54 protein-coding genes, 1 pseudogene and 1 riboswitch (1 of these 56 only partly in view) are annotated in these 57,671 nt (G+C 36.5%); of the genes and pseudogenes, 12 read left to right on the forward strand and 43 right to left on the reverse strand.

From position 1 onward, the window contains the following. Positions 1-118 precede the first annotated feature (118 nt). The 31 genes from BSO02S_RS13095 to BSO02S_RS13230 form a co-directional block, all read right to left on the reverse strand. The gene (locus BSO02S_RS13095) at positions 119-2,794 is read right to left on the reverse strand and encodes a right-handed parallel beta-helix repeat-containing protein (RefSeq protein ID WP_066067714.1); all 2,676 of its coding nucleotides are present in this window, start codon (positions 2,792-2,794) and stop codon (positions 119-121) included. 586 nt (positions 2,795-3,380) lie between these two features. Continuing rightward, a complete protein-coding gene (locus BSO02S_RS28480) occupies positions 3,381-3,506 on the reverse strand; it encodes a phage holin family protein (RefSeq protein ID WP_169802751.1) in 126 nt (41 codons plus the stop codon). Between the two features lie 540 nt (positions 3,507-4,046). Further along, positions 4,047-5,018, reverse strand: a complete 972-nt coding sequence (locus BSO02S_RS13100; RefSeq protein ID WP_066067716.1) for a glucosamine inositolphosphorylceramide transferase family protein — start codon at positions 5,016-5,018, stop codon at positions 4,047-4,049. 65 nt (positions 5,019-5,083) lie between these two features. Then, complete coding sequence (locus tag BSO02S_RS13105) at positions 5,084-6,625, reverse strand: lipopolysaccharide biosynthesis protein (RefSeq protein WP_066067717.1); 1,542 nt, start codon at positions 6,623-6,625, stop codon at positions 5,084-5,086. After that, on the reverse strand, positions 6,622-7,659 hold the full coding sequence (locus BSO02S_RS13110; protein ID WP_066067720.1) for a glycosyltransferase: 1,038 nt from the start codon (positions 7,657-7,659) through the stop codon (positions 6,622-6,624). The genes BSO02S_RS13105 and BSO02S_RS13110 overlap by 4 nt, the downstream gene beginning before the upstream one ends. A gap of 112 nt (positions 7,660-7,771) precedes the next feature. Continuing rightward, the gene (locus tag BSO02S_RS13115; RefSeq protein WP_066067721.1) at positions 7,772-8,956 is read right to left on the reverse strand and encodes a glycosyltransferase; all 1,185 of its coding nucleotides are present in this window, start codon (positions 8,954-8,956) and stop codon (positions 7,772-7,774) included. A gap of 30 nt (positions 8,957-8,986) precedes the next feature. Continuing rightward, the gene (locus BSO02S_RS13120) at positions 8,987-10,177 is read right to left on the reverse strand and encodes a glycosyltransferase (RefSeq protein WP_066067722.1); all 1,191 of its coding nucleotides are present in this window, start codon (positions 10,175-10,177) and stop codon (positions 8,987-8,989) included. A 40-nt stretch (positions 10,178-10,217) separates the two neighbouring features. Then, positions 10,218-10,634, reverse strand: coding sequence for an FAD synthase family protein (locus tag BSO02S_RS13125; protein ID WP_066067725.1), 417 nt, complete (start codon positions 10,632-10,634; stop codon positions 10,218-10,220). A gap of 17 nt (positions 10,635-10,651) precedes the next feature. Next, positions 10,652-11,788, reverse strand: coding sequence for a CDP-glycerol glycerophosphotransferase family protein (locus BSO02S_RS13130; RefSeq protein ID WP_066067728.1), 1,137 nt, complete (start codon positions 11,786-11,788; stop codon positions 10,652-10,654). A gap of 77 nt (positions 11,789-11,865) precedes the next feature. Further along, positions 11,866-12,909: a glycosyltransferase family 2 protein gene (locus tag BSO02S_RS13135; RefSeq protein WP_066067731.1), complete on the reverse strand. Its 1,044-nt coding sequence runs from the start codon at positions 12,907-12,909 to the stop codon at positions 11,866-11,868. Positions 12,910-13,011: 102 nt separating this feature from the next. Continuing rightward, positions 13,012-13,356: a helix-turn-helix domain-containing protein gene (locus BSO02S_RS13140; RefSeq protein ID WP_066067982.1), complete on the reverse strand. Its 345-nt coding sequence runs from the start codon at positions 13,354-13,356 to the stop codon at positions 13,012-13,014. A 37-nt stretch (positions 13,357-13,393) separates the two neighbouring features. Next, positions 13,394-14,524 (reverse strand): DegT/DnrJ/EryC1/StrS family aminotransferase, encoded by a 1,131-nt coding sequence (locus BSO02S_RS13145; protein WP_142303775.1) that lies wholly within the window; start codon positions 14,522-14,524, stop codon positions 13,394-13,396. A gap of 28 nt (positions 14,525-14,552) precedes the next feature. Further along, positions 14,553-15,218 (reverse strand): acetyltransferase, encoded by a 666-nt coding sequence (locus tag BSO02S_RS13150; RefSeq protein WP_066067736.1) that lies wholly within the window; start codon positions 15,216-15,218, stop codon positions 14,553-14,555. Beyond that, complete coding sequence (locus BSO02S_RS13155; protein WP_066067740.1) at positions 15,215-15,829, reverse strand: sugar transferase; 615 nt, start codon at positions 15,827-15,829, stop codon at positions 15,215-15,217. The genes BSO02S_RS13150 and BSO02S_RS13155 overlap by 4 nt, the downstream gene beginning before the upstream one ends. 5 nt (positions 15,830-15,834) lie before the next feature. Beyond that, entirely contained in the window at positions 15,835-15,990 is a 156-nt protein-coding gene (locus tag BSO02S_RS28715; protein ID WP_483406935.1) for a YwzD family small protein, read from the reverse strand. A 33-nt stretch (positions 15,991-16,023) separates the two neighbouring features. Beyond that, positions 16,024-17,226 (reverse strand): glycosyltransferase, encoded by a 1,203-nt coding sequence (locus BSO02S_RS13160; RefSeq protein WP_066067745.1) that lies wholly within the window; start codon positions 17,224-17,226, stop codon positions 16,024-16,026. Positions 17,227-17,251: 25 nt separating this feature from the next. After that, on the reverse strand, positions 17,252-18,373 hold the full coding sequence (locus tag BSO02S_RS13165) for a glycosyltransferase family 1 protein (protein ID WP_066067749.1): 1,122 nt from the start codon (positions 18,371-18,373) through the stop codon (positions 17,252-17,254). Between the two features lie 18 nt (positions 18,374-18,391). Then, entirely contained in the window at positions 18,392-19,465 is a 1,074-nt protein-coding gene (locus tag BSO02S_RS13170; protein ID WP_066067752.1) for an EpsG family protein, read from the reverse strand. A 46-nt stretch (positions 19,466-19,511) separates the two neighbouring features. Next, positions 19,512-20,396 (reverse strand): glycosyltransferase family 2 protein, encoded by an 885-nt coding sequence (locus BSO02S_RS13175; protein WP_066067755.1) that lies wholly within the window; start codon positions 20,394-20,396, stop codon positions 19,512-19,514. A gap of 6 nt (positions 20,397-20,402) precedes the next feature. Further along, complete coding sequence (locus tag BSO02S_RS13180) at positions 20,403-21,512, reverse strand: glycosyltransferase family 1 protein (RefSeq protein ID WP_066067758.1); 1,110 nt, start codon at positions 21,510-21,512, stop codon at positions 20,403-20,405. Beyond that, positions 21,497-22,648 carry a glycosyltransferase family 4 protein gene (locus BSO02S_RS13185; protein WP_066067761.1) on the reverse strand — a complete coding sequence of 384 codons (1,152 nt, stop codon included), beginning with the start codon at positions 22,646-22,648 and terminating at the stop codon, positions 21,497-21,499. The genes BSO02S_RS13180 and BSO02S_RS13185 overlap by 16 nt, the downstream gene beginning before the upstream one ends. Before the next feature lie 89 nt (positions 22,649-22,737). Then, a complete protein-coding gene (locus BSO02S_RS13190) occupies positions 22,738-24,564 on the reverse strand; it encodes a polysaccharide biosynthesis protein (RefSeq protein ID WP_066067764.1) in 1,827 nt (608 codons plus the stop codon). 314 nt (positions 24,565-24,878) lie between these two features. After that, on the reverse strand, positions 24,879-25,544 hold the full coding sequence (locus BSO02S_RS13195; RefSeq protein ID WP_280523540.1) for a CpsD/CapB family tyrosine-protein kinase: 666 nt from the start codon (positions 25,542-25,544) through the stop codon (positions 24,879-24,881). Beyond that, positions 25,522-26,259 carry a YveK family protein gene (locus BSO02S_RS13200; protein WP_066067770.1) on the reverse strand — a complete coding sequence of 246 codons (738 nt, stop codon included), beginning with the start codon at positions 26,257-26,259 and terminating at the stop codon, positions 25,522-25,524. The genes BSO02S_RS13195 and BSO02S_RS13200 overlap by 23 nt, the downstream gene beginning before the upstream one ends. 229 nt (positions 26,260-26,488) lie before the next feature. Further along, positions 26,489-28,288, reverse strand: coding sequence for an ABC transporter ATP-binding protein (locus tag BSO02S_RS13205; RefSeq protein WP_066067773.1), 1,800 nt, complete (start codon positions 28,286-28,288; stop codon positions 26,489-26,491). 4 nt (positions 28,289-28,292) lie between these two features. After that, complete coding sequence (locus BSO02S_RS13210) at positions 28,293-29,483, reverse strand: nucleotidyltransferase domain-containing protein (RefSeq protein ID WP_066067776.1); 1,191 nt, start codon at positions 29,481-29,483, stop codon at positions 28,293-28,295. 12 nt (positions 29,484-29,495) lie between these two features. Then, positions 29,496-29,957 (reverse strand): lasso peptide biosynthesis B2 protein, encoded by a 462-nt coding sequence (locus BSO02S_RS13215; protein ID WP_066067780.1) that lies wholly within the window; start codon positions 29,955-29,957, stop codon positions 29,496-29,498. A 3-nt stretch (positions 29,958-29,960) separates the two neighbouring features. Continuing rightward, the gene (locus tag BSO02S_RS13220) at positions 29,961-30,263 is read right to left on the reverse strand and encodes a lasso peptide biosynthesis PqqD family chaperone (RefSeq protein ID WP_066067784.1); all 303 of its coding nucleotides are present in this window, start codon (positions 30,261-30,263) and stop codon (positions 29,961-29,963) included. Then, complete coding sequence (locus BSO02S_RS13225; protein ID WP_066067787.1) at positions 30,260-31,195, reverse strand: phosphoenolpyruvate carboxykinase (ATP); 936 nt, start codon at positions 31,193-31,195, stop codon at positions 30,260-30,262. Before BSO02S_RS13225 ends, BSO02S_RS13220 begins: the two co-directional genes overlap by 4 nt. 97 nt (positions 31,196-31,292) lie before the next feature. Beyond that, positions 31,293-31,418 carry a paeninodin family lasso peptide gene (locus BSO02S_RS27110; RefSeq protein ID WP_142303694.1) on the reverse strand — a complete coding sequence of 42 codons (126 nt, stop codon included), beginning with the start codon at positions 31,416-31,418 and terminating at the stop codon, positions 31,293-31,295. Between the two features lie 14 nt (positions 31,419-31,432). Beyond that, positions 31,433-33,373: an asparagine synthase-related protein gene (locus BSO02S_RS13230; RefSeq protein ID WP_066067790.1), complete on the reverse strand. Its 1,941-nt coding sequence runs from the start codon at positions 33,371-33,373 to the stop codon at positions 31,433-31,435. A 490-nt stretch (positions 33,374-33,863) separates the two neighbouring features. Continuing rightward, positions 33,864-33,979: riboswitch (SAM riboswitch) on the forward strand. 146 nt (positions 33,980-34,125) lie between these two features. Here BSO02S_RS13230 and BSO02S_RS13235 point away from each other — a divergent pair. The 8 genes from BSO02S_RS13235 to brfA all read left to right on the forward strand — a co-directional run bounded on the left by BSO02S_RS13235 (position 34,126) and on the right by brfA (position 44,065). After that, positions 34,126-35,238: a methionine biosynthesis PLP-dependent protein gene (locus tag BSO02S_RS13235; protein ID WP_066067793.1), complete on the forward strand. Its 1,113-nt coding sequence runs from the start codon at positions 34,126-34,128 to the stop codon at positions 35,236-35,238. Next, on the forward strand, positions 35,238-36,431 hold the full coding sequence (gene metC / locus BSO02S_RS13240; protein ID WP_066067796.1) for a cystathionine beta-lyase: 1,194 nt from the start codon (positions 35,238-35,240) through the stop codon (positions 36,429-36,431). Before BSO02S_RS13235 ends, metC begins: the two co-directional genes overlap by 1 nt. Further along, on the forward strand, positions 36,428-38,275 hold the full coding sequence (locus tag BSO02S_RS13245) for a bifunctional homocysteine S-methyltransferase/methylenetetrahydrofolate reductase (RefSeq protein ID WP_066067799.1): 1,848 nt from the start codon (positions 36,428-36,430) through the stop codon (positions 38,273-38,275). The genes metC and BSO02S_RS13245 overlap by 4 nt, the downstream gene beginning before the upstream one ends. Then, positions 38,268-41,717 carry a methionine synthase gene (gene metH, locus BSO02S_RS13250; protein WP_066067802.1) on the forward strand — a complete coding sequence of 1,150 codons (3,450 nt, stop codon included), beginning with the start codon at positions 38,268-38,270 and terminating at the stop codon, positions 41,715-41,717. Before BSO02S_RS13245 ends, metH begins: the two co-directional genes overlap by 8 nt. A 55-nt stretch (positions 41,718-41,772) precedes the next feature. After that, entirely contained in the window at positions 41,773-42,000 is a 228-nt protein-coding gene (locus BSO02S_RS13255) for a hypothetical protein (RefSeq protein ID WP_066067805.1), read from the forward strand. A 131-nt stretch (positions 42,001-42,131) separates the two neighbouring features. Beyond that, positions 42,132-42,545, forward strand: a complete 414-nt coding sequence (locus BSO02S_RS13260; protein WP_066067808.1) for a MarR family winged helix-turn-helix transcriptional regulator — start codon at positions 42,132-42,134, stop codon at positions 42,543-42,545. Between the two features lie 15 nt (positions 42,546-42,560). Then, entirely contained in the window at positions 42,561-43,778 is a 1,218-nt protein-coding gene (locus BSO02S_RS13265; RefSeq protein WP_066067811.1) for an MFS transporter, read from the forward strand. Positions 43,779-43,846: 68 nt separating this feature from the next. Beyond that, complete coding sequence (gene brfA, locus BSO02S_RS13270) at positions 43,847-44,065, forward strand: ribosome rescue factor BrfA (protein WP_066067815.1); 219 nt, start codon at positions 43,847-43,849, stop codon at positions 44,063-44,065. Here brfA and BSO02S_RS13275 read toward each other — a convergent pair. From BSO02S_RS13275 to BSO02S_RS13300, 6 genes are all read right to left on the reverse strand, one after another. Further along, positions 44,062-44,523: a hypothetical protein gene (locus BSO02S_RS13275; protein ID WP_066067821.1), complete on the reverse strand. Its 462-nt coding sequence runs from the start codon at positions 44,521-44,523 to the stop codon at positions 44,062-44,064. The two genes, brfA and BSO02S_RS13275, sit on opposite strands and share 4 nt — an antisense overlap. A gap of 16 nt (positions 44,524-44,539) precedes the next feature. Beyond that, a complete protein-coding gene (locus tag BSO02S_RS13280; RefSeq protein WP_066067824.1) occupies positions 44,540-45,520 on the reverse strand; it encodes an ABC transporter ATP-binding protein in 981 nt (326 codons plus the stop codon). Next, positions 45,513-46,517: an ABC transporter ATP-binding protein gene (locus BSO02S_RS13285; protein ID WP_066067825.1), complete on the reverse strand. Its 1,005-nt coding sequence runs from the start codon at positions 46,515-46,517 to the stop codon at positions 45,513-45,515. Before BSO02S_RS13285 ends, BSO02S_RS13280 begins: the two co-directional genes overlap by 8 nt. A 15-nt stretch (positions 46,518-46,532) precedes the next feature. Continuing rightward, positions 46,533-47,387 (reverse strand): ABC transporter permease, encoded by an 855-nt coding sequence (locus BSO02S_RS13290; protein ID WP_066067828.1) that lies wholly within the window; start codon positions 47,385-47,387, stop codon positions 46,533-46,535. Between the two features lie 3 nt (positions 47,388-47,390). After that, positions 47,391-48,347, reverse strand: coding sequence for an ABC transporter permease (locus BSO02S_RS13295; RefSeq protein WP_066067830.1), 957 nt, complete (start codon positions 48,345-48,347; stop codon positions 47,391-47,393). A 121-nt stretch (positions 48,348-48,468) separates the two neighbouring features. Then, positions 48,469-50,055 carry an ABC transporter substrate-binding protein gene (locus BSO02S_RS13300; RefSeq protein ID WP_218010605.1) on the reverse strand — a complete coding sequence of 529 codons (1,587 nt, stop codon included), beginning with the start codon at positions 50,053-50,055 and terminating at the stop codon, positions 48,469-48,471. 277 nt (positions 50,056-50,332) lie between these two features. Between BSO02S_RS13300 and BSO02S_RS13305 the strand changes: the two genes are divergently transcribed. The 3 genes from BSO02S_RS13305 to BSO02S_RS13315 all read left to right on the forward strand — a co-directional run bounded on the left by BSO02S_RS13305 (position 50,333) and on the right by BSO02S_RS13315 (position 53,045). Next, positions 50,333-50,896, forward strand: a complete 564-nt coding sequence (locus tag BSO02S_RS13305) for an FAD-dependent oxidoreductase (RefSeq protein ID WP_066067833.1) — start codon at positions 50,333-50,335, stop codon at positions 50,894-50,896. Positions 50,897-50,925: 29 nt separating this feature from the next. Continuing rightward, a complete protein-coding gene (locus BSO02S_RS13310) occupies positions 50,926-51,309 on the forward strand; it encodes a VOC family protein (RefSeq protein ID WP_066067836.1) in 384 nt (127 codons plus the stop codon). Between the two features lie 224 nt (positions 51,310-51,533). Continuing rightward, the gene (locus BSO02S_RS13315; RefSeq protein ID WP_066067839.1) at positions 51,534-53,045 is read left to right on the forward strand and encodes an MDR family MFS transporter; all 1,512 of its coding nucleotides are present in this window, start codon (positions 51,534-51,536) and stop codon (positions 53,043-53,045) included. Positions 53,046-53,084: 39 nt separating this feature from the next. Here BSO02S_RS13315 and BSO02S_RS26375 read toward each other — a convergent pair. Then, positions 53,085-53,222, reverse strand: a pseudogene (locus tag BSO02S_RS26375) (pirin-like C-terminal cupin domain-containing protein); the annotation flags it as partial. Positions 53,223-53,451: 229 nt separating this feature from the next. Between BSO02S_RS26375 and BSO02S_RS13320 the strand changes: the two are divergent. Next, the gene (locus BSO02S_RS13320) at positions 53,452-54,426 is read left to right on the forward strand and encodes a nuclease-related domain-containing protein (RefSeq protein WP_066067842.1); all 975 of its coding nucleotides are present in this window, start codon (positions 53,452-53,454) and stop codon (positions 54,424-54,426) included. Between the two features lie 329 nt (positions 54,427-54,755). Here the strand turns inward: BSO02S_RS13320 and BSO02S_RS13325 are convergent, their stop codons facing one another. The 5 genes from BSO02S_RS13325 to BSO02S_RS13340 all read right to left on the reverse strand — a co-directional run. Beyond that, the gene (locus BSO02S_RS13325) at positions 54,756-55,154 is read right to left on the reverse strand and encodes a cytosolic protein (protein ID WP_066067845.1); all 399 of its coding nucleotides are present in this window, start codon (positions 55,152-55,154) and stop codon (positions 54,756-54,758) included. Between the two features lie 76 nt (positions 55,155-55,230). Beyond that, positions 55,231-55,416, reverse strand: coding sequence for a hypothetical protein (locus BSO02S_RS13330; protein WP_066067848.1), 186 nt, complete (start codon positions 55,414-55,416; stop codon positions 55,231-55,233). Between the two features lie 114 nt (positions 55,417-55,530). Then, positions 55,531-55,677 carry a hypothetical protein gene (locus BSO02S_RS27115; RefSeq protein ID WP_157081465.1) on the reverse strand — a complete coding sequence of 49 codons (147 nt, stop codon included), beginning with the start codon at positions 55,675-55,677 and terminating at the stop codon, positions 55,531-55,533. A gap of 10 nt (positions 55,678-55,687) precedes the next feature. Further along, a complete protein-coding gene (locus tag BSO02S_RS13335; RefSeq protein ID WP_066067851.1) occupies positions 55,688-56,908 on the reverse strand; it encodes a helix-turn-helix domain-containing protein in 1,221 nt (406 codons plus the stop codon). A 185-nt stretch (positions 56,909-57,093) separates the two neighbouring features. After that, positions 57,094-57,671, reverse strand: partial view of a magnesium transporter CorA family protein gene (locus tag BSO02S_RS13340; RefSeq protein WP_066067854.1) — the 3' portion only. Its footprint extends 361 nt past the window's final position; the window shows 578 of its 939 coding nt (coding positions 362-939); its start codon lies off the right edge, out of view; the stop codon is at positions 57,094-57,096.

A 57,671-nucleotide genomic window follows, 5' to 3' on the forward strand; every position in this document is an offset into this window, starting at 1 on the left:
CTTTTATTATATGAATATGGTCTGCGATTCAATCTCATTTCCTTCTATGACAAAATAAAAAGCACCCTTTTAATTAGGATGCTTAAAAGAAGACCAATTGGGGATTTTTACCCAATTGTTACATAATTGGCCCGTACTGTTTAAATATTGCACCCGCTGGACCTAGTAATTTCCATATTACAATTAATCTTTTTGTCCAAACTACAGCCCCGTCCATAACATTGTCCTTCCCACCCCAAACAGGTTCCGTTGTACCAGAAGTTCCAGGAGTAGTACATTCATAGTAATATGACCCATCTGATGATGTTGGTAGGATAATATCACCGACAGCATAACTCTTAGATGTCCAACCAGTCATACCTTTCGTATCGCTAACTATCGCATAAATTGGGGTTGTCGGGAATGTTGGCGCTGTTTTAGTAGATTTGCCGCCAAGTCGGTTTGTACAATAATAGACATAGCCATTTACTGTTATTCTAGTATTCCAGCTATAATTGGTTGAAGCGCTCCAACTACTGTAGATATCCAAAAACCCTTCTTTAGCACATACCCAACCCATATATCCTGAAGTCAACATGTTAGTATTCCTAATTTGTTTTCCTAATTTGTAGAAACCCTTAGAAGGAACTACAGCCGACCAATCATACGGATCTATTACGTCATTAATAGTGTTGTTAGAGAAGTTTTGCATTTGAGTTTGTTCAACTACATACGTTATGTTTTCCTCTAATGTATTATTTTTTGCTATTATTCGGAATGCATCAGAGGTTATATTCGGTGCGTTAACTGCTTTCATAGCTAAATTCGATTGGAATCTATTGCCATCAAGCAAGAGTGTTCCCCCGGTTACGTTGCTCCAGAATCCATCTATAACGCCTAAAGAAGTAGATGTCGCATCAGGATATTCGAAATAATTATTTATTAACTCAATTCTTCCTTTTGTTAATGCTGAGAAATAAAAGGCACTGCTTGTCCCGCCTTTAAAGGTACAATTGATATACCTTGCTAATTCATTATTAGAACCAGAGAATCTAAAAAGATCATACGAATCCCATGTAAATGTACACCCAATAAATTCTACAGTTTTATAAGTTACTAAGTTACCAGTATTATTAAATCTACATCCAATATAGGTACCGTTTGGTATTTTAATTCCACCATTGTTGTTTGGTTTTTTAGTATTAAGAAACAATACATTACTGTAAGTCCATCCTTCAGTAGCATTAACATCCCCATCGAATATTAAGCTAGATGATGATAAATACCCTTCAAAAGTACAGTTTGTCATTGTTTGCGGGAATGTTCCCGCATTAAAACCAGCACCTGAAATAGAGGTATTATAATCTGAATCAACGGTAAATCTACAGTTAGAAACGGATACACAATAGGCTTTTGGTCGAGAAACATTTAATGAGGCATTCGTAAAAATATTATTATCTACGATTGCTGGTTCGGCTGTACCATTACCTATCCCTATATTTGATCTGTGTATCTGATTATTACTTATTATACATTCACCATTTATTTGGGCACTTGTATCTTTAAAGTAGTTTCCTTCTATAAAGAGCTTTTTAACACCAGGGTACCCAGTAATTCCAATACCTCTTTCTATTTTATTATTCCTCACATGAAAGTTTTTGCCCTTTACAAAAATTAGCTGCAATATACTATCATGTAAGAAGTTATCCTCAATCCATAGGTTTTGGTTTAATGCATAGTTATCCTCCACATCTAATGCAGCTTGCGGTGCTGTACCACTTATATGATGGATATCATTATTTCTAACCCACACAAATTTCGCACCTTGTAGTGCGATACCTAATCTTCGCGTATGGTGTATGTGGCACTTCTCTATAAATGTAAATTTAGGTATTGTCATACACCTTAATGTCAGTCCGTTTCCTGAAGGTGAAGGAACATTTGGTTGATGTAATACTATTTTTGCACTGGTTGCACCAGCAGGTAACGGGATTTCATCAAAGAAGTCAATATTTGTTAGGGAGGAATTAAAAGTGCCATTAGTATTATAGAAAATAATATCAAATGGCAGTGTACCATCAATCTCGGAGCCTACAGATTGGTAACTAACATCTCCGTAGATACCAAAAGTCTTCCATTTAACTATTTGGGTATTAGTAAGGTCTAGAAATATATTAGAACGAATTTTGGATGAATCTGCTTTTAGACTACCATCAGTAGTACTAATAGACCCTGGTTCAAATGTGATGGAATAAGATTTTGTTGGTGCTGTAGTAGCATATACCATCCCTTGATTAGAAAATAAGGATACGCCATCACCTGTTAGGTCTAAAAATTCTATATTATCAATTGTGATAAAAAGTGTATTAGTACCCTCGCCTTTAGTTGGGTCTGTTGTATTTGGAAAAAAAACACCCATACCCCATTCATGCGTGGATGCCTCACCTGGTGTAGCATAATTATGATTGTATCTGTCACCTTGTATTATTCCATTTGTAACCCTAGAGAAGACCTGATTCTGTTTGTAACAAATAACAGAATAATGGGCTAGTCCATTATTTCGAATTCTTAAGGTGGAGCCATTTAAATTTAGGGTCATAAAACTCTTTGGCTGTATTGGATTGGTTTCGTCAATTAAATACGTTCCTTTAGGGAACATGAATTCAGTATATCCTTGTTGAGATGCCCATGTTAACGCATTATTTATACCGTTGGAATTAGCCATAGACAATGTTTTATTATTAAAATCATTAACCGTATTAGATACGCCCCATACATCTAATTCCAAGACATATGCATTTGTACTTAAACTCACATTATCGCCTCATTTTTTTTATTCACTCCTTTATACATATTCAACAACAGGTGTAGGAACATAGTCTGAATACCTATCAGCTATGAACTTTTTTATATCCTTTCAAATGATAATCAACTTTCATAAGCCATCTTCCTCTTCGGAAGACAGCAACCCCACCTGTTCCACTCCATGGATATTCCCCCCATCCCCCGGAAAGAAGACAAGTAAGTTATGAAGTGGTTGGCAAAATAAACACAGTCCATAACCAAGTGGAGTTTTTGAAACATAAAAAACGCCATTCTGTGAAAGGGAAGACGCTTCTTTGAAATATTAACGTGGTCCATTTAGGCATGGTTCAACTCAAGCATCGTCTACAGATACGAAATAAGGGAATGTCTAGCTCATAAAGGGGAGATGATTTTTTCGTATTTTCAACGTGATTTTTATATTCTGCATCCGGACCGGAAGATCCATATTGAACACGTAAGAAAAGCAGATCTACACTTTTTGAAAAAGTTGGCCAATCGTATTTTTTTGGATGATTGGAATATTAAAAACTCTATTATACACCATTTATTTTTCCTCACCCTACCCCTTTAAAATTTCAACTAGTATGTCCAGTATTTTCTAAAATTGAAAGGAGCACATTTCCAAGGTAGGAAAACAGGATAGCATCACCAATTAAATTGCCTTGTACGACAGTTTTATCCACAAGATTTCCGGCAGCCACTAAGCAAAAAATCTCAAGTTATGTCTTCGCCAGTTCCATGCGGATCCCCTATGAAAATAAATGATTTCTCCACCATTCATAATCCATAATATTTGAGCTCCAGCAATTAAGAAGAAACAGCTTGTTTAACTGATATTTATTTATCTTTTCTTGCCTTATACTTTGCTAATAAGAACTTTTATAATGGTCTCTCTAAATAAAAAGAAATAAATGTTGCTAAAATAAGCGAAATACAAATTGGAATTAGAATGAATACGCCATTCACAAATCCTTTATTCCCCAAAAATATTAACATGATTATTCCACTAGCTCAGAATAAATAATCGCCACACGTTTGTTGGTGTCTTCTCTTAAAAAATTTTCAAAAGCTTGTTTGACTCTATTTTTGCCAAACATTCGTTTTTGGAAATCATCATTCTGAGTAATGGAGATACTCATTAAAGTTAATATAATATCAAATACTTTCATTTTAGGGGGGGATTATTTAAATTTTCCTCTGATAAAATTCTAACATAAATAAATAGTGCTTTAAAATTAATACTAAGGCCTTGTCCTCGACTTTAATCTTATATTTTTCTTTTTCAAAATATACTTTGAAATAATTGAATCTAATTTCCATCTAAAATAATTACGTTTCTCTATTTTATGACCATCTACAGCTATTAACCATTTATTATCTGTTATTTTTAACTGGTCAATGGTATGCATTCCGTCTTTTCTCCAATCAATCTTCCTTTTCGAACCACTTAAAATCAAATTGATCTTTTCTTCTTCATATTCTAATTCAGAAAGTTTGGTAATTTTAAATACTATTACAGCACTTCCGTAAATTGGGGTCCCATCTTGAGTGTACCTAAAAATGTTTCCCCCCTCTACAATAACTCTACCTCCAGGTCTAGTAATACTATAGTTATCTGAAATAAGAGGACTCTTAGGGTGCTCTGTCCAATTTCCCTCAAGTTTATCGGAAAAAAATAAATGTAATTTACCACTTTTGCTTGTAAACATCCACCATTTATTATTATAATGAAATATGCTTGAGTCTACATATTTTCCCTTAATTAATTCGCATGTCTTTTCCCATTTATAAGGAAAACCTTTTGATTTATATAATAAAACACCGTTAGCTTCGCATGATTCTGGAATCATATAAAATTGATTATTATACTTAAATACATAGGGGTAAGATAAATGGTATTTCTCTTGAAGAACGATTCTTTCATATTTCCATTCTTCTCCATTTCCGCTTGATGCTAATCCTATTACCCCTTTATTTGTTGATTTATCAAGAACCTCGAAAAACATATAGTACCTAGAGTCATGAGCAATAATGAATGGATCCGCAATAAATTCCGCAGGAACATCTGTGACATCTGACGCCTGAAGGGTAGGCTCCGACAAGCTGCTCTCATTTAAAGGTTGGGATATCATTTTAGTTGAGTTTATTACCTTAATCGACCAAATTCCTAAAGTTATTTCCCTAGTAATAAAACCCTTAAAGAATATTCCCATTGAAAAGCCTCCCTATGTTGATTTCACTTTTTTTGCATTTTCCCATTTTTTTATCTTTTTTAATATTAGCCTGCTGATTTTAATTTCATTCTTAATCTGAATATTACATTATTTGCAGTACTTAGAATATATCGAAATTCTTCACTTCTATAAAATAAAATAAAATAAACTATATTTGGGATTAATAAACAGATAATCCCTTTTTCGATTAAAGATAAAAGACCATTACCTTCTACAAGAAAATTACAAATATATTTGGTTATTACACACGTTATTATTGTTAAAGTTGTAAACATAATATATTTAAAATAATAAGACCAAACAGGAATATTAAAAATATGCTTATATACCAACCGAGGAGCATTCCAAAATACAGTTGTAAGAGTACTTACAGTCGTCCCTATAAAAATCCCAGCTAGACCTAAATAATTTACTAAAATTAATGATAATACTAGATTTATAGTAGCTTCGACTAATGGTATGTACTTATCCTGAACAAATATTCCTCCCTTTGCTTTAAATATTAATATTGCTGACCTCAGCCCTGTTATATAAAAATTAACCAATAGCACTAAAAATGTTAAGGAATCCAATATATATCCTTTTCCAAGCCACCAATTTATAAATGGTTCTAAAAGATTATATAAAAATATTACGCATAGTGAAAAAATCCAAAAATTCATTAAATATGTTATTTTAAAAACCTCATACATCTTTCTCTTACTTTCTATGGCTATTAAATTACCCACACTTGCCCCAATACCGCTTAATAATGGGGATACAAGAAACCCTAATTGTCCTATTATCATAGAGTAGTTTGAGTAGATTCCAACAGTTGTAATACCTATAAATGATGAAATTAATATATTATCAGTGCCAAATACAATGTATGTGCCTATATTGTGGAAAAATAATGCCTTTACGTTTTTTATTATGTTTTCTTTTTCTCCCTTCTCAGTATTAAAGGTTTCTTTTGTTTTAATATAAGAATATCGTTTTTCTACAATTCTTCCATAAACAACATTTTGTATTATATATAGAGTTAGTTCTATTATTAAATAAAGTAGAAAATTCCCAGTATTAATTAAAACAATAATTTTGGCAATTGTTGTTATTACCTGGAACCCGAAATTCACCTTTATTAATACATATCCTTTTTGATCTGCATTAATTAATGCTACTTTATGTGCATTCAAATAATAAGTCATATTTTTAGCAACAAAAATGAAGTAAACTATAGTAATATAAGAAATTGAACCACTATCCTTCAGTAATTTCACTAAGAAAGGGTATAGAATAATACTTAATACAAAAACAATTATCGCAATTACTGCGTATGCTTTTTTATATAATTTTATAAGTGCAATTATTTTAGGCCTATTATTTTCTGCTAATGGTTTGTAAAGATGATATACAATACTTGTTCCTATTCCACTTTCAACTAATCCCAGTATGGATAAAACACTTTCCAGTAATCCGTTTACTCCTAGGAAGTGGACTCCTAGGCTATCAAGAAACACTTTCCTTGAAATAAAACCTAATAAGACAATAATTAATTGGGAAAATACACTTATTGAAATATTTTTAATTGAATTTATTGATCTCATTTTCCCCTACCTTTTTTTAAATCGTTTAATTTTATTCGAAGGTTAATAATGAATAGTAATAAACTTGCTTTTCTATAAATACAAATAATTTTTAATAACTTGCCATAATTCGTTGTGAATTTATAATTAATCATATCTTCATTAAATTCATTATCATTCAATATTTCTGAAATAATTTTACTTTTATGTTTATTTGGTATATTTCTGCTTATTACATTTTGTATATGTAATAGCGTTACTCCTATATAGTAATTCCTTACTTTATCAATATAATCTTGTAACCCATATTTTTTACATAGGCCAATCTTAAAATTTTTATTATCTAGTACGTATTCCTTATATAAATTCTCTCTTAGTATCCTTGTTAAAGAGTCCCTTTTACGAATGAAATAGTTATAAAATGGTTTTTCAATGCACACTAATTTTTTTATCATTGTTAGTAATAGAATATTAAATCTTTCATCTTCACTATGATATTTATTTTCGTCGAACTTAATATTAAGCGAATCTAGTACTGATTTTTTATAAACCTTGTTTACACTAGATATTAAACTATAAGTTTTATCAACTAAAATCAACGGCAATAATTGTTTGTGTATCGTTTCTTTATTTATTGAACAATTACCGTTATTCCATACAGAAGATATAGACGTAGTATTATCAATTAGATTTATCGAATTATATGGACATACAACAATGTCTGCTTCATATTTTATTGCAGCTTTTAATAAAACATCATACATATTTGGTTCAATGGTATCATCTGGGTCTACAAATGCTATATACTCGCCTTTAGAAATTTCAATACCAATATTGCGAGCTGAGGAAACTCCGCCGTTGGTCTTATGTATTACATTGATCCGGTTATCCTTTTTGGCGTAGAAGTCACATATTTTTCCACAGTTATCAGGTGACCCATCATTTACAAGAATAAGTTCGAAATTCGTAAATGTTTGCTCTAAAATAGAATCTATACAATTTGGTAAAAATTCTTCGACATTATAGATTGGGACAATAACACTTAATTTCGGCATATTTTTCTCCTTTCATTATTAATTAACAATTGCAAAGTCATAAGTTTTTTAAAGTCTAAAAAGCCTTTCGTCAAAAATTAAATTTTTGAATTTTATTAATTGTTTAATTTAATTAAATACTATAAAATTTTAATACTTCTGAAGTTGAGTCAAAGTTTTCTTTTGCTAAATTATTGGTTAATTTTTTTCGCAAATCATAACTGTTTATCAATTTTAATACTGCATCATAAATTTCTTCTTCGTTAACTCCCACAATAAGACCAGTTTCCCCATTTTTTATCTGTTCCTTGGCTCCAGTAAAATCTGTGGTAACAATAGGTTTAGTTAAACATCTAGCTTCTGCTAGTGATATACAATACCCTTCATGTCTAGATGGTTGAACATAAATATCACACTGCTTTATGAAAGGGTACGGATTTGGGTCAGCACCTAAAAAAATAAACTTTTCTTGTAGATTATTCTCTTCTACTAACTTTTGATACTTTTCTCTTAAACTCCCATCTCCTAGACAATACCAATTTACCTTGAAACCATCATTTATTAATCTTGCTAACACTCGTATTACCAAGTCCTGGCCCTTTTCTATAGTTAACCTTCCAACAGTTAATATCCTTATCCCATCAAATTCATCCTTAAAACCATTACCTTTATTTAATTGGCTATATATTAATTTGGATGAAACAATATTGGAAAATAAATCTGTTTTATCCTTTATCGAAGGTACTAAACTTATCAATTTCTTTTTGGCCTCTTCAGAGACCACAAAAACTTTATCGAATTTATTATAAATTTTAGAAGCAAAATGTGAATTAAATCCTATTTTTGTTACATCAAAATGTATCCATTGAATTTTCCTTTTCGCTTTTACCCTATTCAAAACAAAATAGCTTATGAAGTCCATTGGTCCATCATAAGCTACAGCAATATCATATTCTTCATCTACTCCATGATAGGAATTTAAAAGATATTTAAAAAAGCTACTTCTATCATTTATTAATTTAGAAATTATATGTAAGAACATTATGTTAAAAGCTTTCACAACTTTACCTTTTTTCAGGGAAGCTAATGCAGTTAAATGGGGGGGATCATTAAGAACTTCTTTTATCTTTTTATAATCATTAAAATACTTGATATTAACCTCCTTTGGAATAAAATTTAAAAATCCTCCATATTCCTCTAGCATTAAAATTGTTACATCAAATTTATCCTTTGGTATCTCTGACAACATGTTAAGTAATGCCTTTTCAGTTCCACCCACATTCATATTTATCAGCATAAATAGTAGTTTTATCTTCATTAATTTACCCACCCTATATTTATTTCATAGTTAACCTATTAACTGATAAAATTTTTCTATTTCTTCAATATTCCCTTTCTTTTCTGTTTGCAAATAATCAACAATTTCTTCTTTTAGTTGTTGATCATTGATCAATTTTACAATACCATTACAAACCTCTTCTGCATTCATATTAACTACAAGTCCATTTTTCCCATCAACCATTTGGTTATAAACAGCGTCAAATTCTGTTGTTACCACTGGTACATTTAGCATCCTTGCTTCAGCGATTGCAAGACCAAATCCTTCAAATCGTGATGTTTGAACATAAATATCACAGTTCTTAATATATGGGTATGGATTAGCAGTTACCCCCAATAAAACAAAATGCTCCGTCAAGTCATTTTCCTTAATGTATTTTACTATTTCTTCCTTCAAAGGCCCCTTTCCTAATATATACCATCTAAATTTAATATTATTTTGTTTAAGTTTTTTACACGCCTCCAGTGCTATATCATATCCTTTTTGCCTGGCTAGCCTACCTATAGTAAGTATTCGAATTCCGTCAAATTGATCATCATAACACTCTCCAATTTCCGCCATTTTGGAGATAAATTGAGCATTATTAATGTCATATATAACTTTCACTTTTTCAGAATAATATGGAAAGGTTTTAAGAAGAATCTCTTTAGCCGATTCAGATACTGCAACAATTTTTTCAAATTGATCATAAAAGTTTTTTTGAAATTCTTTATCTATACCATTCAATTCATAACTCACATTTACCCATGCAAATTTTTTCTTTGCTATTATTTTTTCTGCTACATAAAAAGTTGGAACCCCCTGTGCGTAGCTGATAGCGATATCATAGTTTTTAGGATTAGCTTCGATAACCTTGGAAACACTCTCCCAATATATCCTAGCTTTTTGAGCATTAGTATATTTTTTCCTTCGAATTCCTATCGAGTATTTAAGTCTTGATATAAACATACTGAACTTAAATCTTTTCAATGATAGTATTAAAGATTTCCCCAAACTTTGTTCTGAAAACTTTGTATACCTTAATGGTTCTAGTATTTTAACCTCTTTTGGAACTAATTCTTCTAATAATTCACCATGTCCAAAAAGCATTAAATCGACTGAATACTCCGAGTAGTCTAACATTGACAATAAAGTTACAAGACTCTTTTCTGCCCCAGCAGCTACTAATGAGTCAATAACAAATAATAAATTTTTTCTCATCTTCCGAATCTCCCATAAATGAATTTAATAATTTACTACCCTATATTATTATTTTTTGTTTTAAAATTGTAGTTGAGGTTTTCTTAGTATAAGGAAAATAGACTAAATCAACTCCAATCTTATTAAATCCCCCTTCGTATTCCTTCCACATAGGGGAATCTTTCCAATCATCACCATGGAACATAACTTCAAATTTAAGGTGCTCCCAAGAATTTAACTTATCCATAGTTTTTTGAACAACAACTTCATCTACATACTTAATAGACTCTACAATCTTAATTCTATCTTCTAAAGAGATAACGGGAATTTTACGTTTATAACTTTGAACCAATTCATCTGTACTAACTCCAACAATCAGGTAGTTACAAAGCTCCTTCGATTTTTTTAGTATATTTAAGTGCCCCACATGAAATAGATCGAATACGCCTGTGGTATAGCCTATATTATATTTTTTCATTAAGATTCTCTCCCATATTATCCAATTTCTTTTTCAATCTTATTAAGTAACTTTTCACAAGCATTTCCATCTTCAAACGAATTTATTATCTTTAACATTTTGGAAACACCCTCTTCATAACCTTCAAAACTAAATTCCCTTATATTTCTTTTAATCTCTTCATTTGTTATAGCGCTGGTAAATGGTAACTCCTTAATATCAAAATAGAGTCTTCTATCATTTTCAATATAGGATTTCAAATCCGGAACATAAAGAAAACATGGTTTTTTAGTTAATAGGAAGCTAAACATTACAGAGGAGTAATCTGTAATAAGTATATCTGAAGCATACATTAGTTCTTGAACATCATCATATTGTGTAACATTGATGATATTCTTTGAACTTTTAATTTTCTTTGAAACTAATGATAAGTGAGGATGTAGCCTTAATAATAAGAACCACTTTCCCCCAAACTTTTGGGTTAAGGACTCTATAACTTGATTTAGGTTCAGATCATATACTGAAATATCACCATCTTTTCTAAAGGTTGGAGCATACAATGCGATTTTTATATCAGTAGAAAGTTTTAACCTTTCAAGTACAGTTTTCCTAACATCCAAACCGGGATTAAATAATAGATCATTAGCTGGTGTTCCACTTTCAAAGATTTCTCCCTCATACCAGAAAGCCCTTTTGAAAATTTTTGTACTATATTCACATCCAGATAATAAAAGATCGCATTTTAATGAATCTTTTTTGGCCATTTCAACATATTGATGCGGAAGGGAACACTCAGCATCCTTTTCGATTTGTTTTAAACGCAAAGAACTATGCCATGTTTGTATATAATACTGGCCCTTTCTTTTTACAAATAGATCAGTGGTTCTAAAATTCGTAACAATGACTTTAGATGTACATAATTCATAAAAATATTTTAATGACATTGTCTTCACTTTTCGAAAACCACTTAAATGCTCTTTATTCATAAGATCATTGAAGGCCCAGACTACATCAAATTTACCTTTGGGATAACTTTTTAAAATATATTCCGTTATATATTTAGGACTATCCCCGTATTGGCTTCCATAATAACTAAACAAGAAGATCTTATTTTTCTTAATAGGAAGGCAGTTTAGGATATAAATAACACCTAAAGCCAAATATCTTTTTAACAATTTTTAACGCCCCCAAAAAAGAATAAAAAGCATCTCCTTTCCAAGAGGTGCTATACTTTCGAAATATTAAATTTGCATCATTGTGTGTCAATTGATAATTCAATCCGTTTTAATCCTATCGGTTGCGGAATCATTTTTACTTTTCTTAACACCTTTTTTATTGCCAAGGAAAATACGTTTAAATATGGATGAATCACGAACATGAACAGCTCTCTTTTCAAGCTTTTATCACCTTCTATTGCTTTTTTTAGTTCATTATAATTATCTTTAATGTAGTGGTGTATTTCTTTCCTATGTAAACCACCTTTATCTTTTTTCCTGTTCTTTAAAAGCAGATTATAATGAATTAAATTGGTTTTTAAGATTACTTTATATGATTCATCGGTAAAATCCGGGTAATACTCTTCAATAAAACGATGTCTTTCTTTTAATCCTTTAATAATATCCAAATTTTTCAGAGAATAATTGGCTACGATACTATCTTCTCTTTGCACATAAAAATAAAGAGGGTTGGTTATACAAACAAAGGTTTTCACCTGCTTCATCACTTGATGGGCCCAAAATACGTCCTCGAACAATACTCCCTTTTTAAATGGAATGTCTTTAATGAATTTTGTTTTATAAAGCTTCCCCCAGGCAAAGTTTTTCACTACGTTGTTTCTTACAAGTTCATACATAAGTGATTTATTATCTAAAACTAGCGGGTAAGTTTTCTGATGATCATACCTGTTGTCGAATAAAAGGTAATCCTCATACGCATAATAAAAAGCCGACTGGACTACCTCGGCTTGATATGCACCACTTATTTGAACCAGTTCCTTAATCATATTTCTATCTAACCAATCATCACTGTCAACAAATAGGGTATATACTCCCGTTACATATTGCATGCCATAATTCCGAGCATCCGACAATCCACCATTTTCTTTGTGAACAACCCTGACACGACTATCTATATTTGCATACTCCTTTGCAATGGTGCCGCAATTATCTGGTGATCCATCGTTAATTAAAATAATTTCTAGATTTGTATATGTCTGATTCAAAATACTTACTATACATCTAGCAAGATATTTTTCAACCTTGTATATTGGGACAACCACACTTACTTTTTGATTCAATATGCATCCGCCTACTTTAAATGTTTTAGATTAATAAAGGAAATGGTGAAAGCGGCCAGATCCAGAAATCTCGAAAGATATTAAGCACTTAATTTTAAAAGACTACTTTTTTGCATCTATATTCAGATTCTGCCACTTAATAAATTCAATTAATGTTTTAAATTCTTCAATTTTCTCAATTCCGGATTCTTTTAATTCATTTACTAAATCAATTAGTTCTTGATCAGGTAGTTCTTTCTCCTTTATGGATGATTCCGTCTCCAGTAATGCTCTAAGATCTACATCCAACACAGAAGCAATTTTTTTTATCACTTGAATTGAGGGATTCTGATTTATATTCCGCTCAATATTACTTAAATAAGATTTTGAAACATTAGCACGTTCAGCGAGCTCCGATAATGTATATCCCCTTCGCTTTCGTATCTCGAATATTTTTTTCCCTATCATGAACCCATACCCCGTTTTGTCTTCAAATTTTATTTGATTAGATACAGCTCTTTTTATCATTCACTTGATTTATCGCCTTTTTTATACAATTTATGACCCTATATTGGTCCTCTTCAGTCATGTTAGACCCGGAAGGAAGACAGAGCCCATTTTCAAATAAATGTTCCGAGATATTTTCTCTTTCATTGTGCGGATAGTATTTCACCCCTTCGAATATCGGCTGCATATGAAGTGGCTTCCAAACCGGGCGGGCTTCAATATTTTCTTCTATCAAAATCTGTAACAATTCTTTTACCGAAATGCCTGTCTCTTGTTCATTTATCGTCAAAGCTGTAAGCCAACGATTAGAGTGGGTATTTTTCAATTCCGGCATGAAATAAATTCCAGTGAAATGAGCCAATTCCTGATAATAACGTTTAAATATTAATCTTCTTGCTTCTACTCGATTCTCTAGAACGTGCAATTGGGCCCTTCCTACACCTGCTAAAATATTGCTCAATCGATAATTAAACCCGATAGTACTATGCTGATAATGTGGCGCAGGGTCACGAGCTTGAGTAGCAAGAAAACGGGCTCTTCTTAAAACCTCCGTGTCATTCGAAATGAGCATGCCGCCACCAGAAGTAGTGATAATTTTGTTGCCGTTAAATGAATAAATTCCAAACTTCCCAAATGTCCCGCTTGCTCTTCCTTTATAGGTTGAACCAAGGGATTCTGCAGCATCTTCGATTACCGGAACACTATATCGATTACAAATAGATAGAATCTCATCCATTTTTGCACTTTGCCCATATAAGTTCACAACAATGACCGCTTTTGGAATTCCCTCGGGAGAAGTATCCTTAAATGCCTTTTCTAGTGCTTGTGGTGACATGTTCCAAGTTTCTGGCTCAGAATCGATAAAAACCGGTTCTGCCCCCTGATAGATGATCGGGTTTGCACTTGCAACAAAAGTGAGACTAGAACAAAAAACTTTGTCGCCGTTTTTTACACCTAATAAAGAAAGAGCCAAATGAATTGCTGCAGTGCCTGAACTAACGGCGACAGCTTCATTGACTCCTACATAATCGGCTATTCCTTTTTCAAACTCATCAACATTGGGGCCAAGAGGTGCGATCCAATTAGTTTCAAATGCTTCATTAATATACTTTTGCTCATTCCCACTCATATGTGGTGAAGAAAGGAAAATTCTGCTTTTATATGCTGTGTTTATCAATTAATTCACCCTCTTCCTCATTAACTTTACTAATTCTTGCAGGAACACCGACAGCTGTGCAAAATGCCGGAATATCATTAATTACCGTTGCTCCTGCTCCAATAACCGACCATTTTCCAACCTTCCTATTTGGAATAATCGTGGAACCTGCTCCTATCGAAACCCCTTCATCTAAATGAACGGCTCCTGTAAGTGTCACCCCTGGTGACACATGGACAAAATCTCCGACTATACTGTCATGCTCGATAATTGAGCCAGTATTTATGATGGCATGAAGTCCAATTTCTGTATCAGCATTTATGACTGAATTAGGCATGACGACTGAACCGTTTCCAATCTTTGCAGTAGGGCTAATGATAGCTGATTTATGAATGACAGTTGCATAATACTTTTCAAGAATGTCTAATTTGTTAGCAATGGCTTTTCTTGCTTTATTATTTCCTATTGCGATGACAAACTTTATTTCATGAAAATAATCAGCCATTCTTTTCGCTGACAAGACAGGGCCAAAATAGGTATTTTCTATTAGTCTTATTTCTTCAAATTTGTCATCGAAGTATCCAATAATTTCATTTCCCTTTTGGGATAAAATTAGTTCGCAAATGACTTTACTATGACCTCCATAACCAATAACGGCAAATTTCATCCATGCTCCCCTCTCACCGTTGAATTCGATCCTGTAAAGCTTTCCATTGTTGCGTTTCCAGATTGATTTATGCCTTCCGATCTTATTACTTTATATATAGTTAAAAGTAAGATTTTTATATCAAGTAATAAGGAATGATTGTTTACATACCAAACATCTAATTTAAACTTTTCTTCCCACGTGATTGTATTCCTTCCATTTACTTGTGCCCAACCTGTGATGCCTGGTCGAACATAATGCCGCTTTGCTTGATCTTCTGTATATAATGGAAGATATTCCATTAATAGCGGCCTTGGTCCAACCAAACTAATGTTTCCTTTAAGTACATTTACTAACTGAGGGTACTCATCTAAACTATATTTTCTTAGGAATTTCCCAAAATGTGTTAGCCTAATAGTGTCAGGCAATAAATAACCATTACGATCTTTTTTATCTGTCATCGTTCGAAATTTATAAAGGGTAAAAGGTCTCCCATATAATCCAGGGCGCTGCTGCTTAAATATGATTGGCGATCCCAATTTCAACCAAACTACCAAGGCAATAATGGTAAAGATGGGGAAAAGGGAAAAGAATAATATGAATGAAACTACAAAATCAAACAGTCGTTTCATTACCGTCATCCCCTATAATTATGATAATCTGTCAAAACTAGTTCTTTAATTTCTTCAATTAATTCTATGAGCTTTATGTTTTCTGATTCCTGACCCTTTAAATAAATATTTGTTAAAATTTCTTGAAATTTCTGCTGAGATAATGTTTCTGATATTGTCACCTTTCAAACCTCGCTTAAAGCCTCCATTATTTTTTATGATTCAATTAACGAATATAATTTCTCAATTTCACTCTCGTTCCCATAATCGATTGAATGCACATTTGAGACTAACTTTTTTCTAAGGATATTGTCTTCTATTACTCTTCTAATTCCAGCGACAATCCCATTTATATCTTGAGTAGTGATAAGAGCATCGACTCCATCACGTGCCTGGCTTTTCGCTGTTGGAAAATTAGTGATGACAACCGGCTTACCTAATATTTGTGCCTCTCTAATCGTTACAGCCTTCCCCTCATACCTCGATGGCTGTACGTAAATGTCACATGCCTTAATATAGGGATATGGATTTGTCCTTTTTCCAAGTAAAAAGAATCGGTCAGACAAATTTAGTTGCTGAATCAGCACCTTTAATTCCTCTTCAAGCGGACCATAACCAACCACATACCATTCAACATCGTATCCATCATCCAATAATTTCTTACATGCTTTTACTGCACGATCTAATCCTTTAGCATGAGAAAGCCGGCCAACTGTTAAAAGGATTGTTTTCCCTGGAGTTTTATTAATCTCTGGAGGTACAGCTTCATTTGCCTGTTTTCTTATAAACTCTGGTGATAGAATATTTTCAATTACCATTGTTTTTGGCCTAAAGTCCGGAAATATCTTCAAAAATGTATTTGAACACTCTTCCGAAACGGCAACAATGTTATCTAACTTGTTCCACATCTTTACTTCCAGTTTCTTGTTAAGCTGGATGTTCGAATAATCTGTATGAATCCAGCCTATCTTCCTTTTTGCTTTCACTTTTTGCCCAATAAAATGATGTGGCCATAGAAAACCTACGGCCACATCATATTCTTCATTTAATTTTGGAAGAAAAGGATTAGTCATTTCCCAACCATATTGAATAACAAGGTAACCAGGTTCATCCATCTTTTTCAGTTTCCCTTGAAAGGATCCTGTATACTTTGCCATAACCCTTGAAATGGCAATGGGAAAGTTCCTTTCTTTTACAATTTGTGAAACTGACATTCTGAAGGTCTTATAAGCAGGAATTTCCGGTAATAATGTCGGGCCTTTGGGTAAAAAGGAGAGAAATTCACCTTCATGTTTAAATAACATTAAATCCACATCATATTTACTGTAATCAATTTGCTCTAATAAACCAATTAGACTTCTTTCTACACCACCGATTGCCAAATCAAATGATGTGATGAGTATTTTCTTTTTCATTATCTAGGACCTCGCACTTCTAACGAATCTATCCACTAACCACATACAGTTCAATCCAGTCATTCACATTACTCTGAATATTGTAGCCCCGCTTTGAAATTTCCTTCAGGATCATATTTGAAGCTGGTCTTTCCATAGAGAGTGCCTCTTTAATATTTGTACACCAATCTTCAAAGCATGCATTTAGGCTGACAAATGAAGCCAAGCCTAATCCCATATCGGTTGTTTTTGGAACCGTATCTGAAATCACGCATGGAGTTCCAGAACATTGAGCCTCTATGGTAACAATGCCAAATCCTTCAAATTTTGAAGGAAAAAGAAAAACATCGAAGGCGTTCATTAGTCTGGAAATGTCCGCCCTAACTCCCAAAAATCTTATCTGGTTTAAAATGCCAAGCATTTCGGCTTCCTTTTCAATTTGCGTTCTTAATGGACCATCCCCAATTAATAAGGCGACATAACGATTATCCTGATCTACTAACTTCTTCAAGACTTTTAACAAAAAAATATGATTCTTTGATTCTGAGAACCGTCCAACATGTCCGATTATTTTGACACTTTCAGGCAGCTTTAGCTCTTCCATAACACTTTTTCGATCGCTCGTTTTATTCCTTACAAATTGGTTTAGATCAATTCCATTTTTTAAGATGTTAACTTTTCGGTTCCCAAATAAAAATTGGGCTGCTTCTTCGCTGCAGCTGCAATAATCAGTTGCCCCAACCCTTATAATGGATCGAAGAATAGTAAGGGTAATTTTTTCTTTTTGACTGTATCCTTTTTGCCAATTCGTACTATGTGAATGGCAAATTCTCTTTTTAATGCCGCATAGTTTTGCTGCTAATGCCGGGAAACCGCTTTGATAGTCTGTATGGGAATGTACAGCAACAAAAACATTGGATTTCATTATCTTCATTAATTCTTTTAAATATAAAAACGGTCCAAGCTGTCCTAAACTGGCGATTTTAAAGATTTTTCCCCCAAGCTCTGAAATTTCATCCTCATAATCTCCTTTTTGAATTGAATGGGTTATAAAGTCAAACTGGATTTTGCTTCTATCCAAATTTCGATAGACATTCATAATTAACGTTTCCGCCCCGCCGCGTTCCATTGAACTGACAATATGTAAAATCCTTTTAGGCTCCTTATTCATTTGTTTATCACCCCCTATTTAAAAGATTAGGAAATTACTTTTATAAATAATGTTTAAGGATATAACACTTTCATAGTAGTAATAAAGAAAATAACAGATTAATAGGGCATAATAAATAACCCTCTGATCTTTCTTATTGATAAGTTTTATAACCCAAGAAATCAGGATTAATTGATATAAACTGAAATAAATCGAAAATCTTGCGAATATCCAATTTTGCGTTGAAACAATCATGAAGACAAATCCAATTACAGCCATATTTACAATAAAGTCACTTTCAGGGAATATTCTCCGCAGTTTTTCTCTTCCAAAGTAGGCGATTACTAAGGGTACACCATTCACAGCCACCCTCATCGTGCTTGCCCCGCCTTCATTGAAGTTTTGGTAGTGCCCATATTGGGTATCTTCTAGGGCTGAAAATAATACGGCTGAAAATTTATCAAATCCAATAACAATCACCACAGCGAAAAATAAAAGTATAAATGTAGCCTTAGACCATGCTTTAAATCGAACTAGAAGGTAAATCGGAATTAACACCAAGGCGCTTTCATGAAATGTGGATGCAAAAAGTACAACTAACATGTATCTCTTCCAGCTTCCATCAATTAAAAATTTGGTTGCAGCAAATACAATTGCCGCTGCCAGGCATTGTCTCATTCCGTTCATAGAAACTAAAAATAAGCCACCTGTAATATATACATACGTACTTAGTTCAAGCATTCTCGAGTATTTATACAAAACAGTAAAAATAAGGATATTTGTAATAATAGCGGTAGTCAGTATTAAAATCTGAGGATCATCAGAATAATGTTTTAAGATCCTTTGTAAAACACCAAAACCCATATCTTTCTGAGATTCAATATATTTCCATGTAAAACTATTCGTTTCGTAAATATGCTTATAAAAGAACGTATCGCCAATATTAGAGCGAAGGCCTGAAACCATTGCAAGTGACAGCAAAACGCCAAAAGCTAAAAATTTATTCGGTTTTATCGGTACGGAAGCATACATACCTGTTGAAGGAACGGCAAAATATCTTGAAAAAAACGACAAAATAAAAACTATGGCAAGATTGATCCATAGAATAGTCATAAAAATATATCCTTTCAGAAGTACTGAATTTAGCTAATGGGAATCATCATGCATTCCTTGATGATTTTGATATATAAAAGTACAATAATATTCCAAATGGGATAGCTAAAAATGTAAGGCTTTTAATAGGGGTCTCTTTTAGAAATCGCCGATTATTCACCATCAAACTGCTCGAAACATAATGGATTGCCTGCCTAAATTTAAACGATATACTAGTGAATGGCAGCTTCATTAGTTCTTTTCGATAAAAAGCAAATCCTTTTGGATTCCTGCGATACTGATTAAACATATTATTCGATGAGCCGTCTGGAAGGTATTCCACACAGCACAGAACCTCATTCAACAAAAGCATTTCATATTGCTTATCAAGCATGTAGTATTTATAGGCCAATCCTACATACTTTTCGTTATTAAAGATTGGATATGGAAACTCCTTTGTTAAATCGGTACGATAGACTAGCTTTTTATCACCAATCACACCATGTTTATAATATAAATCAAATAAAGTAGAGCTTATCAAATGTTCAGGTATTTTTGTGCCAATGACTTTATTATCGTTAAAAGCGTCAAGGCCAATTATTCCACTCATTTGGCTATTTCCGTATTTTTTCCAAAAACTAACAATCTTTTCTACCGCATCTTCTGGCATATAGTCATCAGAGTCAATACAAACATTTAATTCAGTATTAATAAGTTCATAGGCGGTATTATGTGCCCCATGCATACCTTGGTTTTCTTGCCAATGATATTGAATTTCTATTCTTTTCTCCGCAATCCAATGATTTACCAGGTCTTTTGTGTGATCGGTTGAGCCGTCATCAATAATTAACCAAACGAAATCTTTAGATGTTTGGTTAACAAGGCTTTGATAACATTTATCTAAACAATATGCCCGATTAAACGTCGGAGTAAAGATGGTTAACATTTTCATTTCGATTCACCCCGAAATACTTAAGTAAAAGTCCTCTATGTTACATGCAGTTTCTCTAATATCATATCCCTGCTCCGCAACGATATCTGATACTATTTTTCTGCTGGATTTTGAGGACGCAATTTGAATTAATTTTTGTATCCATAAATCTTGTTCAGTTAATGAAAGGAATTCGACCAAATTGCTGCCAAGGTCGACTTCTTTAGAAATATTAGTCGATATGGCACAAGGCAATCCCGAAGCTTGTGCTTCAATAAGAGAAACAGGCAATCCTTCGTGTAAAGAAGGGAACACAAAAACATCAAAAGCTTGAAGGATTCGATTTATATCATTTCGGATTCCTACAAACCTGACTTGGTTGTCTAATGTTAATTCCTCTACTTGCTTCTCAATATCTGACCTTAGTGAACCATCCCCAACCAATAACAATAATGATTTCCTATTTATATTGTTAAATTTTGCAAATAAGTCAACAAGGAATGTGTGATTTTTTTGATGGTTAAATCTCCCTACATGTCCCAATACAAATGCATTTTCTTCAATGCCCAATTCCTCTCTTACTTCTTTTCTAACCGTTTCGGAAAATGCAAATTGACTACACTCAATTCCATTTTTTAAGATTTTTGTTTTGGGCGAATGACCCTTAAATAACCATTCCGCAGCAATCGTTGAGCAGGCAATTAAGTTGGTTGCATTTGGAAGAATGAAATTTCCAGCAACCCATTTATAAATTCTGGATGCTGTCCCTCCCTCACTACTCGTATTATGGCTATGAGAAATACGAATTGGAATTCCCGCCTTTTTCGCTTCATGGAGAACGAATCCAGTCATCTTATCCATGTGTGAATGAACAATTTTATAATCATTGTTTAGAGAGAAAAAGTTGTTTAGCTCTTTTATATATTTGAAATGGCCCACATCTGTGATGTAGGGAATTCTATGGACTTTTCCGCCCATTTGAATAATTTCAGAATCAAATACTCCTTCCTTACATGTTAAAAAATCAAATTGAACCTTGGTCCGATCAATACTTCGATACAGATTCATAATTAAGGTTTCTGCACCGCCGCGGTTCATATTGACAACTACATGCAAGATTCTTAATGGACTGCCCACACTGCCCCCTCCATTTCTTCCATATATAGTCGATAAATATCGCCTTTTTCTTCCAATACTTTTTGTATGCTATACGTGTTTACGATCATGTTACGTCCTCGTATTCCAAGTTCAAATTTCAAGTCATTATTTCGTGCCAAAGTCTCCATCTTTTTTGAAAAGTCGACTGAATTATTGTTTATAAGCCAACCGTTTTTGTTGTTTATGATGAGTTCTCTATGGCCCCTGTTATCATTTGCAATTACCGGCAAGCCGCAGGCCATTGCTTCCATTATGTTTACGGGAAGTCCTTCTCTAAGACTGGATGCAACAGCAATATCACTTACCTTAAGCAGCAACTCAATATCATTCCTATATCCAAGAAAGTCAACCCTTTTATCAACCTTTAATTCTCGGGCAAGTTCCTGGCATTCTTGCAATAAAAACCCCTCACCAGCTAATAAAAGTCTTGCATTCTGAACTTGATCTTTTATGAGGGCTAATGATTCAATCAATAATTTTTGGTTCTTATTTTTATTAAATTCAGCCGCATAAAACAGTAAAAATTCATTAGGTTGATATCCTAATGATTCTCTTAAATGATTCTTTTGTGCTTGATTAACTGGTTTAAAAATCTCCGTATTCACCCCGACGCCATGGACATGTTTGATGGATTCTGCCTTAAAACGATGTTTTTTTGCCAGATTAAAATCTTCCTGATTGATTGTTAGCAGGCAATCTGTAAGGCTGGAAAGGACTTTTTCAATTGGATAATAAAGAAGCCAATTTTTCAGTGGTGCTCCTTTACAAAAATGAAATCCATGCGCTGTATAAACTACCTTTGTTCCGTGCTTTCGGGCATTCTTTGCTGCTAAACGTGCAAGTACCCCACCCATAGGAGTATGGCAATGAATGATCTTATATTGATTTTGATCAATAATTCCCTTTAGCTCTTTGTAAGCTTTAAGATTTACTTTATTTATTGGAGACCTTTGAATGGGTATATTATATTTTTTATCTACATATGGAAGTTTCATATCACCGCATGCCGCAACATGTACTTCCCATCCTTGATCTTTAAACCATTTTAAGTATGGTAAATGAAAGGCCTTAAAATGATAATCAACTGTTGCACAGAACAACACTTTTCTTTGCATTTTCTATCAGTCCACCTTTTAAATCTCTTACTTTATTAGTTCCTTTTCCAGAACGGTTGAAAGATAATCTAATAGCTGACTTCACTACTTTAAACTGATACAGACAATTTGGGTTTTGTCACTACTTTATAGTTAGCAAGCTTTATAAGGCGCTCTCTAATTTCTACATGTTCCAAATCCGTGTAAGTTGAGATGATCTCTTCTATTTCCTCTAAATATAGTTCAGATGTTTTGCCAATATATATTTTCGGATAGATTTGCTCTTCGTGAACTTCATCTTCTTTTAATAATTCTTCAAAAAGCTTTTCCCCTGGCCTCATTCCGGTGAATTCAATCCCAATTTCATCAATGGAATTTCCTGAAAGTTTTATTAAATTCTTGGCCAAATCAACAATTTTCACTGGATCGCCCATATCTAAAACGAAGATTTCTCCACCTTTAGCAAGCGAGCCGGCTTGCAGTACTAACCGCGATGCTTCCGGGATGGTCATAAAATAACGAACCATATCGGGATGAGTTACCGTGATAGGTCCTCCACTTTCAATTTGTCTTTTAAACAAAGGGATGACACTGCCTCTACTTCCTAAAACATTACCAAATCGGACGGCAACAAATTTAGTATCACTTTCACCGTCCATATACTGGATGATCATTTCGGCAAGCCTTTTAGTTGCACCCATGACACTTGTAGGATTCACTGCTTTATCGGTTGAAATCATGACAAACGTTTCTATCCCATTCCAACTAGCCGCTTCGGCCGCATTCATGGTTCCAATTAAATTATTTTTTACGGCTTCTTCTGGATTAGCTTCCATAAGTGGAACGTGCTTATGAGCAGCTGCGTGATAGACTGTGTTAGGTTGATATGTACTCATCACAAGCATCATCTTCTTTGCATCCTGCAAATCAGCAATCACAGGAATAAATTCAATTTCTGAATTCTTGAAAGTTCCTTTCAATTCCATTTCAATCGAATAAATACTATTTTCACCGTGGCCAAGTAAGACTAATTGCTTGGGATTAAACTTAGAAATTTGCCGGCAAATTTCTGAACCAATCGAACCCCCTGCTCCAGTAACTAAAACAACTTTATTTGTGATATTTTCGGAGATACTATTAATGTCTAACTCTACTTGCTCTCTACCCAGTAGATCCTCTACCTGAACATCACGAAATTGTTTAACAGATACTTTTCCTGTCATTAGGTCCTCAAGCATGGGGAGAATTTGCGTCTTTGCACTTGTCTTTGCGCATTCCTGAAAAATCATATTTAATTCCTTTTTACTAAGTGAGGGAATAGCAATGACAATATTGTTAATTTCCAATTCTATAACGGTAGTTTCAATTTCTTTAATTCCTCCAATGACTGGTAATCCTAAAATATCAAGCCGATGCTTTTTTTCATCATCATCGATAAAACCAACTGGCAATAAATCAGCATCGTTATTTTTTAGAAGTTGTCTTGCAACCATCATTCCCGCTGATCCTGCCCCAACAATTAGTGTTCTCTTTTTGTTACCGATTTTATTGAGGTATGAATCCCGAAACATTCTCCAACAAAAACGGGAACCGCCGATAAACGACATATTGAGTAACCACGTTACGGTCAGTAAGCGAAACTGTATTTCTCGAGCTATGAGTTGCTGGACAACAGCTGCAATAAGGATGGAGATTGTGATAACCTTTAAAATACTTATTAGCTCTCCAACACTGGCGTATTCCCAGGCTTTTTTGTACAAATGAAATTTAAAGGAAAGGAAATAATGACTTAATAAAATGATAATAGAACTTAAAACAATCGGAAAAGTTATCACATGGAAAGTTCCATTAACTAGGAAACGGCTAAAGAAAATGGCCGTTAAGACAATACATGAATCTATGACAATAAATAATGATAATCTTTGTCGGTAAGTCATATTATCCCCCTTTAATAAAGGACTTTTATGAATAAAATCCTTTTTTAAATAAAAATGTTAATTATGTAAACTTCGTAAAGAACACATAATTAACATTTTTAATTAATTTTCGGGCATCTAACCCGTCCTCACATCACACTACCGACGACTTGCGTCTAAGGTCCCAGACCCACAGCATGACCGAGTGCCCCCATTTTATATTGGCAAGGAGACATCACCAGAATTTATTTTTTAATCTTAAAGGAAACAGATAATTCTTAATAACGAACAAAAGGAACAAAAATTTTTCTTCTTTAATTTCTCGTTATGTATTCCTATTTATTCATTACAACCCCAACCAATTTTGCTTTTGCAAATTCTAACACCTTTTTAGCTTCAGCCGCTTTTTCAAATTTTGTTTTACCGTTTTGGATGACCAATATAACCCCATCACATTGATTTGCCAATAGTTTGGTATCTGTTACATCTAAAAGTGCATTTGTATCTATTAATATTGCTGCATATGATTTTGATACTGTCTTCAGAAGTTCCTGCATCATATGAGAACCTAATAATTCAACTGGATTATACTGGATTTGCCCACTAACTAAGAGGTCCAGCCTTCCGATTTCTGTATGTTGTATAGCCTCATAGAAAGATACTTTCCCAGTAAGTACATCTGTTAGCCCTATTGAATTAGATGTCTTAAAAAAAGAATGCAAAGCAGGTTTCCTTATATTTGCATCAATTAATAGAACCTTCTCTTTCTGTTGTGCCATTGATACTGCCAGATTAGCCGCAGTAGTTGACTTACCTTCACCATCACTAGGCGATGTAATTAAAAAGATTCGGCTTTTTTCTTCTATCATAGAAAATTTAATATTTGTTTGAATCGTCCGAAATTGTTCCGAGATCTTTGATTCTGGATGTGAGTAGGTAACAATTGTCCTCTTTTTGTTAGCTGCCGAGGATTTGCGCTTATTTATTACCAATGTTCTCACCCCTTAGATTATAATCAAGCTGCATATTACTGGTTTTCTTTTTAACGCTTCTTTTGCTTACTTTTGACACCCTTCCTAATACGCGTACGCCAAGCAATAATTCAATTTCACGAACTGAACGAATCCTATCATCCAATGACTCTAATAAAAACGCTAAACCAATTCCAACTATAAAACCACCGATAACCGCGATAAATAACTTATTATTGTTACTTTGATTGATAGGTACTGGGCTTACTTTAGCCCCTGATAATAATCGTATATAGTCTTGACCGATTATGTTTGGTACCTCATCCCTAAATACCTTGGCCGTCGTATCTGCTAGTTTTGCCGCGAAAATAGGATCCATATCTATAACACTAATACTTACAACCTGGGACCCCTCGACACTGGCAACACTTATTTGACCCGCCAATGCTTCAGCCGATCTATTAAGATCAAGCTCTTTTATCACTTTGTCTAAAATGACAGAATCCCTAATAATAACCTGTAGTGTCTTTCTTGATTCTTCATCTGCACCTATTATGATCCTTGAAGAAGATTGATACAGCGGAATAGTCTTGGTTTGACTCTGGAGTCCCCCCACTATACCGGCAAGTATTGTAACTACTGCTATGACCCAAAATCGTCTTTTAATTATTAGGAAAAGTTCTTTTAAATTTATTTCCTTGGCCTTTCCCTTTTCTGAATTGCCAAATTGATCAAAATTATTCATTTAACCACCTTTAATGTAAGACATATAGCCCTCATCTGTTCTTAATAAAGAACTTCTTGATAAAAAGGGATAATTTCTGTTTATTTTACTCTTTATGCTTTTTTAATTCCTATAACTATACTACTACAAATAAGACTTTATAACCATCATTATATTTCTTTATACAGAACGAGTCAACGGAATTTTTCTAATTATCTGAAAATATTGTAGGTATAATATTAATAAACCATCAAACACTGATCCCCATTTGTTTTCTAAGTAAACTACTAAATACCCCCCTTTTTTCGCTAGCAAGTTGATTAAATTGACCTTGTTGGATGATCTCCCCTTGATCTAAAACAATTACCTGGTCTGCATTACGGATGGTTGACAAACGATGTGCGATGACAATGATTGTCATTGTTCCCTTAAGTTTTTCTAGTGCTTCCTGAATTTTTGACTCATTTTCTGAATCCAAGGCACTTGTAGCCTCATCTAAAACGAGAACAGATGGCTTTCTTAATATTGCCCGAGCAAGAACCAGTCTTTGACGTTCTCCACCTGAAAGTCTTATACCCCTATCCCCAACAATTGTATCAAGTCCCATTGGGAGATTTTTCACAAATTCTGCAGCCGCAGAAAACTCAAGTGCCTCCCAAATCTGCTTATCACTTGAATTAGGGGCTATCAAAAGTAAATTTTCTCTTATACTTACATTAAATAAAAAAGGTTCCTGTGGAACATAACTAACCAAACGTCTTAATGATAAAAGGTTTTCCTCAGCAAGCAAGATTCCATCTACCAGTATATTTCCATGTTCTGGTTTGTTTAGACCCATTAATAAATCAATTAAAGTACTTTTTCCAGCACCAGATGGTCCTACAATTGCAGTCATACAATTTATTGGAATCATTAAATTAATATTTTGAAGAGCATACTTTCCTTCATTACGATTATATCTGAAAAATACCTCACGACATTCAATTCCTTTTTCAATTCCCAGAGGTTTAATATTCTTGTAAATTGTTTCATCATTAATCTCGGCCGCTTGCTTACATCTTTTTTGTAAATCTATTAATGCCTTAAATGCTGGGACTGATGTTGCTATTTGTTCCATACTGGATTGAATTTCTGTAATCCTGGGCCATAACCTGGAGAAAATAATTAATATCAGTAAAAATTGTTCAGGTTGTAAATCAAATATCAACACGCATATAAAAATAAAGATTGCAATTAAACATGCTGAAGAAATTTTATAAAATATCTGGGAAGTTGTTTTTAACTTTATATATTCAATTTGCTCTTCTATCATTCCTTTTGTTAAAAAATTTAGCCAAAGGAGACGGGAATCTTCTAAAGTATTACTTTTAATTTCCTTAATGCCATTCAATTGGTCCGTTATCCCACCAAGATATTCCTGAGCTAAAATAGATGTTTTTGTCCCTAATAATTTTGATTGTCTTATAAATCTTCTTGAAAATATTGCAAGGATGCATCCCGAAAGTAATACAACAATGGTTAACTTTATGGATAACCATAAAGCAATAAGTATCTGTATACATGTAAAAACAAGTGATGCTAGTAACAGTAAAAATTGGATAATACCGCCTGAAACACGAGCTAGCTCCATTGTCATTACATTAATTAAATCAGCTTTCCTTTCCTTTGTATAGAATTCCCAATTTGCTTTTAATAAATCATTATATGTCTCCAACCGTAATTGACGGATAAACCCCTGTGTAATTCTCACATTTCTTATGGATAAATTTCGTTGTATAAGATTTTGAACTAATACCAATGAAATATAAAATCCCAAAATAAAAACTAGCGCTTGAATTTTAGGGAAGTCTTGTAAGAAATTCAAAAATTTTAGAAACTTAAATCCTCCAAGATCAATATTTATTATTGCACTATAACTTATCATTGGAACCAATAATAAAATCCCTAGCCCTTCAAGAAAACTTACTAACCCCATTCCAAAAAGATTTAAATATAGAATATTGCCAGAATAAGAAAATAATCTTTTTATAAAATAAAAAACTTGACTCACTATGTTATGCCCTCCTAGTTACTGAACGTTTCTTCGTTTTCCTTAAAAGGATAATAATCGGGCGCATTGGAAAATATAAAAAATGCAGCACCTTGGGTAAGGGTAAAAATTCCGCATCTTCTGGATATGGGTATAAAAAACTTAAAATAAAGAAAAATCTCTGCTTAGTAGACATTAAAGAAAATAAATGCCGTTTATGATATTCAGATACCTCTTCTGTTACCGGGGCTGTATGAAGATTAACCATTTGCCTTATATAAAACAAAGTGTCTAGTCCGAGCTGTTTTGTCCGTTTTCTATTTATTATATTATTCATATCCTTAGGTACCTTGGCATTTAAAAGATGAAAAGCCAAGTATAGTGCCTGACCACCCACATCATAATAATGATTTTTTTTAAGTATACTAATAGTTTTAGCCCAATTAATTTCTGATTCCGTTATTTTGTTAATATCATCTAACCAACGAAGTCTGGACCAACCATGACGTGCTCCGTGTGAAACAAGGAATAAAAATAAATCTTCAAGTCCTAAAGTATAAATAGGTTGGCTTGTTAATGTACTTACTCTTTTCCTTTTCCATAAATCATCAAATTTCGGTTCTTTAGCTGGTCCTGGGTTAAGCCTCCAATGTATTTCTACCTTAATCTTTTTCTGAGGGTGAAAAAAAGTAATATGGTGATGCCTCCACTTCCAGTCATTTAATACCGTTAAGAAATAATCATCCTTTATGTAACCCTTGTTTAAAAGAATATCTTCAGCTTGATTAAGTTTTTCGATTGGGATTAAAATATCCAAATCTGAAGATGTGCGTAAAGATACATCACCATAAAGATCAGCAGCAAGAACAGGTCCTTTTAAAAAAAGGGTACTGATTTGATAGCTAGAAAATAGTTTTGATATTTTTTCCGATTCACCACTTAGTTGAAGCATTCGAAAAATATTTTTTTGATATAAGCGACATAACTCTTGGAGAACTGAAGCAGGGATATAATTTTCCCCTAAATCTTTTATTCTTTTATAAATTAAAGGGAAAACTCGATGATGTTTAGATAATTGGATGAAAAGGTCCCAATCAATATCCTCAAAATCCACCTTTTTGAATTTACTTTCCCCAATTCCCGTTTTCATGATAGAAAGTAGTAGTTTCAATTCTTTTGGAAATTGCTTTAGTTTTTCATTGAATAAATTTTCCACGGTATTCCCCTCTTATCCTTTTTCACTAAACCGTTTTGCAAATTTCCCAACGACGGTAAATCTCCCCATTTCTTCAGCACCGGTTATAAACAATTTCCCACTCCGTAGCCAAGCATGTGCAATCATGATTCCTGTCTCATCTTTAGCAGTACCTAAATAGAGTGTACTCTCGAGTTGGCGCCTTTGGAGCATTTTCATTCCAGCAATCGCCTTGACTAAACATTTACTTTCCCAAAATGTATAATTGCTCATTATATAAATAGCATCAGATACATTCCTTAAAATTGTTTGGTTTGAGGCTTTATGTTCAAACGACGTTTCCTCCATATGTGTACCTAATAAAGGGGCTATCCTTGAAAACGGCATTGATTTAAGGATACGAGCCCAACCTAAATAAGCAAATGCCTCTATTAACAAAAACTTTTTTCTATTATCCAGAAATATAAATGTTTTAATCTTCTGGAAAAGTATCATTTACTATTCTCCTAGATTTATAATTTGAATTAGCCGTTCTTTTTCCAATTGTTCAATATATGATAAAACATGTTGTTCACATTCTTCCTTTTCCACTTGGTACTTCAATAATAAGGTATTAACCAAGTGATTAATTTCCATTGGTGATTTTATTAAATCCCATATCTCTCCACCTAATTCACCTAAATTATAATAATTACCACTTTCTATGCTTAACATTACTTTTTCCCCATCCATATCGCTAACAACATTTCCTTCAGTTTGAGTAATTATAGAAGTTAATGAAACCTTTTTTGTACTAATCATTTGGAACTCTCCTTTTTAATAGTTGATAAAATAACGGACACTAAATTATTGGCTGTAAATCCTTCGATAGGCCGTTGTAATCGATACATTTCAACCTGTTTTAGTATTTTTGCTGATTCTTTAAAATGCCATTCCATCATTCCAAGGCGTGGTATTAAAAAATTTCGATATGTATGCATATACAAAGATTGAAAACGCCTTAACCCTTTTATTTTGCTAATTTCTACGCTATTACATTGGGTTTTAATTAATTCATATACTCCTGCAAGAGGTAAGGATTCACCTAAAAAATCAGAATGAACCGGGATAGCAAATTTTGTTTCTCTATCAAATAATGGACGGTACCCTTTCGTACTAATTCCAAATTCATTTAAACTTTCTTCCCATAACTTTTGATGTGGGTAGGATGGTATTACAATCGGATTACTATCTTCCGAGAGAAAGACTGGAATTACATCATCACTCAACAGTTGATATCCTTCTTTTATTAGAGCTGCTGAAAGTGTAGATTTTCCAGCACCTGAATCACCTACAAAAGCATATGCTTTCCCGTTAATCGCGACTGCACTTCCATGTAATGGAAGAGTTTTTCTCTGAATCAATAATGCTCCCATACAGGTACCAAGGATATAAAGACGGATTTTATCCTCCTCGGCTCCTAACATTGGTGAAACGGTAATTTTATTGCCTTCTTGTATGGAAAATATAGCAGTATTAGGGACTTCGAATATAACCATATTTTCTTTTACTACAAATTTTTTCTGTGCAATTGAATCTACTTCTGACCACTGTTTGGATAAATCGCCTATTTGAACAACAATGTCTACCGTATCAACTTGTTCATTTATTGGAGTTAATTCAGGAAGTGGAATTTCACTCAACAAATTTAGTCCAAAACCCTTATAAATTGATGTTCCTAATGTAATAATCATTTCTTCACTCCAATGACAACAAATTTGATTTATAAAAGCCCTTATACAGTTAGAATTGTATAAGGGCAGTATAAATCCTAACCTAATATAACTAGAATTAGCTATACCTTACCGGATCATCTGGATCAGGTTGCACTGCATCCGGAACCCTACGTCCTGGGCCTGCCATTGTCATGTTAACATTAAGTACTTCTAATTTAGGCTTACTCCAAACCTTTTTCATCTTGTCACCCCCTTTCAAGCAAAATTCTTAATAAATCTATAAAATATCAAGCTTCGCATTAAAATTTTAAAATCATCATCATACACATATTGTGGCGACGGTACTTCTCGGAATTTTGTAATGGTATTTTTGATTACTTCTATATTTAGATACTCAGAAACTACCGAATCATTAATCATCTGCTCTAACCCCTCAATAAATGACTTCCAATACGGTGCCATACGAGGAATTCCATCTGCACCTTGTGCCCCTCGTGTCCGTTGGTTTAATCTAACATTATCAGGAAGTAAGTTTTTAGTTGTCCTTCTTATAAGTGCTCTATCCAAACCATTTTGAACATATTGCTCTTCTGGAAGAGCTAAGCAAAATTTGGCAACCCGGAGATCATTTGTAGGATCACGATCCCAAACTTTATGAGGTAAAGAAAACTTTGAACCATACGTTCCAGTAATATTCCAATAGTAGAGCTGTTCGAATTGCATTTCTCTTACTTCATACCAATTTTTGGTGATATTCCCTTTTATGTCAATTTCATGTTCTGTAAGCTTTTCTAAGACATTCATTTTTTTAGCAAATTCAGGGTTAATTAACATTGGGAAGTTATTCTTATTTTCTGTTGATGTTAATAACTGATGCATCAAAGGAAACGTCTTCTTTGCAACAACAGAAATAACTCTTGATTTCTTGACTCCAATATTCTTACTGTATAATTGTATTTCACGAAAACAACGTATTAAATGAAACTTTTTTAACAACATAACCTGATATTCCAAAGCCGGCCCCCAAGAAATAGTCCAGTTGCCCCTTTGGCCATTTAATAGAACCCCAATTCCATTTTGATTGGCTCTTTCATAAATCCCCTTGAGCCAATAACTATTCTCAAAAAATTTATATGGTGTTTCTAGCGTATTAAGCCAATCATCAATTACAGAAAATGAGCTTAGTCCATCAAAATCTAAATACTCAGCATTTATGTTTCCGACATATTCAACCGTTGATTGAATATCTGGCTTTTCGTTAGCAACCCGACTCCTAGGTGTCCAATCTTCAAAACCCTGTATCGGTACATAACTATATGTATGTAATTGTTTATTTTGTTTCCTTAATTCATTTGCTGCAACACTTGCAACTGAACCTGAATCCAATCCACCACTTAAATGGGCACCTACGTTTTTATGAGTACGCAAACGTGCTACTACGGCTTCCTGAAATACTTCTTTAAAAGCCTCTTCATATTCTAAATTTGACTTTAGAATGAGTTTTTCACCTTCAGGTAATTTACAATACCTCGAGAGAGTAACCTTTCCTTCAACAAATATAATAGAATGAGATGGTGGTATTTGTTGAATGCTTTTATAAACTGTTGAAGAAGTGTCTAGAGAGTCAACCATACCCGGGTTAGCCAAAAATTCTGCAATCCATTGTTTGTTAAGACTTTTCTCAGCATATGGCAAGGTGAACAGAGGACGGATTACTGTACAAAAGGCTAATCCTTTGCAATTATGGTGAAAATAAAGAGTCCTACTTCCAGAAAAATCTCTCGCACCGAATAGACTGCGCTTTCTCTCATCCCATATCATGAAAGCAAAATCGCCAACCAAATGCTTGGGTGAATCTTCCCCCCATTTATGATAGGAAATTAGAATAAGTTCACTATCCGACATTGTTTTTCTATCGGATTTTTTGACTTGTAGCTTTTCAAATAATTCTTCACGGTTATCAATAATCGCATCAGCCGTGATGGCTAGCTTCCGCTCATGATCATAATAAGGAAGTTTTTCCCCGACAGACTCCGGTGTAATCCATTGGGCATGGCAGCCAAGGAAGACTTTCTCACTATGCCAGGTTTGAACATCGTCCGCAGGGTACTTTTCTAGGTCTTTCATCATCCGCCTGCCGTGTTCGAGGTTAATAGGTTCATCGTTTAAATGATAAATACCAGCAATAGCGCTCATCTTTTCCTCCTGCCAAGCATGATTTTAATCTACAGTATTTACATATGTATAAAGATGTTATTAAATCCCTTTATATAAAGGGATTTAAATTAATATAGGTTTTAAGTTGTATATAACAAGCTTCATTAAATATGTTCTTTAAATTGAATACATTGTACGCGTTTTATCCTTGGGATTTTATTCACACTGAATATCCATATTTCTATGCTAATTAAATTCTTTTATTCCAATAAAACCGCAGTTTCACAGTCATTTGGCAAGTTCGAGGACTACTAATTTAAAATTCAGCTTTTAAATATAATTCTTTATTAAGAACAAATTTGTATATTAAAAATATCACCTATTACAATTACTGTCAATAACTTTCTAGGAATTAAGAATCATTTTTCGTCCCAGTAATTCATCTTCACCCGTTGGATAAAAAAACTAAAACCATTGACACAACGCCCCCGATGTAGTAAGTTTTATAAATAATCTAAATACTTGAATTTTCTTATCAAGAGAGGTTGAGGGAATGGCCCTGCGACGCCTCAGCAACCATCAATGGTTTTATTCATTGAAAAGGTGCTAAGTCCTGCAAATTATTGCTAATTTGCAAGATAAGAAGAATGACATTGTGGTCTTGCTGACAAAGGTCTTCTTCTTATAGAAGACCTTTTTTTATTTATCTAGAGGCTTTAGCACCCTGTAGCACTAAAGTTTCATCAAAGAAACTATTATTTTTATAGTTTACTAAACAAGGAGTGGTCAGCATGTACAAAATTGAAACGAAACTTGCTCAGATAGGTAATCGCAGTGAGACTGCGACTGGAACGGTGAATCCGCCTATTTATTTTTCAACAGCCTACCGCCACGCGGGAATTGGGCAATCGACTGGCTTTGACTATATTCGGACTGGAAACCCCACAAGACAAATTCTTGAAAAGGCAATTGCTGATTTAGAACACGGTGACCAAGGATTTGCCTGCAGTTCAGGTATGGCGGCCATTTTCACGGTGCTTTCCTTGTTCCAATCAGGTGATGAATGGTTAGTGAGCGAAGATTTATATGGGGGCACCTATCGTTTGTTAGAACAAGGATTTAAGAAGTGGGGCTTAAAAACACAATATGTGAATACTTGTTGTCCGGAAGAGGTTGAACGCAGGATTACTCCTTCAACAAAAGCCATCTTTCTGGAGACTCCCACAAATCCTCTGATGCAGCAAGCAGATATTGCCGCCATCTCAGAAATTGCTAAGAGACACGGTGCTTTGCTGATTGTTGACAACACCTTCTATACTCCGTTATTGCAGCAGCCCATCCTGCTTGGAGCCGATATTGTCATCCATAGCGCGACTAAGTATTTAGGCGGCCATAATGATGTGCTTGCGGGCCTTATCGTTGCCAAGGGAAAAGAAATTTGTGAAGGATTAGCCCTGCATCATAACGGTGCCGGCGGTGTGTTAAGTCCGTTTGATGCTTGGGTGCTAATGCGCGGAATGAAAACATTAGCGATTCGGATGGAACGACATGAAAAAAATGCAAAAACGATTGTCGAATACCTTTCCAAACATGAAAGTGTTGCAGATGTTCTCTACCCTGGTAAAGGGGGAATGGTGTCCTTCCGATTACAAGAAGAAGCATGGGTAAATCCATTTCTTCAAAATATCGCTCTAATTACTTTTGCTGAAAGTCTAGGCGGAACAGAAAGTTTAATTACCTATCCAGCAACACAAACCCATGCCGATATTCCTGAAGAAATTCGCCTGCAGCAAGGTGTCGACAATTGTTTATTACGTTTTTCAGTTGGAATTGAAAATGCAGGCGATTTAATCCAGGATTTAGAGCAGGCTTTAGCTAAAATTAAAGAAGGAGTGATTGCCTAATGGCACGCGTTGAGTATAGCTTTCAAACCAAACTCCTTCATAATCAGCACAAAGTCGATCCAACTACAGGGGCTGTAAGTGTACCAATTCAACATGCCTCTACCTTCCACCAATCTGATTTCGATCAGTTTGGTAAGTACGATTATGGCCGTAGTTTAAATCCGACAAGGGAAGCACTTGAAGATGTGATTGCAGAACTCGAAGGCGGGTTAAAAGGATTTGCCTTTTCTTCAGGTATGGCCGCGATTTCGACGGCATTCCTTCTGCTTTCCGCAGGAGACCATATTGTCATTACCGAAGATGTTTATGGCGGAACGTTCCGGATGGTTTCACAAGTGCTTCCCCGGTTAGGAATCGACCATACATTTGTTGATATGACGGATTTAATTGCAGTAAAGCAGGCGATTCAACCAAATACAAAAGCCTTTTATATGGAGACACCTTCTAACCCATTAATGAAAGTAACGGATATTAAGGCCATTTGCGAGCTGGCGAAGGAAATCGATGCGATAACCTATCTCGATAATACGTTCCTCACCCCTGCCTTGCAAAAACCATTGGCGTTAGGCGTAGATGTTGTCCTCCATAGTGCTACTAAATTTTTATCAGGGCATAGTGACGTAGTAGCTGGACTTGCCGTTGTAAAGGATGAAGACTTGGCTAAAAGATTAGGCTTTTTGCAGAATGGGTTTGGTGCAATCTTGGGTGTCCAAGATGCATGGCTCGTGTTAAGAGGAATTAAGACGCTGCATGTTCGTCTAGAACAATCACAAAAGTCAGCTATGAAACTAGCGGAATTTTTGAATGCCCATCCGCTTGTAGAAAAAGTATATTATCCAGGCCTTGTCAGTCATCCACAATATCAAATTCAGAAAGATCAGGCTGGTGGTCCGGGAGCTGTCCTATCCTTTGAATTGGCAGACGAAGATGCACTTCGAACCTTCCTTGCTAACGTAAAAATACCTGTCTTTGCCGTCAGCCTTGGCGCGGTTGAATCGATTTTATCGTATCCGGCTAAGATGTCGCATGCGGCAATGCCACAAGAGGAGAGAGAAAAACGTGGTATTACAAATAGCCTTATTCGCTTATCGGTTGGGCTTGAAAATCCCGATGATTTGATTAAGGATTTTATACAGGCTTTCCACCATGTTGAACAAAAACAATTGGTCTTACAACAGGGAGAAACACCATGAGCTTTTTAGAAAAATTAGAAAGTCAAATCTTAATCGCCGACGGTGCCATCGGTACACTTCTCTATTCTTACGGGACGGATTGCTGCTTTGAAGAATTAAATCTCTCACAGCCTGAGCAAATCCAAAATATTCATAAGGCCTATATTGATGCAGGTGCTGACCTCATTCAAACAAATACGTATGCCGCGAATTATTTAAAGCTCCAGCGTTATGGGCTCGAAGAATCTGTAAAAGAAATCAATGGTGCAGCTGTTCGCAATGCAAAACTAGCAGCGCAAAAGAATGCCTACGTGCTTGGAACAATCGGCGGCAATCGCGGGATTAAGCCTGATTCGATTTCACTCGATGAATTAAAGCGCAGCTTCCGTGAACAATTATATTGCCTCCTGCTTGAGGGTGTGGATGGCCTATTACTTGAAACCTTTTATGACCTTGAAGAGCTTGAAACGATTCTTACGATTGCCAGGAAGGAAACGGAGCTGCCGATTATTGCCCAAGTATCCCTGCAGGAGCCTGGCTTTTTGCAAAATCGAACACCTGTAAACGACGCCTTAAAAAGGCTTGAAGGAATTGGTGCTGATGTCGTCGGCCTGAATTGCCGGCTCGGTCCGCATCATATGCTGTTAGCGTTTGAACAGATTGAACTGCCTAAGCATGCCTATCTGTCTGCCTATCCGAACGCAAGTCTTCCGGCCTATACTGACGGGAAGTTCCATTATGAGGGCGATGCCGATTATTTTCGAAAGTCTGCCCAAAGCTTCAGAAATGAGGGTGTTCGCCTGCTTGGCGGCTGCTGCGGCACAACACCGGCACATATTCAAGCCTTTGCGACCGAACTCAAGAATAGCGTTCCAATTACCGAAAAGATTATCAAGATCAAGCCAAAAAAAATAATCGTTGAACCGCTTGCTGTAAAAAGGGAGTACGCTCCCCTCCAGGACATTGTCAAAGAGAGACCATCGGTTATTGTCGAATTAGATCCCCCCCGAAAGCTCGATACGAGAAAATTTTTCGAAGGGGCTAAGGCGTTAAAAGAGGCAGGAATTGATTCGATTACACTTGCGGATAATTCGCTTGCAACAGTAAGAATCTCAAACGAATCACTGGGCTACCTTGTTAAGTCGGAATTAGGCATGCGCCCGCTCATCCATATTTCGTGCCGCGACCGCAATATCATTGGCTTGCAATCACATTTAATGGGACTGCACACACTTGGGATGAATGATGTTTTGGCTATAACCGGCGATCCTGCCAGAGTTGGCGACTTTCCAGGTGCATCATCCGTTTATGATGTGTCCTCTTTTGAGCTGATTCAAATGATTAAGAAGTTAAATGAAGGTTTATCTTTTTCAGGGAAGGATCTGGGGCAAAAAACGGATTTCAGTATTGCCGCTGCCTTTAACCCGAATGTTCGCTCACTCGAAAAGGCTGTTAAACGACTTGAGAAAAAAATTCATTTTGGTGCGGATTACTTTATCTCCCAGCCTGTTTTTTCAGAAGAAAAGTTAATCGAGGTCTATGAACATACGAAGCATCTTGATGCACCGATCTATATCGGCTTAATGCCGCTTTTGAATAGCAAAAATGCCGAGTTCCTTCATAATGAAGTACCCGGAATCAAAATTGCCGACTCTATCCGTGAACGAATGGTAAAATTAACAGATAATCCACTCCAAGCAACCAGAGAAGGGATTGCGATTACTAAGTCATTAATCGATGCAGCTTTAGATTTATTTAATGGAATTTATTTAATTACACCATTTTTACGCTACGAACTAACTGCTGAACTGGCGTTATATGCCAAGCAGCGTGCAAGTGAACGAAGGGGGAACATCTATGCCTAAAACACCATTTATTGATCAACTAAAAAGACGAATCCTCGTTATGGACGGGGCAATGGGAACGATGATCCAACAGGCTGATCTTTCTGCGGAAGATTTTGGCGGCGAGCAATATGATGGCTGTAATGAACACCTGAATTTAACCGCTCCATCCGTTATCGCTGGCATTCACCGCGAATATTTAGAGGCAGGGGCCGATATTATCGAAACGAATACGTTTGGAGCGACAAGCCTTGTCCTTGATGAATATGAAATAGGATATAAAGCCTATGAAATAAATAAAATTGCTGCCTTTCTCGCTGTGAAAGAAGCCTACAAAGCATCAACGGATGAGTGGCCACGCTATGTGGCCGGCTCAATGGGTCCGACAACGAAAACTCTAAGCGTTACCGGCGGAACAACCTTTGATGCACTTGCTGCCGCCTACGAGGAACAAGCAATTGGCTTGATTGACGGCGGCGTTGATTTGCTCCTTCTTGAAACGAGCCAAGATATGTTGAATGTGAAGGCAGGAAATGTTGGGATTCAAAAGGCTTTTGAAAAAACAGGCAAAACACTGCCGCTGTTTATTTCGGGAACAATTGAACCAATGGGGACAACGCTTGCCGGCCAATCGATCGAATCCTTTTATATATCGGTTGAGCATATGAATCCTGTTGCTGTGGGCCTAAACTGTGCAACTGGTCCAGAATTCATGCAGGATCATGTTCGCTCGCTTGCCGATTTGGCAACGACAGCGGTCAGCTGTTATCCGAATGCCGGTCTGCCTGATGAAGAAGGCCATTATCATGAAACACCAGAAACGCTGGCGAAAAAGCTGTCTGATTTTGCCGCCCACGGGTGGCTTAATATTGTTGGCGGCTGCTGCGGTACGACACCAGAACATATTAAAGCCATTGCCGAAGCGATGAAGCAATATCAGCCGCGGGAAGTCAAATCATCCACTGTTCATATGGTTTCCGGTATTGAACCATTCATTTACGATGACCCGACACTTCGGCCGATTTTGGTGGGCGAACGGACGAATGTAATTGGCTCCCGCAAATTTAAACGATTAATCACCGAGGGTAAATTTGAGGAGGCATCAGAAATTGCGCGCGCTCAAGTTAAAGGCGGTGCACATGTCATTGACCTTTGCCTCGCTGATCCGGATCGTGATGAGATTGTTGATATGGAAAATTTTATCAAAGAGGTCGTTAAGAAAGTAAAGGCCCCGCTTGTTATCGATTCAACTGATGAAAAGGTGATCGAAAGGGCCCTTAAGTATTCGCAAGGAAAAGCGATTATTAATTCGATTAATCTCGAAGATGGCGAGGAGCGTTTTGAAGCGGTTGTTCCGCTAATACACCGCTACGGTGCGGCTGTCGTCGTTGGAACCATTGATGAAGAAGGAATGGGCGTAACGGCGGAGCGGAAGCTGGAGATTGCCAAACGATCTTATGATTTGTTAGTGAACAAGTATCATCTGAAGCCGCAGGATCTTATCTTTGACCCGCTTGTTTTTCCAGTCGGCACGGGTGATGCCCAATATATTGGTTCGGCTAAAGCAACGGTTGAAGGAATCAGGTTAATCAAGGAAGGGCTTCCGGGAGTGCAAACGATTCTTGGGGTTAGCAATGTATCGTTCGGACTGCCGCCTGTTGGCAGGGAAATTTTAAACTCTGTATATCTTTACCACTGCACTTTAGCTGGGCTTGATTATGCGATTGTTAATACGGAAAAACTGGAGCGGTTTGCTTCGATTTCGAAGGAAGAAGTTCAATTAGCGGAGTCGCTTTTATTTGATACAACCGATGAAACGCTCGCTACGTTTACCGAATTTTATCGCGGCAAAAAGAAAGAATCGAAGGTAACGATTCCAAATATGAGTCTGGAAGAACGGCTCGCCTATTATGTGGTCGAGGGTACAAAAGAGGGTCTGCTTCCCGATTTAGATTTAGCTCTAGAAACCTATCCTGCCCCGCTTGAGATTATTAATGGGCCGTTAATGGATGGGATGAAAGAAGTGGGCCGTTTATTTAATGATAATCAGCTCATTGTTGCGGAAGTTTTACAAAGTGCCGAGGTGATGAAGGCATCCGTATCCCATTTAGAGCCTCATATGGAAAAAGGCGATGTTTCGGCTTCTAAAGGTAAAGTCATTTTAGCTACCGTAAAAGGCGATGTCCATGATATTGGGAAAAACCTTGTTGATATTATACTTAGCAACAATGGCTATAATGTGATTGACCTAGGGATTAAGGTAAACCCCACCGATTTAGTTCAAGCGATTCTTCGGGAAAAACCGGACATGGTTGGTTTATCGGGCTTGCTTGTGAAATCAGCTCAACAAATGGTGTTAACCGCACAGGACATGAAGGAATCCGGTATTTCCCTGCCTATCCTTGTAGGCGGTGCGGCACTTTCCCGGAAATTCACGGATACAAAAATTTCTAAGGAATATGACGGGCTTGTCCTTTATGCGAAGGATGCGATGACAGGGCTGTCCCTTGCCAATCAACTGAATTCGGAAGAGGAAGTTCAGAAATTGTTGGCAGAGAAAGATGAAAAGTTAGCAGCATTAGATGTTCCGAGAGAGTATGTACGCCCGGCTTCTGTTTCCGTTGCCGTCAAACCGAAGCCAGCCGTGTCAACACTGGTTCCTGTATTTACGCCATTGGACACAAAGCGACATATTCTTAAATCTTACTCCTTATCTCATATTGAACCGTATATCAATATGCAAATGCTCCTGGGCCACCATCTAGGAGTGAAGGGAAAAATTGCAAAGTTGATTGCTGAGAAGGACGAAAAGGCGTTAAAGGTAAAAGAAGTGGTTGATCAATTACTTGCCGAGGCCAGTGCTAACAACTGGATCACTCCGGCAGCAGTTTATCAATTTTTCCCGGCGCAATCCGATGGAAATAAGGTCATTATTTTTGATCCGGAAAATCCGGACAATATTATCGAAACCTTTGATTTCCCGCGCCAGGAATCGACGCCGCATCTCTGTCTGGCGGATTTTATTAAATCAGTGGACAGTGGGGTTAAGGATTATGTAGGGTTCTTTAATGTAACGGCGGGGAAAGGGATTCGTGAAAAGGCGGACCAGTTTAAACGTGAAGGCCGGTTTCTCGAATGTCATGCCCTTCAGTCAATGGCACTTGAAACGGCCGAAGGGTTTGCCGAGTTAATTCACCGGCAAATGCGCGACCGCTGGGGCTTCCCGGACCCGCTTGACTTTACGATGCAGGACCGGTTTGCCGCCCATTATCAAGGACAGCGGTTTTCATTTGGATACCCAGCCTGTCCTGAGTTAGAAGACCAGAAGAAATTATTTAAGTTACTTCGCCCTGAGGAAATTGGGGTTGAGCTGACAGATGGCTGCATGATGGAGCCGGAAGCATCGGTGTCGGCGATTGTGTTTGCTCATCCGGAAGCAAGATATTTTAATGTGTTGAGGTAAGCGTCTTATATGTGATTCCGCGGAATTTTGTTTTAGTTCCGCGGGATTTTTTTGATTGGACGCTATATTTGCGGTTATTCCGCCAAAAACCGTATGGATTCCGCCGAGTTGTGAACTAATTCCGCCAAACTTGATTGGAATTCCGCCAAACTACGAAATATTCCCGCTAAACCATTGGATTCCTCCAAAAATCATTGCGATTCCGCCAACTTTCGGATTAATTCCGCCAACTTTTGAAATTATTCCGCCAAACTTGATTGGAATTCCGCCAAACTTTGGATGAATTCCGCCAACCTCCGTCGTGATTCCGCCAACGGATTATCAAACCCCCAGTTGTGCCCATTCCTTGACTTTTTCCACAACAACCATTATAGTTACCTAGGTAACTAATTTGTATTTTTGGAGTGAATCCCAATGACTAGCCATGAATTATTCCATACGCTTCATCAGCTTTCACGGCAGCTTACTAATAAACTTAATGAAGCATTGAAGCCATTTGGATTATTTAGTGCCCAGTGGGCCGTTCTGTTTATTTTAAAAACCGAAGGCTCATTAACTCAAAAAGAGCTTTGTAATTACTTATTTGTTGAGGCTCCGCCAATGACGCGCACCATTCAACGGCTTGTCAAACAAGGATTTGTAAATCAGGTTCCCGGTAAAGACAAACGGGAGAAGCTCATTCAACTAACAGATAAGGCATTAATGGAGTATCCAAAATGGGAAAGTACCGTATTTGAGACGAATCGGTCTTTATTGAAGCATCTTCCAGCTACATCACAGGAAGAGCTTTTTAAATTGCAAAAGGGCTGGTTACACGGGCTATTATAAAAAGGAGTGCATCACATGAATAAACCAAAATTATGGACCAAAGATTTTATCAGTGTTTCCTTTAGTAACTTTTTTCTATTTTTAACTTTTTATATCCTGCTTGTAACACTTCCAACCTATGCATTGGATGAATTACATAGCAGTACTTCTGTGGCGGGGCTCATGACAACGGTATTTTTGCTTTCAGCCATCATTTCTCGACCGCTTGCCGGACAATGGCTTGAACGGGCCGGGAATAAAAAAGTACTCTTAACGGCTCTTATTATTTTCGCTGGCGCTTCGCTCTTATACTTTTTTCCAAAGACCGTCAGCGGTTTTCTTGTCATTCGCCTTTTGCACGGGATTGGCTTCGGTATGGCGACAACAGCTGTCGGAACCATTGTCGCTGATCTAATACCGGCGTCACGCCGTGGTGAAGGAATGGGATACTTTGTCTTGTCAACAAATATGGCAATGGTATTAGGACCATTCTTCGGATTAATGGCCATGCAGCAGTGGGGCCCCAAAATCTTGTTCATCCTCAGCGTCATCGTTGCTATTGGTTCTCTCGTCACTGGTCTTAGTGTCAAGCTTCCAAAAACAGAGGACCCTGATCAAATCGCGGCTAGTTCAACTTTTTCCATTCGTAATTTGTTTGAAGCATCTGCCGTTCCCATCGCCATTGTCGGCAGCTTCTTAGCAATCGTCTATTCGGCCCTTCTTTCATTTGTATCGATCTACGCCAATGAAATTCACTTAGCAAATGTTGCTAGTCTTTTCTTTGTCGTCTATGCGATTGTTCTTTTACTTTCAAGACCCTTTACTGGAAAATGGCTCGATCTTTATGGACCAAATGTTATTACGTTTCCATGTATCCTTTTGTTTGCGATTGGGATGTTTATTTTAAGCCAGAGCAGCGGCGCAGTCACATTTCTCCTTTCAGCAGGAATGATTGGTTTGGGTTGGGGTACTCTTTTTCCTACCTTTCAAACGATTGCCATTCAAGATGCTGCACCTAGAAAAAGAGGATTGGCGACAGCTACCTTTTTATCTATCTATGACACGGGCATTGCACTAGGATCACTTTTAGTCGGAATTGTCGCTGCAAAAATGGAGTATAGTTCCTTATATTTCTATTGTTCCTTCTATATTTTAATTGGGGCGGTTCTTTATTATTTCCTTCATACAAAGAAGAAGCGGGCTACTTCAGTGCAATTAACCAGCCAATCAGAATCAAACATGCAGGAAATGTAAAAATCCACACAACAAAACTCCTCCACATGGTATATAATAGAATGAAACCAAATGGAGGAGTGATTTTAATGGCAAAATCCAAAGCCAAGAAATTACGTGAAAAACTTACCCGTGAAGGAAGAATGAATCCTGAAGTAAAGCGAAGCGAGTTTGTTTTTGTAGACATGAGATCAAGAACAACAAAGACGAAAAAGGACCATCTATATCAGTTTAAACACAAGAACCATCAATCCCAAGACGGAAATGATGGTTCTTTTTGTTTTGTCTATTCATTTTCAGCTATTTAAAAAGTAAAAACTGGTTTATAGGTTAGCTCGATTCTTAGTAAATGGGTGTCTTGCTCTTTGTTTTCTTCCAGCAAAACAATCGTCCAGTTTTTCGAAATCATTTCACTAAGTGCTTTAAGATTTTCACCGCTCATTTTTACCCGGTCTAAACCTTCTCCGGTATCAACAAAATCCTTGTCTTCCTTCATGGCAAACTTAATCGACAGTAACGATTTAAGCGCCCCTTTTGTTAAAAAAGAAATTTCATAACCATCCATAAGGGCCCGTTCACATTTTGCTTTATTCGTTTGATAAAATTCAATCATCGTTTTCCAAGTTGGAATGCCTTCACCGAAACTTTCGAGAATTTCTTCATTCCCTTCTTCAAAAAGAGCAATTATTTGTTGACTTTCGTAATCCTTTGCTTTAATCATCTCAAGCATGAGGGCATAGTTTAGCGCTAATCTTTCTTTTTCCACGATTATTCTCCCCTCTTTAATACAAATGGCAGGCCACAAAGTGCCCATCTTCCACTTCCTTCAATGTGGGATCTACCTCTGCGCAGATTGGTTTGGCAAACGGACATCTTGCTCTAAAGCGACAACCTTTTTCCATCTCGATTGGGCTTGGAAGCTCTCCAGTTATAATCTCACGTTTACTGTTTTGTGCCTTGATTGGATCAGGAATGGGAATCGCTGATAACAATGCTTGCGTATAGGGATGCAAGGGCTTGGCGTATAACTCATCGCTTTTCGAAATCTCAACCATTTTACCAAGATACATAACGCCAATCCGATCGGAAATATGGCGGACCATTGATAAATCATGAGCGACAAATAGATATGTAAGATTTAATTCCTTCTGAAGGTCTTCCAACATATTGATTACTTGCGCCTGAATAGAAACATCAAGGGCAGAGATTGCCTCGTCACAAATAATGAAATCAGGATTGGTTGAAAGAGCCCGGGCGATTCCAATTCTTTGTCGTTGGCCGCCACTAAATTCGTGTGGGAATTTTTCCATGTCTTCTTTCTTTAAACCTACTTTTTCAAGAATATCAAGGATGATTTTTTTTCTTTCACCTTTTGATAATCGAGTGTGAATTTCCAATGGTTCATCGATAATTTCTTCAACTGTCATATATGGGTTCAGTGAAGAGTAAGGATCTTGGAAAATCATTTGGATTCTTTTTCGATAGGGTTGAAGCTGTTTATTATTTAAACTGGCAATGTCGTTACCATCAAAGCAAATTTCCCCTGCCGTAGGATCATAAAGTCGATTAAGGGTTCGTCCTAATGTTGATTTACCGCACCCCGACTCCCCTACAAGGCCAAATGTTTCTCCTTTATATATATGGAACGAAACATCATCGACTGCTTTTACCACTTGATTTCCTTTTTTAAACATCGAATTCTTTAAAGGGAAGTATTTTTTCAGATTTTTTACATCAACGAGTTTTTCACGTGTCTCAGCCATCTAGTTTGTCCCCTTCCCCTGCTAAAAAGCACATACATTTCTGCGTCGATGAGAAACTTTTGTAAACTGGCATTTCAGTGAAACATTTATCAATAGCCAATTCACAACGTTCTGCAAATGGGCAGCCTTTTGCCACCTTTGTAAGCGAAGGAGCGGAGCCTTTGATCGGCTTTAATCTCGTTTTTTCCCCATCCACTCTCGGAATCGAGTTGATTAATGCCTTCGTATATGGATGTTTAGGAGAATAAAAGATTTCATGGGCCATGCCCTCTTCCATCACCATTCCTGCGTACATAACTAAGATACGGCTGCAAATGGTAGCGACAACGCCGAGGTCATGTGTAATTAACACAACTGACATATCGTTTTCTGTTTGGAGTTTTTTCAATAATTCTAGAATTTGTGCCTGGATGGTTACATCAAGGGCCGTTGTTGGTTCATCAGCAATTAACAACTTGGGATTGCATGCGAGTGCCATGGCAATCAAAACTCTCTGCCGCATGCCACCACTAAATTCATGGGGGTATTGGTTTACTCTCGTTTCGGGAGATGGAATTCCCACCATTCTAAGTAGTTCAATCGCTTCATTCTTTGCTTCCTTTTTCTTCATACCCCTCACTCTTATTAATAACTCAACAAGATGATCTCCTGCCTTTTTTAAAGGATTGAGAGCAGTCATCGGATCCTGGAAAATCATCGCAATTTCTCTACCTCTGATCGCTCGTTTATCTTTTTTGGACAAGTTTTCAATATGCTTTCCATCTAAGATAATCTCTCCAGCATCGATTTTTGCATTAGTAGGGATAATTCCAAGAATCGATTTCACCATAACACTTTTTCCGCTTCCTGATTCACCGACGATGCCAAGAACTTCCCCTTTTTTTACTGTAAAGTCAATTCCGCGAACCGCTTCTAGTTTGGATTTACCGTCGTAAAAGGAGGTCCGTAGTTTTTTTACTTCTAGCAAATTACTTTTTTCTTCTATGTTGGACGACATTGACTTTACCCCCTCTTATTTCCCATTAGTCTTTGGTTCGACGATTGCCCTCAGGATATCCCCAAGTTTATTAAAAGAAAACACAGTCAGTACAATGAGAAGTCCAGGCAAAATCGCCATATATGGGGCATTTCCAAGGTTACCTTGGGCATTCTGGAGCATGCTTCCCCATGATGATAAGGGCTGTTGAATCCCAAGACCTAGAAAACTTAATGCGGACTCCATTAGAATGGCATTGGCAATACTAACGGTGGATGCAACAATGAACGTAGGAAAAACTGCTGGAATAATATGCTTCCAAATGACTTTTCTTATCGATTGCCCCGAAGATTTTGCATATAAAACATATTCTCTTTCTTTAATTGAAAGCGTCTCTGCACGGACCATTCTTGCTGTACTCATCCAAGTGAAAAGACCGATAACAAGAATAATTGCTTTTAAACCAGGAGTTAGAAAAATACTTACTACTGTCACAAGAATCATCCATGGGATTGAGGAAATGATATCTACTGTCCTCATCAAAAAGTTATCAATTCGGCCTCCGAAGTATCCACTAACGGTCCCGACCAAAACACCAATGCTAGAGGAAATAAGCATCGCTAAAATTCCAACGGTTAGTGAGACTCGTCCACCATATAGTGCTCTCGTTAAATAATCACGACCAAGCTCATCTGTCCCAAATAAGTGCTTTGAATTCGGCCCTTGCAGGACATTTAAGACATCCACCTTGTTTGGTGGAAAGGGTGATAAAAAAGCAAAAATTGCTAATAAAATGATAAGCACAAGGAATAGGATTGTGAATGTTGCCGTTTTATTACGTTTAAGTTCTGATTTTATCTTTTCTATTTTTCTATTTTTCTCCCCGGCCAACTTTTATTCCCCCATTCCCTTTATTCTTGGGTCTACGATGCTATATAAAATATCTGAAGCTAAATTGCCAAGAATCACAAGACTAGAGGATAGCAGCATAATTGCCATAACAACGGGGTAATCAAACCCTTGAATAGCCTTAACAAAATACGTTCCAATTCCAGGCCAGCCAAACACAGTCTCCGTTACTACTGCACCAGTGACTAACATCGGCAGGCTCATCCCTACTATCGTGATGACTGGAAGTAACACATTACGGAGGACATGCTTAAATAGAATGGTAACTGAGGCTGAACCATATGCCTGTTGGACCATAACATAGTCTTCGGAAAGTTGTCCAATCGTGGACGACCTGACATAGCGGATAAGCTCTGGCATGAAAGAAAGTGTTAATACTACACACGGAAGGACAAGATGGCTTAGAAGATCAGCGAATGAACCTTCGCTTCCAATCGTATGCATTCCGAGAATCGGAAATAAGTCAAGCTGATATCCAAAGATAAATACAAGAATCATCGCCATCCAAAAGCTAGGAATGGCAATTCCAAAAGAGCTAAGGCCATCAATCAATTTATCCGCCAGTTTGCCTTTTCGTGCCCCAGCCACAAGGCCAAGAATGACTGACAAAACTAACGCTAAAATATAGGCGGGCAAAACTAGTAAAATAGTATTCGGAATTCTTACGGAGAGATCCTTTGTAATATTCTCATGTGTTACAATCGAATAACCCCATTCACCACTCAAAATTCCTTTCACCCAATAAAAGTATTGTATATATGCCGGCTGATTTAAACCGTACCTTTCCTTAATAAGATTCACTGTTCTCTCCGACATATTCGGTGTAGTCATTGCGTCCACTGCATCGTATGGAGCCAGTTGAATGAGTCCAAAACAAATGATTGAAATAATGACGAGCATCGGGATGGCCTGCATAATCCTTTTAAAAATATACTTAAACAAGATAGAAACACTCCTTAATTTTCCCGCTCATTTTTGTCATAATCATTTTAATACTTCTTAGATTAATAAATAAAGATAAACAGCTCACTGTTTATCTTTATCTACTCATTCTTCTATTGTATTAATAAGACAGCTTAGACATATCTTCAAATGTATAAACTGGCACTAATCCTGCTTCGTCAATGCCTTTGATTCTAGAATCAATGGCAAGAATTCGTTTGTTTTCTACAAGCGGATAGAAGGCGGCATCTTCAATGATCAGTTTTTGAATTTCTTCATATATAGCTTGACGCTTCACATCATCTTTCTCAACACGGCCTTGGTTAAATAATTCATCCACTTTCGTGTTACTATAATGCATGTAGTTAGCATTACCCTTTGTCACGAATAATGAATTAAATGTATCCGGGTCAATTCCCATGATGTAACCGCTAAGATACATATCAAAATCCGTTTGAACACTTTGTAACTTTTGGCTTAAAGCTGTTGCATCCATTCCAACAAGATCAACAGTAATGCCTGCAGCCTGTAGGTTTTGTTGAATAACAGCAGCCTGCTTTTGCTGAATTGGGTTATTAGCAGTAAAAGCAAGTTTTAATTTCAAATTCTTAACGCCAGCATTGGCTAAAAGTTCTTTTGATTTTTTTGTATCGAAATTATGCTTTTCTACATTCTCGGTATAATAAGTTGCTTTTCTAGGTAAGAACGAATAAGCTGGTTCGGCAAATTCCTTAGAAATATAGCTGGCCGTATTAATTTCATCACGATTCATTGCATAAGCAACCGCTTGACGAACTTCTTTTGTTTGTACTGGCTTTGAACTTAAATTAAATGCTAAGTATCCGACTCTTCCTTCATCATAAGGCTCAAGGGTAACATTCTTGCTATCTTTGAATTTACTTGTTTCTGATGGCTGAATCGCGAACGCATTAACTTCACCTTTTTGCAAGGCTAATGTTGCTGTATTGGCATCCATAATAATACGGTAAACAACTTTCGAAATCTTCGGTGCTCCTAAGAAGTAATCATCATTCTTTTCAAACGTAACGCTTTCTCCAGCTTTATACTCCTTGAACTTATATGGTCCAGTGCCAACTGGCGTAGCATTTTTAGGACTGTTAGCAATATTTGTTTCACCTTCGTAGATATGTTTAGGCATGATGAAGATATTTCCTAATGCTTCAAAGGCGCCAATACTTACTTCAGGTAGAGTAAATTTAACCGTATAATCATCTACTTTTTCTACTTTTACAGGCTTATTGTTAAAAATGAGCTGACTTTGAGCCCAACCGCCATTTTCTTCCTTGAGCATTTCATTATAAGTAAATACGACATCATCTGCAGTAAATGACTGTCCATCATGCCACTTAACATCTTTTCTTAATTTAGCTGTATACGTTAAGAAATCAGATGAAGGTGTCATGCTTTCTGCCAAAAAGTACTTCACATCGTCTTTTCCGTTATACATATATAATGGAGAATAGAGAGCTTTAATCTCCATTAATCCGTAACGGTCACCAGTTGTAATCACGTTGACCGCGTTTCCTGGGTCACCGTCAATCCCATAAATAAATGTATCCGATTTATTTGTGCCTTCACTTGTATTTTTCGAATCTGCATTATCCTTCGAATTAGAAGAACAGGCTGCAAGTACTAGAAAAATACTTAGTAACATGGCAACTAATATATTTACGTTTTTACGTCTCACTGTTTTTCCCCCTATGTAGCTATTTTGTCTGCTAAACAACAGAATAATAGTTGTTGGTGATGCAGTTTAATCCCTACTATTCTTATATGTTTTACTTTAGATATTTTACATGATAATACTATATTAGTAAATGATAAAGAAAGGCTAATTTCGAATTATTTATGTAATTTTTTTTGTGGAGGGTGAAGCATATTAATGTAAGCAGTTTCTTTTACTATTGTTACTAATTAGGCTAAGCTTTTTTTTGTAAGAAATTTTATTAATTGGAGGTATGGATATGTTTGATGTTGTAATTATTGGTGCAGGACCTGCCGGGGCAAGTGCTGCCTTATTTACTGCCAAGGCTGGCAAGAAAACAGTAGTCATTGATAATGACAAAAGCGTTACGAAGCGCGCATGGCTTGAAAATCACTATGGTGTTGCGGAAATCTCCGGTCCAGACCTTGTCGAAGTCGGTAAAAAGCAAGCAAGCAAGTTTGGTGCAGAGCTAGTTCATGCAACTGTTACAAATGTTAGTAAAGGTGAAAGCGGCTTTAAGGTGGAAACGGACCAAGGTGAATTCGAAGCAAAGCATGTCATTGTTGCGACTGGTATGATGGCCGACCTTGCTGAAATGGTTGGTTTAACTACCAAGGCAGGAACTGAACCAAGGGTCAAAACAATTCTTGACGTTGATGCTGCTGGAAAAACAAATATAGAAGGAATCTGGGCAGCTGGAACAATTGCAGGTGTGAGTATGCATACCATCATTACTGCTGGAGACGGTGCAAAAGTAGCCATCAATGTGATCAGCGAAATCAACGGCGAGCGCTATGTAGACCATGACATGATCAAATCCTAAACAGGATACATTTTAGGAGGAACTTATAGATGGACGGAAAGAAAATCGATCATGTTGGTGTCATGGTCAAAGACCTTGATGCTTCCATAACGTTTTATCAGGATGTTGTCGGCATGAAATTAAAGGATAAGTTTACGATTGCAAACGGTGCAAAGACGCTAGCTTTCCTTGGATTCACTGGGTCTGATGAAACCGAATTGGAACTGATTTATGGCTCAAATGATAACTTCCCGGCGGAAGGCAGAGTGAATCATTTTGCCATTACTGTCGAAGATATTGAAGCGGAATTTGAACGTTTAAAGGGATTGGATGTTCAGTTTATCCATCCTGAGATTTCTACCCTGCCAAACGGTTACCGTAATTTCTTTGTGCACGGACCGAATTGTGAAAAGGTTGAGTTTTTCCAGAGGTAAAACATCATATTGGATATTTTCAAACGGAGGGACTCGGGCTGCTGAGTCCCTCCGTTTTTCGATGAAGACTATTTATTGACAAGGTCCCGCCTTCCTTTTAAAATTGCTTTATCTTGTTTATTGAGATACGTTTTTTTAACATTTTTTTAAAATAACTTCGAGGGAGGCTTACCACGCTATTTTAAGCCAGAAATATCATTCCAGGGAAGATTAAGGAGAAATTTATGATCAAAAAAGACAATAATATTAAGTTCGTTGTCGCTGGTTTACTATTGGCAATACTTATGGCAGCCATGGATAACACGATAGTGGCAACGGCGATGGCGACCATCGTTTCTGACCTTGGCGGCTTTGACAAATTTATTTGGGTGACCTCGGCCTATATGGTGGCTGTCATGGCTGGGATGCCCATCTTCGGTAAGTTATCCGATATGTATGGCCGGAAACGCTTTTTTATTTTTGGATTAGTTGTTTTTCTGATTGGCTCTGCTTTATGCGGAATTGCCCAAACGATTGTTCAATTAAGTATATTCCGGGCCATTCAAGGGATTGGCGGCGGGGCCCTGATGCCAATCGCCTTTACGATTGTTTTCGATATTTTCCCGCCTGAAAATCGCGGCAAAATGACTGGCTTGCTTGGGGCCGTATTCGGTGCATCAAGTGTATTAGGACCGCTGTTAGGTGCTTATATTACTGATTATTTCAGTTGGCACTGGATCTTTTATGTCAATGTTCCGATTGGTATCGTTTCATTTATTTTAATTTTCCGTTATTATCATGAATCTTTAGGTCATTCTAAGCAGAAAATTGACTGGCTTGGGGCAATCACGCTTGTCATTTCTGTTGTTAGTTTAATGTTTGCTTTAGAACTAGGCGGCAAAGAATACGACTGGGATTCTGTTCAGATTCTTAGCTTATTTGCCAGTTTCCTTGTCTTTTTTGTAGCCTTTTTCATTGCCGAATTAAAGGCAGCAGAACCGATTTTACCACTTTGGCTTTTCAAACGGCGCCTGTTTGCCACCTCACAGATACTAGCCTTTTTATATGGCGGTACGTTTATTATATTAACTGTGTTTATTCCGATTTTCGTTCAAGCAGTCTATGGCGGTTCAGCGAAGAATGCCGGGTTAATTTTGACACCAATGATGCTCGGTTCGGTCGCTGGAAGTTCGGTTGGCGGGATTTTCCAAACGAAGACCTCGTACCGGAACCTGATGATCATTTCGATTATTTCTTATGTAGTTGGTATGTACTTCCTCGGCACAATGACGGTTGATACCACACGCTTCCTACTAACGATTTATATGATACTTGTTGGTTTCGGCGTTGGGTTCTCATTTTCCTTATTGCCTACAGCATCGATTCATAATTTGGAGCCACAATACCGCGGTACCGCTAACTCCACCAACTCATTCCTGCGTTCGTTTGGGATGACGATTGGGGTAACGATATTTGGTACGATTCAAGGTAATGTCTTTCAGGATAAATTGAAGGCAGCCTTTGCTGGCATGCAAGGCGGCGGCAATTTCAAAATGGGCGACCCGCGTGAGATTTTCCAAGCAGATGAGCGTGCTAAAATACCTGGGGTGATTTTAGATAAAATCGTTCATGCGATGTCGGACTCGATTACGCATGCATTTTTACTTGCGTTGATTCCGATTGCTCTCGCTGCGATTACAATTTTCTTCATGGGCAGTGCCCGCGTGGAAGTGAGCAAGAAACCAGCAAAGAGTTAATAAGGCAGGCACCTGGGCGTTTTCTCAGGTGCCTTATTTTTATTCGATAAATTTCCCATCCATATAATCGTGGTAGGCCTGGCGAATGTCTTCCTCCGTGTTCATTACAAAAGGCCCCCGTGCCACAATTGGTTCATTTAGCGGTATCCCTGCATATAACAACACGCGAAGTCTTTCCTGGAGAGCAAAATTCGCTCATTGAAAGTTGGTATTCGCTCATTGGGTACAGAAATTCGCCCATTGAATAGATAAATTCGCTCATTGGAAGGCAATATTCGCCCATTGGATGCAAAAATTCGCCCATGGTCATTTAATTTCAAAAAGCCGTCACAAAGTTCGATAAAATTCGGCAGGAATCTCGTCCCTTTTATTAGAATTTATTTTTAAAATGAAAGGAGAGATGATTTTGCTTATAAAAGAAAGAACAAAACCGTTAATAATGCTCATATTGGAGGCTTTACTGCGGCGACTCCCATTGAATCACCAAAAATATCAGCAGATTTTGGAGGCACTTGGAAGATGGGAGGCCGGATACCGTGGTGAGCAATCGCTTGATTACTATTATCGTGATCTTCCGAACCAGAAATACATGATCCTTCACGATTTAAACCTCCCTGATGGTGACTACAACTGCCAGATTGATACCCTTCTTCTAACACCTGAATTTGCCTTAGTTATCGATGTGAAAAATATGGCTGGGAAGTTAACTTTTGATACTGACAATGAACAGTTTATTCAAATCAATAATGGGAAAGAAAAAGGATACCCCGATCCGATTGCGCAAGCAGAAAGGCATCAAAAGTACATAAGGAAACTTCTTGCTGCACACCATTTCCCTCCAGTCCCGGTTGATTATTTAGTGGTAATCAGCAACGGGTATACTTCCTATGTCGTCACAGGAAAAAACACCCATATAGTGAAACCGCGGGTTTGTAAAGCCGACGCCTTCCTAAATAAAATTAAACTTTTTGAAAAATTGTATTTGAATTCACTTCTTACTGCGAAAGATCTTCGGAAGTTCAGCCGTCTTTTGGTGAAAATGAATACGATTCCGACAAAACATGTCTTGCAAAAATACGGAATCCAGAGATTGGACCTGCCAACCGGTGTTCAATGCCTGACTTGCGAGTATCTTCCACTTATTCGTCAGAAACAGCAATGGTTTTGTCCATCTTGCCAAACCTTTTCCAAAGATGCCCACTTACAAGCACTGAACGATTATTTTTTGCTGTTTAATTCAACTATAACAAATCGGCAGTTTCGGGAATTTGCTCATTTAAAATCACGTGATACTGCGAAAAGATTACTGTTTGCTTGTAATTTTCAATGCCATGGTAAGAACAGATACTATTCCTATTCTCCTAAGAAAATCCCTTGGTGAGTTCATTACATTAAAGAGAGGGAAATTCAAATTCGCCCATTGGATGGCAGAATTCGCTCATGGGATGCAAAAATTCGCCCATTGGAGAGCAAAATTCGCTCATTGGGTACGAAAATTCGCCCATTGAACACATATATACCCCTCTGGATACTACAAATTCGCGAGTAAACAGGAAAAAGACGGGTGCGAACCCGTCGAAACCGCTAATAGAAGGTAAAAACCGTAATAAATCACAAAAGGGACGCCCACAATCTGCGTCCTTTTTCTTTTATTTAAAAATCTTAATCATTTTTACGGGAATCAAGCAGTTTTTCGAAAAAAAGACCATTTTATACCTCAAGGTCCTTCCCTTCCTCAACAATATGGAACAGGAGGTGGGCTAAATGATGAATTGGGCCGTATTCTTCATCGTCCTCTTCATCCTCTTCCCCATTAAATTCCATGTCGTTCAAGAAAAGGGCCATAAACTCGTAAAAATCCTTCAGTTGGAAAGAATAGCAGGCAGCTGGGTCTTCATTTTCTTCTTCATATTGCAGGACCATGTAGGATAGATCCCCATCAGCATCTTCCGCATCGAAAAAGACAAAAAAGCCTATGTTTGTATCGAGTTCAAATAAATGCCTTGTTCCACCCTCGGTTGCTTTTCCAAACTCCTCTTGGCTTAGTTTTTGGATTTGCATGCTATCAATATTATCTTCTTGATGAAAACCAACAACAAATGATTTCATTTTTTCCTCCTTAAATCTTCTCCATATTTAAAACACATGCCATTAGCATACCCTATTTCCCGCCAAATTCATTCATTTATGCTTCATCATGATCATTCTTACCAACTGCCCCTTCAAAATGTTCATTTAAATACGGGTTTTCATTTGGTGCGAAGTTAGCAGAAAGTAAACTCATTTCCGGCTCTAGTCCATTGAGACCTTTTACAGATTTAGACTTTCCCTCATGATCATCACTAACAAACTCGTTCTCTTTTTCACTCAAGCAAATCGCCCTCCTTTCTTGAAACTTTTTTTCTATTGTCTGCCTTGCTATAGGATTACATTCCAAACGGCATAAAAAAATCCCCGATTAAATCAGGGATTTTAGGAACTGTCATCAAATTGGCGGTTGAATTGGGTGGTCAGCTAGTGGATTAGTTGCATACGCTACATCATGTGATTGCTTTTGACTGTCAACACCTTTTGCGGAAGTGAAAAGAACAAGTAGTGAAACTGAACAGATAAGTACAACAAACTTTTTCATAGTTGGCCTCCTAAGTTATTTTATTTAAATAATTCACGGCTTCTAAAACCATACCCTTTTCATTGTAATAATCAGCAAGCATTTTATAAAAACGGGTAAGGTCGTCATTATGTTCATTGCCCTCTTCAAAATAGGGTATTACTTTGGATTCTAAATATTTAAACCCTTTACCTGGAGAGTTCATAAGGAGCAGATAAAAGTCGGCTAATAGTCGATATTTTTTAACCCCTAGATCTTTCGCTAAAGAGTGCACTTCTTGAAAACACTCGCATGCCTTCTCAATAAAACGTAAAGAATAGTTAAGTTCACCAATTGAATATAAAGTGACAAGGTAATGCTGATTAAAGTTGGGCTGCAAGGCCAAACTTTTGTCATAATAGTACAGGGCCTCTTTTACATTCTTCATCTTATTTTGTAAGTAACCCATATTGTGATAAATTTGCGGGAGCAGTTTTTCTTCTTTTAATAATTCTGCGTTGCGGATTAAGTGTTGGAAACAGCCTTGCGCTTCTTCGTAGATATTGGAATGGGTGTAATTGATCCCCAAAAGCATAAGAGTGTGAAGAATTCTAATGAAGTTATGCTGATTCATAAATATTTGCAGCGCCATATTACCAAAATGGATCGCATGTCCTGATTGCTGAAGTGAGCTTTTTACAAGCGCCCGATGATATAGGAATTCTCCATCCGCAGTTTCGTTATTATTTTCTGTACTTAAGGCATCAAGGATATCATCTGCATTCTTATATTGACCCTTCCACATTAAGAATATCGCATTATAGTAACGAAATAAATAGTTCTCATGTTGGGAAAAATTTTTCTTTTGCTTATATAATAAGTCTCTCTGACACTCGGCTTCGGCAAATAATCCCTTGTATAATAGATATCGGTATTTATATAACTCGCTGATGTAAATATGCTGGGAGAAGGGGATAAGATGTTCCATATCTTTTAGTTTCTGATAGGTTTCGTCTATTTCATTCATAAGATAAAAATTAGTCTTACTATCAAGATCTCTTAAAAGAATTTTGATTTGATCTTCTTTCTCTTCCATCTCTTCAAGGCTTATCTGGAGCCTTTCAAGTAAAAGGGAAATCGTGTTCTCGTTTGCTTCTTTTGAGTTGTTTTCAATCTTGCTTAAATGGGGAACAGAGCAAATCCCTTTCGCAAGCTCTGCTTGTGTCATTCCTCGTTGGGTTCGATAGAATTTAATCAGGGCTCCGAATTCCATATTGCCACCAGCTCACCTTTCGTTTTTTACCATTTTACTATAAATGTCATCTTTCTCACAGTATCTTTCAGATTATTTAAAAAAATAATGAATATAATAGTCTTTTTTTATTGGGAAAATTTTTCCTTTAGCGCAATATTGATAGTTTTTTAAACAAAAAAACCAACCCAATTAAGGCTGGTAATCTAGAAATATTTCTTTTTCCAAAAAATAATCGCCGCTAATGTCGATAACACGCCGCATATTATTAAAGTAAACATAAACCCATGCGGATTATTTTCAAAAGGTAATTCAACGTTCATTCCAAAAAGACTGAATACCATTGTCGGGAACGATAAAATAATCGTAATTGATGTTAAAAACTTCATCACAATGTTCAAGTTATTTGAAATGATCGAGGCGAAGGCATTCATCATTCCCGTTAAGATGGAACGATAGGTTTCCGCCATCTCAATCGCCTGTGTTTTTTCAATAATGACGTCTTCTAATAAATCCTTGTCTTCTTCATACATTTTCAAATAATTAAAGCGGAGTATTTTATCGAGTACGACCTTATTTGATTTCAACGAAGTCGTAAAGTAAACCAAACTTTTCTCTAAAGCGAGAAACGCAAATAGTTCTTTATTTTTCAATGATTGGTGAACGACGCGTTCAATTTCATTGGTTTTCTTGTTAATTTGTTTTAAGTAACGAAGATAATAAGAAGAAATGACAAACAGGATTTGCAGGGCGAAACGTGTCTTTTTAAAGGTAAAAAACTCTT

This window comes from Neobacillus soli NBRC 102451, from assembly GCF_001591665.1.
In the GTDB taxonomy this organism is placed as follows: domain Bacteria; phylum Bacillota; class Bacilli; order Bacillales; family Cytobacillaceae; genus Neobacillus; species Neobacillus soli.

Excerpts from the sequence above, each read along its gene's own strand:
- BSO02S_RS13100 (WP_066067716.1), bottom strand. The coding sequence starts at position 5,018 with ATGGGAATATTCTTTAAGGGTTTTATTACTAGGGAAATAACTTTAGGA.
- BSO02S_RS13105 (WP_066067717.1), bottom strand. The coding sequence starts at position 6,625 with ATGAGATCAATAAATTCAATTAAAAATATTTCAATAAGTGTATTTTCC.
- BSO02S_RS13110 (WP_066067720.1), bottom strand. The coding sequence starts at position 7,659 with ATGCCGAAATTAAGTGTTATTGTCCCAATCTATAATGTCGAAGAATTT.
- BSO02S_RS13115 (WP_066067721.1), bottom strand. The coding sequence starts at position 8,956 with ATGAAGATAAAACTACTATTTATGCTGATAAATATGAATGTGGGTGGA.
- BSO02S_RS13120 (WP_066067722.1), bottom strand. The coding sequence starts at position 10,177 with ATGAGAAAAAATTTATTATTTGTTATTGACTCATTAGTAGCTGCTGGG.
- BSO02S_RS13125 (WP_066067725.1), bottom strand. The coding sequence starts at position 10,634 with ATGAAAAAATATAATATAGGCTATACCACAGGCGTATTCGATCTATTT.
- BSO02S_RS13140 (WP_066067982.1), bottom strand. The coding sequence starts at position 13,356 with ATGATAGGGAAAAAAATATTCGAGATACGAAAGCGAAGGGGATATACA.
- BSO02S_RS13145 (WP_142303775.1), bottom strand. The coding sequence starts at position 14,524 with ATGAGTGGGAATGAGCAAAAGTATATTAATGAAGCATTTGAAACTAAT.
- BSO02S_RS13150 (WP_066067736.1), bottom strand. The coding sequence starts at position 15,218 with ATGAAATTTGCCGTTATTGGTTATGGAGGTCATAGTAAAGTCATTTGC.
- BSO02S_RS13155 (WP_066067740.1), bottom strand. The coding sequence starts at position 15,829 with ATGAAACGACTGTTTGATTTTGTAGTTTCATTCATATTATTCTTTTCC.
- BSO02S_RS13165 (WP_066067749.1), bottom strand. The coding sequence starts at position 18,373 with ATGAATAAGGAGCCTAAAAGGATTTTACATATTGTCAGTTCAATGGAA.
- BSO02S_RS13170 (WP_066067752.1), bottom strand. The coding sequence starts at position 19,465 with ATGACTATTCTATGGATCAATCTTGCCATAGTTTTTATTTTGTCGTTT.
- BSO02S_RS13175 (WP_066067755.1), bottom strand. The coding sequence starts at position 20,396 with ATGAAAATGTTAACCATCTTTACTCCGACGTTTAATCGGGCATATTGT.
- BSO02S_RS13185 (WP_066067761.1), bottom strand. The coding sequence starts at position 22,648 with ATGCAAAGAAAAGTGTTGTTCTGTGCAACAGTTGATTATCATTTTAAG.
- BSO02S_RS13190 (WP_066067764.1), bottom strand. The coding sequence starts at position 24,564 with ATGACTTACCGACAAAGATTATCATTATTTATTGTCATAGATTCATGT.
- BSO02S_RS13200 (WP_066067770.1), bottom strand. The coding sequence starts at position 26,259 with ATGAATAATTTTGATCAATTTGGCAATTCAGAAAAGGGAAAGGCCAAG.
- BSO02S_RS13215 (WP_066067780.1), bottom strand. The coding sequence starts at position 29,957 with ATGATACTTTTCCAGAAGATTAAAACATTTATATTTCTGGATAATAGA.
- BSO02S_RS13220 (WP_066067784.1), bottom strand. The coding sequence starts at position 30,263 with ATGATTAGTACAAAAAAGGTTTCATTAACTTCTATAATTACTCAAACT.
- BSO02S_RS13225 (WP_066067787.1), bottom strand. The coding sequence starts at position 31,195 with ATGATTATTACATTAGGAACATCAATTTATAAGGGTTTTGGACTAAAT.
- BSO02S_RS27110 (WP_142303694.1), bottom strand. The coding sequence starts at position 31,418 with ATGAAAAAGGTTTGGAGTAAGCCTAAATTAGAAGTACTTAATGTTAAC.
- BSO02S_RS13230 (WP_066067790.1), bottom strand. The coding sequence starts at position 33,373 with ATGAGCGCTATTGCTGGTATTTATCATTTAAACGATGAACCTATTAAC.
- BSO02S_RS13235 (WP_066067793.1), top strand. The coding sequence starts at position 34,126 with ATGTACAAAATTGAAACGAAACTTGCTCAGATAGGTAATCGCAGTGAG.
- metC (WP_066067796.1), top strand. The coding sequence starts at position 35,238 with ATGGCACGCGTTGAGTATAGCTTTCAAACCAAACTCCTTCATAATCAG.
- BSO02S_RS13245 (WP_066067799.1), top strand. The coding sequence starts at position 36,428 with ATGAGCTTTTTAGAAAAATTAGAAAGTCAAATCTTAATCGCCGACGGT.
- metH (WP_066067802.1), top strand. The coding sequence starts at position 38,268 with ATGCCTAAAACACCATTTATTGATCAACTAAAAAGACGAATCCTCGTT.
- BSO02S_RS13260 (WP_066067808.1), top strand. The coding sequence starts at position 42,132 with ATGACTAGCCATGAATTATTCCATACGCTTCATCAGCTTTCACGGCAG.
- BSO02S_RS13265 (WP_066067811.1), top strand. The coding sequence starts at position 42,561 with ATGAATAAACCAAAATTATGGACCAAAGATTTTATCAGTGTTTCCTTT.
- brfA (WP_066067815.1), top strand. The coding sequence starts at position 43,847 with ATGGCAAAATCCAAAGCCAAGAAATTACGTGAAAAACTTACCCGTGAA.
- BSO02S_RS13280 (WP_066067824.1), bottom strand. The coding sequence starts at position 45,520 with ATGGCTGAGACACGTGAAAAACTCGTTGATGTAAAAAATCTGAAAAAA.
- BSO02S_RS13285 (WP_066067825.1), bottom strand. The coding sequence starts at position 46,517 with ATGTCGTCCAACATAGAAGAAAAAAGTAATTTGCTAGAAGTAAAAAAA.
- BSO02S_RS13305 (WP_066067833.1), top strand. The coding sequence starts at position 50,333 with ATGTTTGATGTTGTAATTATTGGTGCAGGACCTGCCGGGGCAAGTGCT.
- BSO02S_RS13310 (WP_066067836.1), top strand. The coding sequence starts at position 50,926 with ATGGACGGAAAGAAAATCGATCATGTTGGTGTCATGGTCAAAGACCTT.
- BSO02S_RS13315 (WP_066067839.1), top strand. The coding sequence starts at position 51,534 with ATGATCAAAAAAGACAATAATATTAAGTTCGTTGTCGCTGGTTTACTA.
- BSO02S_RS13325 (WP_066067845.1), bottom strand. The coding sequence starts at position 55,154 with ATGAAATCATTTGTTGTTGGTTTTCATCAAGAAGATAATATTGATAGC.
- BSO02S_RS27115 (WP_157081465.1), bottom strand. The coding sequence starts at position 55,677 with ATGAAAAAGTTTGTTGTACTTATCTGTTCAGTTTCACTACTTGTTCTT.
- BSO02S_RS13335 (WP_066067851.1), bottom strand. The coding sequence starts at position 56,908 with ATGGAATTCGGAGCCCTGATTAAATTCTATCGAACCCAACGAGGAATG.